The following is a 55,720-nucleotide window of genomic DNA, read 5'->3' as shown; positions in this document are numbered from 1 at the left end:
CATGAGCCGGGCCCGCTGATCGTCGTGTCCGGCTGCGACCAGCCGGTCGCGAGCCCCTGGGCCGGCTCACACTTGCCCACGCGGACGTGTGGATCATCCGCCGCACCAGCGACCGCGAACTCCTCAACGACATAGCCGCGAGCTGGCCACTACCTGGACGCCTCGCAGGCCGTCAAAAAATTTGACAGCGACACCGGTTTTCCGTTCCGTTCCTACCGGGACCCCGACCCACGGCAGGCTGTACATGGCGCCGCCACGACGCCCCGCCGAGGAGACTCAGCTACCTCAGGCGGGGCGTCGTGGCGTTCCTCCCGGCATTCTGCGGAGGGACTGGATCCGCGCCAGGACAGCGCCTACTTCTCAGCTTACTCCGGCGGAGCGTCCAAGGGCTTGYTGAGTACTCCGTTCATGAGCATCCTGAAATGGGAGATCGAGTATCCCAGCGTCTTGGTGAAACACGGGTTGTCGTGTCCGGTGTCGTCTTCGTAGTCGATGTAGCCACCGGAGGTGGGATAGACCCTCATGTAGACGGCGACACCGTCCGCGTCCTGATCGCAGACACCGATCACGTGCTTCAGTGGAATCGTCGCCGGATTGCTGTCCATGTAGACGTAGCCAACCTGGGGGTTGCCTCCGCCGGAATTCATCTCATTCTCGTTGTAGGCGTTGWTGATGGAATGATGATACGTCCCGGACTGAAGCTCCCTCAGGATGTAGTAAGGGCTCACCGAAGCCTGAGCGGGTGTCGTCCCCAGAGCGATCACCAGCCCCATGAACACCGATGTGGCCGATGCGGTACCGATGATTCGTCGCAAGGCCATGCTCCTCCTTTTCCGCGGCTGAAACCGTCACCTCAATGCCGAGACGGGGAGCGCACCGGTCATCGCGGTGTCGGCACCTCCGTCGTCCCGCGCGATCTATCACAATTGGTCGACGCCGCGCCGGCAAGGACGTCGAATGATGTCGGACAACCTCGGACGATTCCGGACGTCGATGTCCGGTGTCAGTACCTGGTAGGTCCGGACCTGGTGGGTCCGGGCGTCATCTACGGGCCGAGGGGCGGTCACTGAGAAACTCGGTGTTCCGGCCGGCGATGCGGCCGGTTTCCGTTCCCGCCAGGAGGAACTGTGATCGAGCCGGACGAGACGATGAGCCGGATCGGCCGTGGCATGCGGCTGGGTCAGCGCGGGGAACGTGAGGGCGCGGGGCGCGTCTTCGAGGAGGTCTGGAGCGAGATCGGCCGCGAGAACGGCGACCCCTTCTACCGCTGCGCACTCGCACACGCCATGGCGGACGTCCAGGACGACGTGAACGACGAGCTGCTCTGGGAACGACGACGAGGACGGCTTCCTGGCACCGACCCGAGTCCCGGGCCATCTCCGGTGTGGCGACGGTGGGGCGGCCGCCGTCGCGGCCGCGGGCGCGCGCGGCGGCCAGGCCCCTCGCGGTGCCGGCGACGATGAGCTCGCGGATGAACTCGGCGAGGGCGGCGAAGACGTGGAAGGCGAGCCGGCCGCCGGGGGGGGTGGTGTCGAGGTTCTCGTGCAGCGACGTGAAACCGACGCCACGCCGCCGCAGGTCGCCCACCGTGGTGATTCGGTGGGCTCTAGGGCCGCGGACACGGCCGCGATCATCTCAGCGAACAGCCTGCCCGGGGTTATTGAACCTCCGGGTTTTTGAAGGAGTTTTTGACGACTCCAGCGTCCTTGTCGATGATCTCTGGTCGATCTTCAGGAAACGAACGTTTCTTGAAGATCCCTCTGTGCGAAGCACACGATCATGGGTCTGGAACCAGCCGTAGGAGTCCCGCCGTGGTCCGTCGGAACCCGCACTGCTTGTAGAAGGGTTCCAGGTGTGGTTCGTAGTCCACGTGCAGCCACTCGGCACCGCGTGCCCTCGCCTCGGCCGCGGCGGCGCGCACCAGACGTATCCCGAGCCCTTGGCGGCGCTCGTCGGGGTGAACGGTGGTGTCGAGCACGAAGGCATGTACGCCGCCGTCACCGACGACGTTGACGAATCCGACTAGCCGTCCTGCGCGCCGTGCCGCGATCCACGTGAGGCTGCGGGCCAGCACCGGCGCGTACGACGAAGGCTCGCGGTCCGGCCATGACGAGTCGAACAGCTCGTTGAGTTCGGCGTCGGTCAGATCAGGACGTACGACCTGCGTCGCACCGCTGGCATGAGAAGGATCATCGGTCGTCACGCACGGCAGCCTGCCACGCGGCCGCACGTCGTGCGTTCCGCTCGCCGGAGACCCTCTTCCCGAACAAGCACCAGCTGGCGGAACGAGGAGGCCGGTCACAGCCGAGAAGTGCACGGATAGCCCCCGCTCACCGCACAGATCACCGGACACCCTAATGAAACGGCATCCGAGCTGGTCGTCGCCGTTTCCCAGGATCGATGATCGCGGGTGTTTGTTGGGGGATCCCCCGACAAACACTCTCAGGGCGTCACGCTGGCAGCCTCACCGAAGATCGACCGGTATCCAAGGTGTCCTACGATCATCGGTATGGCGCACGAGGCCGACGGCCATGTACCGGTCAATCGGCGGCACTGGGACGAGCACCTGTCGGCCTGGTTCGACCGGTACGCCCATCGTCGCTGGGCCGCGGACGAACCGTTCTGGGGCATGTGGTGCGTCCCCCAGTCCCGGCTGCCGGTCCTGCCGCCGGACGTGRCTGGCGCCTCGGCCGTCGAGCTGGGCTGCGGCAGCGCCTACGTGTCGGCCTGGCTTGCCGGTCGCGGCGCACACCCGGTCGGTGTCGATGTCTCGGCCCGGCAGCTGGCCACCGCGCGCGCCATGCAGGACGAGTTCGAGCTGCGCTTCCCGCTGGTCCACGGGGACGCCGAGCGGGTGCCGCTGACAGACGCCTGCGCCGACCTGGTGATCAACGAGTACGGCGCGGCGGTCTGGTGCGATCCCTACCGCTGGATCCCGGAGGCGGCCCGGCTGCTGCGCCCTGGCGGCCGGCTGGTGTTCCTGACCCACTCTCCCCTGGCCCGCCTGTGCAGGCCGGAGACCGGACCGGCCACCGATCGCCTGGTACACAGCCTGTTCGGACTACACCAGCTGGTGCGCGTTGGCAGTTCGGGCCGGGAGTACCGGCAGTTCGCGCTGCCGCACGGGGAGTCGATCCGGCTCATGGCCGCGTGCGGCCTCGTCGTGGAGGACCTGATCGAGGTTCAGGTGCCACCGGATGCCACCGACAACAACAACGACTTTCCCGAGATCCCATCCGAGTGGGCCCAGCGTTGGCCCGCCGAGGAGGTCTGGTTCGCCCGGCGCCGCTGATCCGTCGGGCCCTCGGCGAAGGCGGCTCCGACCGAGGAACTGCCACCGTCAATGAGCGAGGAAGAACCACGACACCTACCGCTGTCGCGGTCGAGGCTGCGACCTCAGCGAATGCAGATCCGATCTGTCGATCATGGTGAGCTACCGGAAGCGGAACCCCGCGTCGATCCTGAACTACCGCGAGAGGTACTGGACCGAGTTCGGAGGATACGCCGAGCCCGATCCGGAGCACGACATCTGGAACGACAATCCGACGGTCGGGCTGCGCGGCCGGCCCCGCGCGCCGCACGCACGAGGGCGACGAGGATTGACGGCCGCGCACCCACCCCGCCGGGCCACTCGTCGCATCCCGTGGAGGCCAGGCGCCCGACGCTCCGGCGAGGGCGAGGGACGCCGAGTTGGGCCTAGCACTGGCTCACGGACTCGCGGTGCCCTGCATGGCAGGCTCCTGGGCCGGATCCCGGGATTCCAGGTGATCTGGATCATCGGTGGGGCCGGCGGCACGCAGCGCGGCCTCGACCCGGCGGTTGCTGGTCATGGTCGCGGTGACGGTGGTCATGGCGAGGAGGAGGCCGGCGGCGGTGTAGAGCGGGGTGCGTACGTCGTAGGTGGTGGCCAGCCAGCCGCCGAGGAAGGCGCCGAACGGGGCGGCGCACAGGGCGAGCATGCGGGAGGTGGAGGCGACCCGGCCCATCAGGTGGGCGGGGACGATCGCCTGTCGGAGGGAGGGGCCGAGCACCATCGTGGCGCCCATGCCCGCTCCGCAGACGGCGAGCGCGAGGCCGGCGACGTACGGGTTCGGGGCGGCGGCAAGGCCCAGGATCGCGAGTCCCTCGACCGCGGCCGTGCAGGTCAGCGCGGTGCCGGTGCCGAGCCGCCGGCCGAGGAAGGAGGCGATGCCCGCGCCGAGCAGACCGCCGGTGGCCTCCGCCGTGAGGAGCAGGCCGAAGCCGAAGGTGTCGATGCCGAGACGATCGTGCGCGAAGAGGGCGAGCACGGTCTCCACGGCGAGGAAGGCGATGTTCCCGACCGCCGGGCGCAACGCGAGCCCGAGCAGCAACTGATCCCGGAATACGTATGAGGCGCCGGCCCGCGCCTGCCGCGGCAGCGACTCACGGGCCTGCGGTACGGGTCGGGGTGCGGCGGGCAGCGACCGTACGAGCAGTGCGGAGAGCGCGAACGACGCCGCGTCGGCGAGCAGCGGAACCGTCCGCCCGAGCGCGAGCAGGGCACTGCCCGCGGGTGGCCCCGCGAAGCCGGACCCGGCGGTCTGGGTGCCGCGCAGGCGGGAGTTGGCGCGCTCCAGGAGCGCGGGGTCGCGGCCGAGCAGATCCGGCAGATAGGCCGTGGCGGCCGTGTCGAAGAAGAGTCCGCCTAGGCCGAGCAGGAAGGCGACGGCGGCGAGCAGCGGAATGCTCAGCACGCCGAGCGCGGCCGCTGCCGCCGGTATCCCGAGCAGCACCGCGCGCGCCGCGTCCGTGACCCACATCGTGCGCCGACGGTCCCAGCGGTCCACCAGCGCACCGCCGAGCACCCCGAACAGCAGCCACGGCAGCGTTCCGGCGGCCGTGACGACGGCGAGCGCCATCGGATCCCGCGTCAACGTCAACGCGAGCAGCGGCAGCGCGGCATGCGTCACCCCGTCGCCGAGCGAGGACACCGTCTGCGCGGTCCACAGCCGTCCGAACTCGGCTGGCAGCTTCCGACTGTCTGAGGTCACTTGGCGGCCCCTTCGGCCTGCGCGCACGACGCAGGGTGGAACAGCGCGAAGACGAGTGACGCGTCCGGCAGCGACGGATCGGACAGCTCCCGGTACTCGTCCGCCAGTGCGTCCAGCCGCGCCCCCAGCTGGGCGAACTGCTCCTCGGTGAGCCGCAGATGCRCCATCCGTACGTGCCGTTCGCCATCCACCGGCGCCGCCTCCAGGTCCGCCACCGCATGCCGCATCAGCACATCCGGCCCTCCCTCGCCCGGATCCGGCAGCGCGATCGCCCGCGCGGCCATCGCGTAGTACCGCTCGGTGACCCCCCGGACCTTCCGCGTCCGTACGACCTTCACCAGGCCGGCCCGTTCGAGCAGCCGTACGTGGTAGCTGGAGCTCCCCTTCGCGAGGCCAACCCGCTCGGCGATCTGCGTGATCGTCGCGGGCTCGAAGCGGAGCACGGCCATGATCCGATGACGCGTGAGATTCGAGACGGCGCGTAGCTGCTCGTCAGTGGTGACATGGAATGTCTCGGGAAGATCGTCGTTGGGCATGCCCCAATGGTCAACGTTTCTTGACCATTGGGCAAGGGGTCTTCGGCGCGAGCTTCCGGAACGTGATCGGGGTCATAAGTGACACTTCGGAGCCGCCTGGTCACCCTGTACTTCTCGTCGCCGAACCCCTCGCCCGCCGGATCCGGGACTACGCGAGCCGCGGGGGTCGCCGTAGTACTCGCGAAATATCGGGCGGATATGCCTGACGTGCGTTGATCCCGGGCTACCCCCGGCGCCGCGGGCTGGACAGTGTCTCGGTGGCCTGGTGTACGGCGGCCAGGCCTGGTTTGACGTAGCGCTGCACGCTGCGCAGCGACTTGTGCCCGGTCTTGGCCATGATCACATTCGCGGAGGTGTTGGCGTCCCCGAGATGGGTCGCCGAGCTGTGCCGGAGCTGGTGGAGGCGCAGCCCATCGCCGTAGCGGCCGAGCAGGATCCGCGCCCGGTCGTAGCCCAGCCGGGCCCGTCCTGTCTCCGGGCGGAGGTCGCGCGGGTCGGTCGTCGCGCGGCGGTGCGGGCCGGGCCTGGACGCCGAGAGGAACAGCGGGCCGCGTGTGCGGCCGGCGATCAGCCGGGGCAGCAGGTGGGCGGTGTCAGTGCCCCAGGTGATCCACATCGTGTCGCCGCCCTTGACGGTGACCCGGGCCTGCTTGTTCGGCAGGTCCAGGTCCTCGATGTTGAGCGCGAGCACCGCGGAGGCCCTGCTGGCGGACTCGTAGAGCATCCGCCACAGCGTCTTCTCCCGCAGCGGGACGTCGCGGCGCCGGCACAGCCGGTCGATCCGGGCCCGGGACACGGCCTTGGTGTCGTCGTTGTGCTCGCGCCGCCGTTCGGCGGCGGCAGGCACCGTCGGCGTGGCCCAGTGCTGCCGGGTGGCGCACCAGGTCAGCCACGAGCCGACCGCGGCACGGTTGCGGTTCCAGGTCGCGGGCTTCGCCGCGCCCCACAGCTCGGTCAGCGCGTCACCGACCTCGGCGTCGGCGATGTCGGCCAGTGACCGGTCCGGGCCGAGCACTTCGGCGGCCCGGTCGAGCACGTTCGTGTAGGCGCGCAGCGTGTGCGAGTTGCCGCTGATCGCCGGCGCGTCGAGGAAGGCGTCGACGGCGGCGCGCACGGTCGCCCCGCCGGACGTGCCGGTTACGGCCCGGCGGCCGTCGAGCTTGGTCACCGTCGCTGCCACCCCGCCGCCCCTTCGCCTCGATCGACCTACCGGATAACCCGCACGAGTCGCGTCCTGGCGACCGCGGTGTTCGTGCTGGCCACCAGACCCTGGTTTGGATCACACTACCGGATAATGGTCTATTATCCGGTGGGTCGAGCCAGGGGGCGCCGGTGCCGCGAGACGACGAGGTGACCGTGGTGACCTCGGGCATCGACACGACGGTCGCCGACGTGTCCGGCACCGGGCCGGTCGTGATCTGGGTCCTCGACCACGGCCGGGACATCGAGGCGGCGGATCCGTCTGCCTGGCTGGAAGGCCATCACCTGCGTGTGACCCTCCCTTCGGCCGATGTCCCCGTAGCGGCAGGACCGCCTTTCTCACCCATCGGGCCCGCGGAGCTCCAGAGCGCCGACGTCCTGGTCCAGCCGGGTGGCGACGGTCAGGACGACCTCGCGCGGTGCCTGCGCCTGCTGCGGTCCCACCCCGGGCGCGGGGTGACCGCCGCGGGCGATGTCGGACGCTGCGTGGTGGTGGCCCGCTACGCGCAGCCGTTGCGGATCGCGGCCGATCTACCGGCGCCCGTCGTGGCCAGCGCGGTCCATGGCTGGATCAGCTCATGGTGGTGGGCCAGACGGCGCCGCCCGCTCGCTGGCCTCGCGGCCCGGCCGCTGAGTATCGACTACGCCGGCCAGCGTCACCCCGCCGCGGTCACCCTGGCCCCGTCGTTGTGATCACGAAGTTGGAGACTCGGAGAGACAGTCCATGCTGCTGACGATCGTCGTGCAGAACCTCGCCCAGGGCGGGCTCGTCGATGGCGACGGTACGCCGCAGGACCGCTGGCCCGCGCTCGCCGCCCGGCTTGCCCCGCACCGGCCCGACCTGGCGCTGTTGTGCGAGGCGACCGACTGGGACCGCTACGGACATCGCCAGCTCGCCCGCGCCATGGCCGATCTCGACATGGACGCCTGCCCACTGCCCCCGTCGTCGACCGGGATCCGCCCGGCGCTGCTCTACCGACGCGRGACCATGGGCCGCTGGCTGCGCTGGAACACCGACTGGGCCCAGGGCACGATGCACGGCTTCGGGGTCGCGACCTTCGACGTCGGCCTGCCGAAGCCGCTTGCGGTCGTCACGGGACATCTCGACCCGCACAGCCCCGACCGCGCACTGCAGGAAGCGAAGCTGATCGCGACCCGCGGCTACAAATACTCCCCGTTCGCCGTCCTGGGAGCGGACGTGAACTTCCCGCCCGCCCACGGGCCCGAACCCGACTATGCCGCGATGAGGCCGTACAACCTCGCCGCCAGGACCCGGGTCGTCGGGCCGGATGACGAGTTGGTCCCCGACCGGCGGGTCGCGCAGATGCTCGAGCGCTGTGGCTACCTCGACGCGGCCTGGCACCTCTACGAACAGTCCGGCGACCGGGCCCTGCTGCGCCGGACTGGCACTGACGACCGCATCGACCAGATCTGGGTGAGCGGTCCGCTGGGACCCGCGCTGCGCGGCTACCAGCTCCTCGACACTCCGGCCGGCGCCAGCGACCACCATGGCGTCCTGGTCACGGTCGACACCGAGCGGGTCGACACCGAGAGCCTGTGGGACTACCGATGATCAGTCGCGGTCAGCCTACGATCACGGGTGGCGGCTGCCGCCGGTCGCCGGGAGGTGCGCGCGTCGTGTCCCAGACGCCGAGGCTGGATCTGCGGTCCGGGTCTCATGACGAGGTCCTCGCGCGGGTCGAGCGGGCGCTGGACGTGCGGCTGAACCAGGCGGCCGCGGTGCGCAAGCGCCGCTCGATCGGCCTGCCCACCGACGCGGGCACCTGGGTCCGTGTCGAGGCGCGGCCGGCGTCGAAGGTGACCGGCCAGGGCTGGAACGGGACGGAGACCGCGGCCGCGCTGCAAGGGGTCGCCATGCCCGGCTGGTACCAGGGCGTCTCCTGGGCCGAGCGGGACGCGGGGCTGCTGTGGCGGGCGGACGAGACGGACTACGTCGCGGCCCGGCCGGTCAAGCCGGGCGGCATCCTCACCGAGGCCCCGGCGCTGGATGAAGCCTGGTGGTCGACGCTGGCCCGGTCGCTGGCCGCGCTCGCCGGTGCTGATACGACCCGGGTCGCGACCCCGCACACCGTGCCGATCAGCCAGGCGCGCCTCAGCGCGACGATCGGCCGGGTCTTCGGCGACCAGCTCGACACGACACTCGACCGGTGGGTGCCGGCGCACGCCGACCTGAACTGGGCGAACCTGACCGCCCCGGGCTGTGTCCTGCTCGACTGGGAGGACTGGGGCCTGGCCCCGGCCGGCCTCGACGCGGCGAACCTGCTCGTCAACTCGCTCGCCATCCCGGCGCTGGCCGACCGGGTCCGTGACACGTTCGCCGCCGAGCTCGCYAGCCGCACCGGTCGGATCGTCACGCTGTTCCTGTGCGCGGACATCGTGACCGCCCCGGCCGACTACTCCGGTCCGCTGCTCGAGCCGGCTGGCGGACTCGTCGAGGAGCTCCTCAAGGCGCTTCAGGCCTGAGAGGCGGGCCGCGCGGCGAGGAGCTGCCGGTAGCGGGCGACCTGCCCGCCGTCGACCTCCAGGTCGACGGCGGCCGCGAGCGCGCGCAGATGTGCGCCGCTGGTCGAACCGACGGCCACGCGGGCGACGGGGGGAAGCTCGAAGGCCAGCCGGAAGACCGTAGGCATGGCGGCGGCCTGCTGGCCGGGCCGCAGGAACGCCCCGGGAGTGATCCGCTGCCATGCAGGATGGGCGGCGTCCCCCGCGAACGGGCTCATGCCCCACCGCCCCGGCGGCGGCACTCCCAACAGGGCAGCGGCCTGCTCGGCGGCGGCCAGGCCGTCGGCGCCGACCGCCAGTCCCGACCGCACCATCAGCACCTCCGGCCGCGGGAGACCGGTCAGGCCGTCGGCGGCGAGCAGCCGGGCGAGCGGCCGGCTGTCCCAGCAGGAGATCCCCCACGACCCGCACAGTCCGGAGGAGGCCGCGTCGGCCAACGCGGCGCACGTCGCGGCGAGCCGTCCACGGTCGGCCGCCAGGTCCACGCCGGCGAGCGACCGCTCGGGGCTGTGCAGCAGGAGCGTGTCAGGCACCCGGCCGAGCTCGTCCACCGTCTGCGCGGCCGCGCGCCGCAGCCGCGCCGGGTCGAGGGAATGCTCGACGCCGCCGGTCCCGTGGAAGAAGCCGACCTTGGTGGAGACCGTGAACGCACTGAGAAGGTCAGCCGCCTCGGAGCGCAGCGTCCGGTGTGCGGTGAAGCCCCGGTAGTTGCGCGCCGTGTCGAGCGCGCTGATCCCGGCTGCCAGCRCCGCTTCGAGCAGCCCGCGGCGGTGGTCGGACCGGTAGAGCCCGAGGACGACGCGCCGCCCCCCTGCTCCCGCTGGCGAGGCGGTGTCAGCCGTCCCGGTTCTCGCCGCTGTCGCCCACCGCCCCGTCGGAGTGCGCCGACGCCTCGCTGCGGTCGCGGACGACGTCCAGCTCCTCGACCGCCACGACCAGCTCGTCAGGCTCAGCCGCCATGATCACGCCCTCCGTTCGCGCAGGATCCCCAGCCCGCCATCCACCCGAGGACACCCCGAGCGGCACGGTGCGGATCATTGGAACGCTACGCCGCAAGGGCGAAAGTCGCTGCGGCATCGGGAAAAACCCGCGCCTGCGTGACGGCCGACAGCGCCAGCGCCCCCCGGGTATCAGGGCGCATTGACCGACGCCCATCCCTCGCCGAGGGCCCGGTCGGCCCTCTCGCCGGCGTCCGGCTTCTCCTTGGCCTGGCGACTCAGCTCGCGAGCCCGCGCCCCTCGGGCCCCTCGGCTGGGAGTCGGCTGGTGATGTGGCGGTGCGCGGTCATCCGGCCGCGCCCGACGGTCGCCGCGACGGTGTCCAACGGGATGTCCCGGGCCCGCGCCGCGGCCGCGAGCGCCCACATCTTCTCCTCGGCCGCGCGGACGGTCGCCGCGGCGGCGGTCAGCTCGGCGAGCAGGGCCCGGTCGTCATCGTCGGCGGTCCACGCGGGGCGAGGCATGTCCGCCAGCGTAGCCATTTCTGTACCAAAACGGGATGACAACCCGGGACAGTTGCCGTACCATTTTGGTATAGAAACAGCCCCGCTTGAAGGGAAGTACCAGATGGCAGACGCCAGCCAGGACAAGCTCCCCGAGGTCGAGGTGATCGACTTCGTGCACGGCGAGTCGCTCACCTACGTGGTCGATGGCGAGACGGAGACGGTCACAGCCGGCTCTCCCCAGTGGGCCGACATCTTCGGCGGCCAGCCGCCACCCCGGCGGCGCCGGTAGAACCTCACCAGCGGCCCCGGACCGGCACCTCGCCGGCCGGGGCCGCAGCACGTCCGGCCGCCCGGGGCAAGGGCTGGCAAGGCACGAGCCCGGGCCAGGCCGGGCGGTTCCGGGGGTCGAGGAGGATCCGTTCCGCCGTTGGCGGTAGCGATGATCTAGCCGCGATCTGGCCAAGTTCGTCGGTCTTGTGTTCCTCTGTGCGTCGTGGTGGCTACGCTCCGGCGTGTGCCGCTGGAGTTCCTCACGGATGCGCAGGTGGCGCGATTTGACCAGTTCCAGGGGGTGCCGTCGCGGCAGGACCTGGAACGGTTCTTCTTCCTGGATGACCTGGATCGGCATCTGATCTCCGACCGTCGTGGAGATCACCACCGGCTTGGGTTCGTGCTACAGGCGACGACGGTGCGGTATCTGGGGCTGTTCCTGGAAGATCCGCYGGATGTGCCGTGGCCGGTGGTGGAGTACCTCGGCGAGCAGCTGGGGATCGGCGACGTCTTCTGTGTGAAGCGGTACACCGAGCGGGCGAAGACGGCGTACGAGCATGCCTGGGAGATCCGCGACGCCTACGGGTTCCGCCTGTTCGAGGACGACCAGGTGGCGGCCGAGTTCCGCCGGTTCCTCGATGGCCGGGCGTGGACGCATGCGGAGGGGCCCGGGGCGCTGTTCGACGAGGCGGTGGGCTGGCTGCGTCGGGGTCGGGTGCTGCTGCCGGGGATCACGGTGCTGACCCGGCTGGTCAACACGGTCCGGGAGGCGGCGGCGAACCGGATGCACGCCACGCTCGCCGCGGCAGTGGCCGCGACCGACCCGACGCTGCCGGGAACGCTGGTCGGCGCCCTGGCGGTGCCGGCGGGTGGACGGGTGTCGCGGTTGGAGGAGTGGCGGCGTTCGCCGACGCGGGTGTCGGGGCCGGCGCTGGTCAAAGCATTGGACCGGGCGGCCGACCTCGCCGGGCTCGGAGTACGGCGGGTGGACTGTTCGACGGTGCCGACGAACCGGCTGGCGTCGCTTGCCCGGTATGGGCTGGCGAGCAAGGCGCCGGGCCTGGCCGAGCTGGCCGAGCCGCGGCGGACCGCGACGCTGCTGGCGGTGACGCGGCATCTGGACGCGGTCGCGGTCGACGACGCGCTGGACCTGTTCGGCCTGCTGATGACCAGCAAGCTGATCAACCCGACGCGGCAGGCGTCGAACGCCGCACGGCTGGGCTGGCTGCCCCGGCTGGAGGCGGCATCCCGGGTACTGGCGCTGACCGGCCGCGCCCTGCGCGACGTCCTGGACGCGGCGGCGGCCGACGGGCGCGTCGAGGTGGCGGCCGTGTGGGCGGCGCTGGAGGCGATCGCGCCACGGGCGCGGGTCGACGGTGCGATCGCTGTGGTCGAGGAGCTCGTACCGGACGACGACGGCTCGGCGGAGGCGGCGATGCGGGTCGCGCTCGCCGAGCGGTACCGCACGGTGCGCCCGTTCCTACCGCTGCTGGGCGCCTCGTCGCTGGCCGCCGCCGCGGCAGGGAAACCGGTACTGGCGGCGGTACAGGCGCTGCCGGGCCTGGCGGCCCGCAGAGTGAGGGCCAGGCCGCTGACGGCGGACGAGATCGACGGCGGGCTGGTGCCGGCGATGTGGCGGCGCGCGGTCTACGCCAACCCGGACCTGCCGGCCGGGTCGGTCGACCGGGACGCCTACGTGGTCTGCGTGCTCGAGCAGCTGCACCGGGCGCTACGGGTCCGCGACGTCTACGCCGCACCGTCGCACCGCTGGGGCGACCCGCGGGCCCGGCTTCTGGCCGGCCCGGCGTGGACGGCGGTGCGTGAGGAGGTCCTGGACGGACTGGGCCTGTCAGGGCCGGTCGAGACCCATCTGCGCGGCCAGGTCGACGCGCTGGACGCGGCGTGGCGGCAACTGGCCGCCCGGCTGGCCGAGGCCGGGGACACCAGCGCGGTGCGGGTCGTACCGGGCCGCGACGGGCGGATGCGGCTGACCGTCGAACGCCTCGAAGCATTGGAGATCCCGGCGAGCCTGCAGGTGCTGCGGGCGCGGACGGCGGCGATGCTGCCCGAGGTCGACCTGCCCGACCTGCTGTTGGAAGTCCATGCCTGGACCGGGTTCCTCGACGCCTACGTCCACGTCTCCGGCGCGACCGGCCGGATGCGGGACCTGGCGCGCTCGGTCGCGGCGCTGCTGGTCGCCGAGGCGTGCAACGTCGGGCTGGCCCCGGTGACGAACCCGAACGACGACGCGCTGACCCGTGGCCGGCTGTCCCATGTCGACCAGAACTACCTGCGGGCCGAGACCCACACCGGCGCGAACGCCGCCCTGATCGGCGCCCAGAGCCGGATCCCGATCGCCCAGGTGTGGGGCGGCGGGCTGCTCGCCTCCGTCGACGGGCTGCGCTTCGTCGTCCCCGTGCGGACCCTGAACGCCGGCCCGTCCCCGAAGTACTTCGGCTACGGCAAGGGTCTGACCTGGCTCAACGCAGTAAACGACCAGGTCGCCGGGATTGGGGCGAAGGTCGTGGCGGGCACGCCCCGCGACAGCCTGCACATCCTCGACGTGCTGCTCAACCTCGACGCCGGCCCGAAACCCGACCTGGTCGCGACCGACGAGGCGGCCTACTCCGACCTGGTCTTCGGCGTGTTCCGGCTGCTGGGCTACCGGTTCTCCCCGCGGATCGCCGACCTCGGCGACACCCGCTACTGGCGCGCCGGCTGGCCCGGCGACCCGGCCGGCGACTACGGGCCGCTCAACGCCATCGCCCGCAACAAGGTCAACCTGCGCCGGATCGTCGAGCACTGGCCGGACATGCTGCGCGTCGCCGGCTCSCTGGTCACCGGGACGGTCCGCGCCTACGACGTGCTGCGGATGCTCGGCCGTGACGGCCACCCCACCCCGCTGGGGCAGGCGTTCGCCGAGTACGGCCGCCTCGCGAAGACCGCCCATCTGATCGCGATGATCGACCCGGTCGACGACTCCCACCGTCGGGCGGTCAACGCCCAGACCACCGTGCAGGAGTCCCGCCACAAACTTGCCCGCACGATTTTCCACGGCCGGCGCGGGCAGATCTAACAGGCCTACCGCGAGGGGCAGGAAGACCAGCTCGGCGCCCTCGGCCTGGTGCTCAACGCGGTCGTGCTGTGGAACACCCGCTACCTCGACGCCGCCGTCATCGAGCTGCGCGCCCGTGGTCACCCGGTCGCCGACACCGACGTCGCCCGCCTCTCCCCGCTCGRCCACGCCCACCTCAACGTCCTCGGCCGCTACGCCTTTTCCTCCCCGCCGGCCGGCGGGGAGCTACACCCGCTGCGCGACCCCACCATTGCCGAGGAGCAGTAGGCCACGAACCAACGGCCTCTTGAGCGACGAAGGTGAACTGGAGGAGTCGCGTGCGGTTGACAGCCGATGTACGTCCGCTGCGTGTAAAGCCGTTTCGGCGACTGTAGGCCTCGACGGTCGTCACCACAGTCGGAGCCCAGCTCACCGCAGTCGCGGTGCCGCTGCAGATCTACGAGATCACCGGCTCCTCGGCCTGGGTCGGGCTGGCTGGGCTGGCTGGGTTTGGACCGCTGGTGCTCGGCGGGTTGTGGGGCGGGGCGGTCGCGGATGTCGTCGACCGGCGCCGGATGCTGCTCGTGACCAACAGCGGAATCGCGCTCACCTCGACCGTGCTGGGCGTCCACGCCCTCCTCGGTGGGCGGTCCGTGGCATTGCTGCTGGGGCTGGTTGGCGTCGTGCAGGGCCTGTTCGGTGCCAACACGGCAGTGCGCGGCGCGGTCGTGGCCCGACTGGTGCCACCCGGGCTGCGTCCAGCCRCGAACGCCCTGCAGTCCTCGGTTCTCTACGTCGGCGGGATYGTTGGACCGCTGCTGGCCGGCGCCCTGCTCCCCGTGACCGGGACCGGCTGGCTCTATCTCCTTGACGCTCTGACACTGTCCGCGGCCCTGTGGGCGGTGTGGACCCTGYCGTCATTGCCGCGCACGCATGCAGGTACGCGCCGCGCCGGCCCGCGGCAGATCGCGGCTGGCGTGGGATACCTGAGAACACGCCCGATCCTGCTGGTCACCTATCTGGCAGATCTCATCGCGATGCTGTTCGCCAACCCGGTGGCGCTGTTCCCGCAGATAGCGCAGGAGACCTTCGCCGATCCGCGCGGCGGAGGACCGGCCCTCGGCGTGCTCTACGCCGCTCCCTCCATAGGGGCTCTGTGCGCCACGGCCCTATCAGGGACCTTCACCGGCCTGCGTCGCCACGGGACGGTGATGACCGTGGCGGTGTGTGCCTGGGGGCTGGCCATCACCGCGTTTGGCCTCTCCCGCTCGCTGGGCCTGGCCACGCTGTTCCTGGCCCTCGCCGGCGCCGCTCTGATCATCCTGAGCGTGTTCCGCAAGACCGTTCTGCAGGACATGGTTGCCGACGAGATGCGCGGCCGTATGCAGGGCATCGACGTCACCGTCGCCGCCGGCGGCCCGCAACTGGCCTACCTCGCGCACGGCATGGTCGGCGCCACGCTAGGCACCACCTGGGCGGTCAGCGGCGGTGGACTCCTTACGGTGATGGCGATGCTCGCCACCGCCCTGACGTTCCCGGCCTTCTGGCGCTACCGAGCCCCTATCCATCCCGACGAGCCCATTGCGATCCAGACGCCAAGCGTGAGAACAGGCGAAGCCGCCGAGACATCCCCCTAGCTCTGCGTAGCCAGGATCGCCGCCTTCGCTCTTGTCGGTAAACGGTCGTCTGYCGACACCGAGCGGCGATCACCGGTAGACCCCTCGCGGGGCGTCGACAACCCGCGTCGAAATTCAATGTCGACAAACGTCCCGACCGGCTACTGTCGACGCCGTGTTGATCGGCTACGCGCGGGTCTCGACCGCGGACCAGAACCCCGACCACCAGGTCGACGCGCTGCTGCGCGCCGGCGTCGTCGAACGCGACATCCATGTCGACATCGCCAGCGGTGCGAAGGCCTCCCGGCCGAAGTTCGACCTCGTCATGCAGCTGCTGCGCGCCGACGACACACTCAAGGTCACCCGCCTCGACCGGCTCGGCCGCTCCCTGCTGCACCTCGTCACCCTCGGCGCCGAACTTCGCGAGCGCCAGGTCGGCCTGCACGTCGTCGAACAGGGCATCGACACCACCACCGCCGAAGGCCGCGCCATGTTCGGCATGCTCTCGGTGCTCGCCGAGTACCAGCGCGAGCTCATCGTCGCCAACACCCACGACGGCCTCGCCGCCGCCCGCGCCCGCGGCCGCGCCGGCGGCCGCCGACCGCGACTCACCGCCGACCAGGCCGCACTCGCCCAGCAGCTCTACGACGGCGGCCAACACACCGTCGCCCAGATCGCCGCCATGCTCGGCGTCCCGCGCACCACCGTCTACGGCCACCTCGACAAGACCAGCACCCGGACCAGGACACCAGCGTGACCACCGAACTGATCAGCCGAACCACCCGCCGCCTGTTCCGCGAGCTCATGACGGACAGCACCTACGGCCAGATCGACCGGGCGTTCCAGGACGAGGGCTTCGCCCCGAGCACCACCTGCTCCTACACGGACAGCAGCGTTCGGCGCACCCGAACCCAGGAGTACTTCGAATCCGTCACCTGGACCGATCCGAACCAGGTCCTACGCGTACTCCGGGTCTTCGAGACTCTGGTCTACGGCTTCGAAGCCCCCTACACCGACCAGTTCGTCAACTCCCTACGCCGCGACGGGTACCTCGTCGACCAGGACACCGGCCACATAGCCCCCGCGGGCCCCCGTTTCACCGTCGACTCGCTCGCGAACCTGAAGGACCCCTCCGCCATCCGCGAGCACCTTGACCGGATCAGCCGGGCGGTCATCGACGACCCGGCGCTCGCGATCGGCAGTGCGAAGGAACTCATCGAGAGCACCGCGAAGGTCGTCCTGACCGAACGCGGTCTCCCCGTCGACGAGAAGGCCGACGTCCCCGCGCTCATCCGCCAGGCCCAACAGGCCCTCGGCCTGCACCCGTCGGCTGCCGCTCCCGGACCTGACGGCAGCGACGCGGTGAAGAAGATCCTCGGCGCGGTCTCCGGAGTCGCGGTCGGCGTCGCCGAGCTCCGTAACCGTGGCTACGGCACCGGCCACGGCCCGGCCGCCACCCGCGCCGGCCTGCGTCCCCGTCACGCCCATCTCGCGGTCAACGCAGCCCTGACCTGGTGCCAGCTCGTCCTCGACACCCTTGCCGACCCAGAAGCTCCCTGGCGCAAGAACCCTTGATCATCGCTATCGCCAACGGCGGTACGAGTCCTCCTCGACCCCCGTCCAGTCCAGCGCAGCGCTCGTCGGTGAACTCGTGCGCCAGCCGGTCGGACGTCTCCTGCCGCGCGACCTCGCGGGCATGCGCGACGCGCTTCACCACCGTCACCGGCCCCGGCCGGATCACCTTCGCCGAGATCAGGTACTCGCATGCCAGCCGAAACAGCAACGTTGGCGAGTCGTGCTCCATCGCCCGCGCCAGCAGGAACTCGTCCAGATCCTTGAGGTCCAGCGCCGCCGGTACCCGCCAGCCCAGGTACTGCGCCACCAGCCGGAGATGATTCGTGCGTGTTTTGGCCCGTCGTCCGTATGAGCCGATCACGTCCGGGTCGACGCCGCACTGCTCGGCCAGCCGTACCACCGCCGCCCGCGGTGCCGACGTCACGTCGTCCGGCACGAACCCCAGCCACGGCAAGGTGCACAGGGTGACCGCAAGCCCCAGCCGGTCCGTTGGCCCTCGCCCCCGGCCCGGATCGATGAACGCCAGGTCAGATGAGGTCAACGTGAAGAACCGGAACAGCTCCTCCCGGCCGATCTCCGGGAACCCCCGGAGCCCCTCCAACACCTCGTCCGTGACCACCTCGACGGCCACAAGTACCTCCCGCTAGAGCTTGAAGATCCCCAGGCCAGGAGCCTACTGAGCCATATACGCCCGATATTTCGCGAGTACTACGGCGACCCCCCCGCGGGCGGGCGCCGTTCCCCGCCGGTTCGAAGCGCCGACGACGTCGCCCCACGGCGGCAAGATCAATTTCAGTGGCACTTTCCGTACCTCGACTACCCACCCCAGAACGGGCCCGCGTGAGGTCGTGATCATGTGGCTGGGAATGGGTTGGACGGGACGAGGCTCGGCTTGTAGCTTGCGGTGGACCGTGACACCGCCCGGGGAGGTGAGACCCATGAACGCTGTATCGATGTGGGTGCTCCCCCTCCCGTCACAGTCGGGCGATTGATGTAGGCGTCGCCGGGAGCGCCTTGCCAACAGGGCACTCCCGAAAGGCAACACCTATGGACGCTCCACAGTTCACCGCCGAGCCGTCGTCGAACGGCACGGCGCAGCGCGACCTCACCGTGGGCGACGCCCCCGAGCTCGGGTCGTCGGTTTCCCGGGCCGATCGTGCGCCCCTCGTGTTCGACGTGATCATCGCCGGGTGCGGGCCGACTGGCGCGATGCTGGCCGCGGAACTGCGGCTGCACGATGTGCGGGTACTCGTCCTGGAGAAGGAAACCGAGCCCGTCTCGTTCGTCCGCATAGTCGGTCTGCATATTCGCAGCATCGAGCTGATGGCGATGCGCGGACTGCTGGATCGCATTCTCGAACACGGAAGACGGCGTCCGGCCAGTGGCTTCTTCGCCGCCATCAACAAACCCGTTCCCAAGGGTCTGGATTCCGCGCACGCCTATTTTCTGGGCATCCAGCAGCCGGTCATCGATCACCTGCTCGGAGAGCATGCGATCGGACTGGGCGCGCAGGTCCGGCGCGGCTGCGCGGTGGCCGCGTTCGAGCAGGACGACGAGGGCGTGACCGTCGAGCTGGCAGGCGGGGAACAGCTGCGTTCGCGCTACCTCGTCGGCTGTGACGGCGCGCGCAGTACGGTGCGCGGACTGCTCGGCGTCGGCTTCCCCGGCGACCCCTCGCGGACCGAGACGCTGATGGGCGAGATGGAGGTGGGAGTGCCGCGGGAGGAGATCGCCGCCAGGGTGACCGAAATCGGCGAGACCAACAGGCGATTCAGTCTCCGGCCGTTCGGCGAGAGGGCCTACCAGGTGATAGTCCCCGTCGCGGGAGTCAGCGATCGCGCGGGACCACCCACCCTGGAGGACTTCAGGCAACAGCTGCGCGCCATCGCCGGAACTGATTTCGGTGTGCACTCCCCGCGCTGGTTGTCCCGCTTCGGGGATGCCACCCGGCTGGCCGAACGTTATCGGGTCGGGCGGGTGCTGCTGGCCGGCGACGCGGCACACATTCACCCACCCACCGGCGGGCAGGGCCTCAACCTGGGCGTTCAGGACGCCTTCAACCTCGGCTGGAAACTGGCCGCGCAGATCCGCGGCTGGGCGCCGGAGACGCTGCTGGACACGTACCAGGCAGAACGTCATCCGGTCGCCGAGGACGTGCTGGACAACACCCGCGCCCAGATGGAGCTGCTGTCCACCGAACCGGGCCCGCGGGCCGTGCGCAGGCTGCTCACCGAGCTGATGGACTTCAACGAGGTGAACCGCTATCTGATCGAGAAGATCACCGCGGTCGACATCCGCTACGACTTCGGCGCGGGCCCCGACCTGCTCGGCCGCCGCCTGCGCGACATCGACGTGAAACAGGGCCACCTCTATGGTCTGCTGCATCGCGGCCGCGGCCTGCTGCTGGACCGCACCGAACGCCTGACCGTCGGCGGCTGGTCAGACCGGGTCGACTACCTCGCGGATCCCACCGCGGTGCTCGATGTTCCGTGCGTCCTGCTACGCCCCGACGGCCACGTCGCCTGGATCGGCGATGATCAGCAGGACCTGGACGGCCACCTCTCCCGCTGGTTCGGCAGGCCCGCCGGCTGATTTCGCCTGAGCGCTCGCCATCCCGCCTGTACGCGGCGGGATGGCGAGCCGATCCGCGGCACTGTCAGCCAGGAGCCGGGAGTGGTCGGCGTTCTCGTCGGACATCCACCGCCCGCTGGCATGGCGGAGATGGCCATGCCAGCGGGCGGTGGATGCTGGTCCACACCCGCCACGCGTCCGCGCCTGGACACGTCCGCCGCGGTAGAGGAGCCGGGCTGGAGAATCCGCGTCCACAGGTCAGGCGGGCTTGCGCGCCTCGATGAGGAACCGTGTGGTGTGTGCCCTGAAGGGCCCGTCGGCGCGGATGCGGTCGTGCAGGGCCTCCAGCCGCGGACGGTGGCCGGCGACGGTGAAGCCAGGCACGATCCAGATCACCTTCCGGAGGAAGTAGATCATCGCGCCGATGTCGCGGAACTCGGTGTCCAGGGTCTCCATCCGCAGATCGACGACCCGCGGCCCGGCGGCTTCGGCGGCTGCCCTGGCGTGGTCGGGATGGCGTCGGCGGCGCGTCTCGGCGGGCTGGGGCCCGAGGAAGAACTCGACCAGTTCGAAGACGCTCGCCGGGCCGACCTGCTGGGAGAAGTAGGTGTCTCCCGGTGTCAGCACCCGGCCGATCTCGTCCCAGCAGGTGGCCACGGGATGGCGGCTGACGACGAGATCGAACGTGTCGTCGGCGAAAGGCAGCACCCTGCTGTCGTCCGCGGCCACGACCGCGACCCCGCGGGGCCGCAGCAGCGCGGCGGCTCGCGCGAGGTTCGGCGGCCAGGACTCTGTCACCACGGTCCTTACCGCCAACCGGGGCGCGCCGGCGAGAACCTCCCCGCCGCCGGTCTGGATGTCCAACCCGGCCGTGGCGTGGGCCATCCGCTCGCCCATCGCCCGCGCGTAGCCCCAGGACGGACGCTGCTCGCTGGCCCGACCGTCCAGCCAGGAGAAGTCCCAGCCGTCCACCGGCGCCGTCTCGGCCTCGGCAACCAGGTCGTCGAATCGGTCCGCCACATCCTGATCATGGCATGAGGTGCATGTGGTGGCGGATGAGGAGGCTCCACGTCAGCGCGGGGTGAGGACGTCGAACTCGTTGTGCCCCGCGGTTCCTGCTCCCAGCACACGTTTTCCAGGACGTGTCCGGTGTGGGCGGCACCGCGGCGGCAGGTACGCGGGCGGGCGCTCTTGGACCTCGCGGGGCACCGGCGGGCGGCCAGGCCGTCCTGGCTCGGTCTTGCCGCGGCTCGGTGTCAGAAGGCGGTGCGGTCCAGCCAGGTGCCGAGTACCTTCGGATCGCCGGAGATCGTCAGCCGGGCGTCGGCGGCGGATATCCGGCGTAGCGCCAGCAGATACAGATCGACCGCGGCACCGGAGACGGTCACCGTGGCCTCCGTGGGTACCCCGGTCCACGCGACCGTGTCGCCGCTGCGGGCGACGGACCAGATCGCGGCGCTGTCAGTCGAGGCCAATGCCAGGGTGTTGCCGTCCTCCAGCGGTGTCGCGAACCATGGCGATCCGGTCGCGATCAGGTCCAGCAGTTCGGACAGGCCGTCGGCGGCGATCGCGGGTGCCATGACCACCTCGCGGCCGAGCGCCAGCAGCGCGTCGGCGCGGTGCCCGGTGGCCTCGTGCAGCCGGCGCCGGATCCACCATTCCGCCGGTCGCGGCGCTCCGAACGGGGTCCACACCGGTACCTCGGAACCGGTCGCGCCGACCGCGGCGATGATCTGCCGGGCGCTGTCGCGCAACCACTCGACCGCGGCCTGCTGATCGCGTGGCCGCCGCACGTCCGGGACCTCGGCGAAGTCGACGTTCTCGGTGCTGCGGCGCGTCACCATCGTCGCGGTCCAGCGATGCGCGCCGCCGACGTGGGCGACCAGATGGGCCAGGGTCCAGCCCGGGCAGGTCGGGACGGGCGTGGTGGGATCGGAGCTGCGATAGAGATCGGCCAGCAGATCGGTCTCCGTCAGCAGCGCCGCCCGCGCGGCCTCCGGATCCAGAGAAGTCACGATCTCGACCGTAGCCCATCCGGAAGAGCCGCACCGGTGGACTTCCGCCTTGACAGGCCTGACCGACGCCTCCACGGAAGCATCGTCGGTGACATCAGTCGGTCGGCGACGAGGTCGGCGACGGCCGCGACGGGGCGGGGCGGACGTCGTGGACGATCGGTTTCTCCCAGATCAGGAGGTAACGCCAGAACAGGAGCCGCCGCACTCGTACGCCGGGCAGTACGGCGGCGGCCTCGCGCGCAGCCTCGCGCGTCGTCAGCGGCGGGTTCATGACCACGGGCATGCCCGTACGCGTGTGGTGCTCCTTCACGAATGGCCTGCTGCCCCGTAGCAGGCCATTCACGAGGAACGCGGCGCCGAGCAGGTGGTGCGCGACGGCCGCGACGAATTCGACGTGCCATTCGTGGCGCAGGTCCATGCGGGGCAGGACGACGGCGGCGAGAATCCCGCCGGGCCGCAGGGCGGCCGCGAGCACCGGAAGCGCGTCCGGCAGCGGCATGTGGTGCAGGGCGGTGATAGAGAGAATCGCGTCGTAGTCCTTGCCCGGCAGCGGGTCGGCCAGCACATCCGCGAGAACGCAGTGGACGTTGCCGGGGGTGTGGCGCCTCGCCTCCTCGATCATCCGCGCGGAGCGGTCGACGGCGTCGACCTGCTCGCTGTGCTGGGCGAGCCGGGCCGCGAACTCTCCGGCGCCACAGCCGACATCGAGCACCCGCTGGCAGGGCCGCGGCAGGTGGCGCAGCAGCAGCCGCTGGTAATAGGCGTTGTGAGACCAGTCGAGCACAGCCGACACTATGCCGCTGCGCGGCCGCCTCCCCGCAGGCGGTCTGGCTACGGTCACCCTGGGCGACATGCGGTCGGGTGCGTGATCAGCCGGGGCTCAACCRCCGCCGTGCCGTTGCCACCTGCCACGACAAGCTGGCCGTCCGCCGCGAAGCGACAGTCAGCGTCGCCGCAGTCAACGAATGGCTCCGCTGACTGATTTCTGAAACACACCCATCAGCGCACGACGTCGAGGACCTGCTTCTGGACGCCGTTGGGGTAGGCCTCGGACTCGACGAGCTTCAGCATCGTCTTGTCCTTGTCGGTCTCGCTGAACAGCCGCTTTCCCGCGCCGAGCAGCACGGGGAAGACGAGCAGGTGGTAGCGGTCGACCAGCCCGGCGTCGGCGAGGCTCTTCCCGAGGGCCGCGCTGCCGTGCACCGCGATCGGGCCGCCGTCGGTCTCCTTCAGCGCGGCCACGTCGTCGAGGGACCGCAGGATCGTCGCCGGCCACCGCGAGTCGGCCTCGGCGAGGGTGGTGGACACGACGTAGCGCGGCATGGCGTTGTAGCCGGCGAACTCGGTCATCGTCGGCCAGATGGGGGCGAACGCCTCGTAACTGTTCCGTCCGAGCAGCAGTGCGGTGGTCTCCTCCTGTTCGCGGCCCTTGATCTCGTAGGCGGCGGGGTCGAAGTCGATGTCCTTGAAGGTCCAGCCGGTGTTCCGGTAGTCGGACTCCCCGCCCGGTGCCTCCATGACCCCGTCGACGGACACGAAGGCGGTCACGATCAGCGTGCGCATCAGGTTCTCCTCTGGTGGTTGGCGGTTGGAGCGGTTGGTCGTCGTCACGCGGGATCCGGCCCGTTCGTCGCGCTCGGGGCCTTCAGGCTGGGATGCAGGGCGATCATCAGACGGTGGGGGCGTCCGCCGGGCGCGGCCTCGTCGTGGTACCTGGCGACCAGGGCGGTGACGGCGTCGGACAGCTCCGCCGCGAACGCGGCCCGGTCGGCGGCCGTGGCGAAGCGGATCTCGCTGTCGACCGCGAAGGTCGCGAGCCGCTTGCGGGCCGCCGTGGCGCCGGCGAGCAGCTCGCCCACCTCCCGGATGAGCCGGGCCGCCAGGGCGAGCATCCACCGGGCCGACGTCTGGTCCCGGGTGCGGTCCGGGTCGGGAGCGACGTCGGGCAGCGCGCTGGGTGAGATGACGTACGAGCCGGCGGTCGCCCGCAGGACCCGTTCGGTGCAGTTGCCCTTGCGCCGCTCCTCGATGAGCTCGACCAGGCCGTGCTGCTCCAGCGCGCGCAGGTGGTAGTTCACCTTCTGCCTGGTCAGCCCGGTCCGCGCGGCCAGCGTCGTGGCGGACCCCGGTTCGGCCAGCGCCGCCAGCAGCCGCGCGCGCATCGGGTCCAGCGAGGCCTCCGCCGCGCGCGCGTCCTCGATCACCGCCACATCCAGCATGCCCTCAGCATGCCGCCGACAATAAAAACTGTCAAGGAGGGGATGCCTGTCAGTACGGGTGGACGGCTGAAGGTCCAGGGCAGTCGTAACAGCACTTATATAAGTACTGTTACGATGCGGGGATGCCTGAGGATCACCCGCTCGATCCCACCCGGCAGGGCCTCTGGAGGCCCCTGCGGCTTCTCCAGGCGTCGATGGACGCGGACATCGCCCGGATCTACGCCGAGGCGCGGATCGACGGGCTCAAGCCGAGCTTCGTGATGGAGCTGCTGCGGCTGCACGCATACGGCCCGATGACCATCACGGAGCTGGCCGAGTCGGTCGGGCGGACGCATTCGGCGCTCAGCCAGAAGGTGGCCGCGATGCGCTCGGCCGGCTGGGTCAAGACCATCGCCGGCGACGACGGGCGCAGCAAGAAGGTGACGCTCACCGACAAGGCCCGCGGCGTTGTCGGTGCCCTGGCGGCGGAATGGCGGGCCACCGAGGCCGCCCTCGCCGACATCGAGGCGGAGATCCCGTATCCGCTGAGCCGGGCCGTCGCCGACATCGAGCGGGCCCTGGAGCGCAGAAGCTTCCGCGACCGGATCGCCGAGAAGCTGGCGGAGGACCCCGCGTGGGTCTGAGCGGCGTGCTGCTGGACGTCACTCCTCTGCGCGCGCGCCGCGCTTCCGGCGGCTGTGGATCGGGCAGGCGTTCTCCGGGTTCGGCAGCCAGATGACGCTCGTCTGCGTGATGTTCCAGGTCTGGGAGGCGACGAGGAGCACCGCGTGGACCGGCGCCGTCGGCCTGGCCCAGGCGATTCCCCTCGTCACGCTCGGGCTGTTCACCGGATCGCTCGTCGATCGCGTGGACCGGCGGACGTTCTACCTCGCCACGACCAGCGGTCAGGCCGTGTGTTCTCTCCTGCTCGCCGCGCAGAGCCTCGTCGGGCGTCTTCCGACCGGCGCGGTGCTGGCACTGGTCGCGGCRCAGTCCTGCTTCGCCGCCGGCAGCGGCCCGGCCTCCCGCACCTTCATCCCGCACCTGCTACCGACCAGCCAGCTGGCCGCCGGACTGGCGCTGAGACGGATCGCCTTCCAGGGCTCCATGCTCGCGGGCCCCGCGCTGGGCGGGCTGATCGTGGGCCGTTTCGGCGTCGGCACCTGCTATCTGATCGACGCGCTCACCTTCGCCGCCGCGTTCCACGGCGCGTTCGGCCTGCCCCAGCTGAGTCCCGGAGACGAGCCCGCCCGGCCGGGCCCGCGGGGCGTCGCCGACGGCCTGGTCTTCCTGGCGCGCGCTCCCGTCATTCGCGGAGCCCTGCTCACCGACCTGGCCACCACCGTGCTGTCCATGCCGATCAGCCTGTTCCCCCTGGTCAACGCCGAGCGGTTCGGCGGCGACCCGCGCTCTCTCGGCCTGTTCCTCAGCGCGATCGCGGTCGGGGGCGTCGCCGCGTCCCTGCTCTCCGGGTCCTTCACCCGGCTCGCCCACCCCGGCCTGGTCATGCTCGGTGCATCCGCCGCGTGGGGCGCGGCGATCACCCTGTTCGGCCTGGCATCCGACCCGCGGATCGGGCTGGCCTTCCTGGTCCTCGCCGGCGCGGCCGACACGGTCGCCGTGGTCTCCAGGAGCACGATCGTCCAGACGCACACCCCGAGCGATCTGCTCGGCCGCGTCAGTGCCGCCGAACAGATCGTCGGGCAGGCCGGCCCTGACATCGGCAACCTTCGCGGCGGCCTCATGGCGGACGCCACGTCGGGCCCGGCCGCCCTGGTCACCGGTGGCCTGCTCTGCGTCGGCGCCGTGGCCCTGGTGGGAATCACCGCCCCCGGCCTGCGCCGGTCCGCCGCGGCGTCTCCACCGCGCCACCAGCCCGCCTGAGCGAGATCCGCGGCGGAGCGCCGCAAGCCGAGCCCCGGTCAACCGTGGTCTGGACCTCGTTGTTCGGGGCTGTTCGGGGCTGTTCGGGGCTGGTGTGGAGGACCTGGCGTGCCTGTTCGGCGGCGCGGGTGATGCTTTCGCTGATGAAGTCGAGGAAACGGGCGATGTTCTCCAGGCGCAGCGCGGCGGGGGTGTCGGGGCCGAGGACGGCGACGCCCTGGCGGGCGGTCTCGACGAGCTGGTCGTTGGACCGGGCGCTGGCGATCGTCACCACGAGGGGCGACATCCGGATCGCCGAGGCCGTGCGCGGCACGGTCGGGTTGCGCACCCAGTCCGGCGACATCTCGATCACCGCCGCCGCCGGCGTCTCAGCCGCCCTGGACGCCGCCACCAGCCACGGCCGCGTCAGCAACGCCCTCAAGAACAACGGCACCATCGAACTCGACGTCCACGCCACCACCGCCCAGGGCGACATCACCGCCCGCGGCCTCTGAAAGCGCCAGCCGCCGCGGCCGCCGCGGCGTCCCGGGCCGGGTGCTCGGGACGCTCTCGGTCGACCGGCGCCGGAGAAGCATCGGCGGGGGCGGGGCCTGCCCTGCGGAGTGCCCGACCCGCGTCAGCGGTGGCCGGCCTCACGGGTGGCCGGTCTCCGGCAGGTCCACGGTGTTGCGGCGGTACTGGATCTTCCAGCCGTCCGGGGTGCGTACGTGGCGGCTGTGGTGGTGCCCGAACCAGACGACGCGGGTCAGCCCGTCTTCCTGGGTGCGGCCGACGCCGTAGAGCATCGTGGAACTGGCGGTGTCGCCGTCGACGGTGATCCTCGGGTTCATCTCCATGTGGATCACCGGCGGCGGGTTCTTCGCCATCACCGCACCGAGCATCTCCTTGATCGCGGCTCGTCCGCGCGCGGTCCGGCCCGTGCTCATCTCGAACTCGCCGTCCTCGGCCCACAGCTCGGCCCAGGCGTCGAGGTCACGGGTGTCGAGCAGCTCGCCGTAGTCGACCAGGCTCTGCAGGATCTCCTCCCGGTCCTCCAGCAGTCGCACGCGCTCTTCGAGGCTCAGCTTGCTTCTGGTCATGGCGAGTAGCTTGACCAGTAGATTTGAACTCAGTCAAGAATTTGCCCTGGGTGGCCGCCGCCCCACATGGTCCGGCCCGGCCATGCGCACCAGGACCGGCCGGCGCCGCGGCCGCCGGTCGACTTTGGTCACGCCCGGGCCTACCCAAGGCGGTAGAGGGCGCCGCCGGGTCGGGCCCACGATGGGCGCATGTCGTGGCGTCCCGTCCTCGCGCTGCTGTTGGTAGCCCCGTACCTGGGAGAGGTGCTGTCGACGGCGACACCTCCGATCGAGCTGCTCCTGCCGTGGAACCTCGCGTTCTTCGCCGCGCTCTACGGCTGCGGCGCGTTGCTGTGCCGCGAGATGGCGCATCGATGGGGACTCGGCCTGCCCGGACTCGCGCTGCTCGGCGCGGCCTACGGCGTCTACGAGGAGGCACTGGTCGACCGGTTCTGGTTCGACCCCGGATACGCCCAGGACGCCGGGGTCGATGGGTACGCCGAGGTCTGGCACACGAACCTGCTGGTGGCCGCGCAGCTCACCGCCTTCCACAGCGCGGTGAGTGTGTGCTCCTCGGTGCTCGTCGTCACGTGGCTGTTCCCGGGTGACCGCGACCGCGCCTGGGTCCGTCCGCGAGGCCTGGTCATCGCCGGGGTCGCGATGCTGCTCGCCCTGCTCCTCGTGTACGAGGAGTTCGTCCGGCCACCGCTCGGCCCGACGCTGGTGGCGCTCGCGGTCGGCATCCTGCTCGTGGTGGCCGCGCGGCTCTCCCGGCGCCCGCCGCCACGGCTGGCCCGCCCGTCGTCGCGCCGCCCTCGAACGCGGCTGCTCGGCGTCGCGGCGTTCGTCTGCACCGGTGCGTACTTCATGCTCATCTACGCGGCCCCGTCGACGGGGCTGCCGTGGCCGGTCGGGCTCGCCGTCGTTCTGGTGCCACTCGGAATCGGCGTCCTGACCATGCGACGCTGGGCCACGACGGGGCCACTCGGACGCGACGGGCTCGCGGTGGTCACCGGAATTCTCGGCTTCTTCATCGCGCTGGACGCGCTCGTCGGGCTCGGCGGCCGCTACGACCTCACCGCCAGCGCCGTGCTCTCAGCCCTGGCTCTGGCCTGGTTGCGCCGGCGTGTCCGTACCCAGGCCCGCGCCGCCGCGGAACACGGATCCGCTCTCGAGCCTCACTGAAGCCGCTTCGCGCCTCGGGGTCCGAAGAACACCGGAGCGAAATCCAGCGCTGACCTGACGGTCTCGCGCACGGTCACTCCGGGAAACCCGGCGGGGTACGGCAAGGGGCGTCGGCGGCGACTGGCGCACCTGCATCTGGTGGGATGGGCGCATGCGAAGAGCTGCCCCTCTTCTTTCGGCCCTTGCCGTGCTTGTGCTGCTCGCGGCGTGCGGGCGTGGGGGGATGACCGTGGCGCGGAGGTCGGTCAGCGACCCGCCCGTGGACGGCGTCCGGATCACCTCGATGACCGTCTTCACCGGCAGGATTCCCAAGTGCCCCCCCGACCCCGACTCCTACACCGGCGACGACCGGACTCCCGATCCTCTCCCCACCGGCGGCCCGCCGATCTCGGCCACCTACGAGGTCACCAACGAGGACGCCGAGGCGTTTACCTACACGATTGATTTCGCCTTCACCGGGGGGGACACCGTGCAGGAGACCGTGCGCGCGGTCGGCCCCGGCGCGACCGTGYACGGCACGGTCCAGCCGGGGGCGCCGCGCCCCGGCTCGTGCCCGGTGACCGACGCCAGGGTCGCCAGGGTGACCAGGGTGCCCGCCGCCCAGGCGCCGCCCGCGCCCGGCGAGTGCCCGCTCTCCGGCGTCCGCCTCACCGCCGCTGACGGGACCACCGCCATGGGCCGAAGCGAGCAGCGGATATCCCTGGAGAACTGCGGGACGCGCGACTACTCCCTCGACGGCTACCCGCTCCTGGAGGTGCTGGACGAGGACCGGTCACCCGTCGAGGGAATCCAGATCCGGCAGGGGAGCGGTATCCCGGCACAATCCGGGGTGCCGGCGCTACCGGGATTCGACGAACCCGCCGGCCCGCTGGTCCTGAAGCCGGGCGAGCGCGCCTTTTCGGCCTTCGAGTGGCGCAACGACTCCAACAGCATCCCGTATCTCAGGGTGCGGGCCCAGCCCGGCGCCGCGCCGGTGATCCTGACGCTTCACCTCAACCTCGGCGATACCGAGACTCTGGTCGTCGGCGGCTGGACGCGCCCCCCGGCGTAGGGCCCCGGCTTCGGCGTCGCCGGAAAGGACCTACAGGCGGGCCAGCAGCTCGGCCTTCTTGGCGGCGAACTCGTCGTCCGAGAGCACGCCGCGCTGGTGCAGGTCGCCCAGCCGGTCAAGGGTCGCCAGGACCACCTCGGGGTCCGTGCCGCCCGCGGCGGCCCCCGCCGCGGGGGCGGGCCGGGGCGCGCTGGCGACCGGGTCGGGGCTCGACCCAGGAACCGACACCGGGGCGGCCGCCGGGCGGACGAGGTCGGGCGGTTCCGAGGCGGGCTGGGGCGCGGGGACCGGGTCCTGCCGCGCGGCTGGGTGCTGCCGCGGGTCCGGGGGTGCCGTGCTCACCAGGGGCAGGCTGTCGACGGTGAAGGTGCCGTGCTGACTGGAGAAGGACAGCGTCCCGGGCACGGCGCCCTGTTGCTGTCGCACTCCGCCGATGAGGTGGTCGAGGGTGTCGTGGATCCGGACCGGGCCGTCTCCGCTCTGCACGGCCAGCCGCCGCGCGGCCGGGAAGACCGCGTACCGGGAGTCGTTCTGGCCGCCGCTGGAGCTGGGCCGCCCCAGGTCACCGGGCCACCAGTCGTCCAGGTTCGCCGGGTGGACCGCGCCGGGCCGCGCGTCGGCGCCGGGCGGCGGTGGCGCGGGTGCGTACACCGGCGTCGAGGCGAGCAGGTTCGACAGTTCCGCGGCGAGGCCGCTGACCGTGGCCTTCAGGCCGTTGTCGAACATGTCGCCGATCATCGTCATGCCGCCGGCCATCCACTGCCCGCTGCCGCCGAGCTCAGGATGGGAGAACTGTGCCCCGGTGCCGTTGCCCCGCCGTACCGCCTCCAGCAGCGTGCGCACCGCGTCGGTGCTCACGCCGTACCGGCGGGCGAGATCCACGACCGCCTGCTCACCCTGGCCGGTCAACTCGCGCATGCAGGATCTCTCCCAATACGGTCTGGTCTCGGTCAGCTGCCCGTCCGCTCAACAGCCAGTGGCGGCATATGCCTTTCGGCTGCTGGGCGAACTCCGCCGACGCCTCCGGACCAGGTTAAGCGGGCAGACGTTATAGAACGCCTCAAACGGGCAACCCGGGTCAGGGTGGCGCCTCCGCGCACACCGGTCGGATTGATCCTGGCGAAGGGGCCCGGTATGTGGACCCGAACGGCGACGGCCGCGGCCGTCTCTCTGTGTGCCGTGTTCGCGATGGCGGGCTGCGACGCCGTCAGCGGCACGTCCGACGGCGTGGGGACCGGCGCGTCCGGGACCGCCACGCCCGGCGGACCTACGCCCAGCGGACCCACGCCTGGTGGATCCACGACGACGAGCGAAGGGCCGTTCGCGATGCCGGCGTCGGCCTGTGGCCTGGTCGAGGCGTCGTCGGTCGAACGGGTCGCGGGCCGCGCGTCGGTGACGCTGACCCCGGTGGGCGGGTCGCCGACCGGTTCCGGCAAGACCGTGCTGACCTGCGCCTTCACCGACGGAGCGGTCCCGGTCGGGCTGCTGACCGTCGACGTCCGTTCCGCCGACGAGAACAAGACCGCCGCCGAGGAGCTCGACGCCTCGGTCGCCGGCAGCCTGTACAAGTCCAGCACGACCGAGCCGGTCTCCGACCTGGGCGACGCGGCGAAGTACGGCACCGCCCTCAGCGTCGGCGGTCTCACCTACGCCACCGTCTGGACGATCAGGCTGGGCGGTGGGAAGGTCGGCGACCTGTCGGTCACCGTCGCCTCCGACACGCCGGAGACGGCGCGCCCGGGCATCGTCGACCTCGCCCGGACCGCGCTGACCCGGCTTGGGCAGCCCGCCGCCAGCCCCACGGTCACGGTCAACCCCGAGACCGGCCCCTGATCCCCGTCGTCCGCGGGCGGGCGTCGGCCACACCCCGCGGCGTGGCGTGGCCTCCCCGAGAAGCCCGAGGGAGGCCACGCCCGCCCACCCCTCCGGGCGGTGGGCGGCGTCAGTAGGGTGATCAGCCATGTCGGCACAACCACTGCGGGAACTCGTCGAACCGGGCTGGGCGCAGGCCCTGGAGCCGGTGGCTGACCGGATCGCGTCCATGGGTGAGTTCCTGCGCGCGGAGATCGCGGCGGGGCGCAGCTACCTCCCGGCCGGCGAGAACGTCCTGCGGGCCTTCAAGCAGCCCTTCGACGAGGTCCGGGTGCTGATCGTCGGGCAGGATCCCTACCCGGCCCCGGGGATGGCCATCGGGTACAGCTTCGCGGTCGCGCCCGAGGTGCGCCGGCTTCCGGGCAGCCTGGAGAACATCTTCCAGGAGCTGTGCTCGGACCTGGACGTGCCGAGGCCCTCGAACGGTGACCTCACGCCGTGGACCCGGCAGGGCGTGCTGCTGCTGAACAGGGCCCTGACGACGGCGCCGGGCAAGCCGGGCTCGCATCGGGGCAAGGGCTGGGAGGTGGTCACCGAGCAGGCGATCCGCGCCCTGGCCGCCCGGGGCAAGCCCCTGGTCGCGATCCTGTGGGGCGCCGACGCGCGCAGCCTGAAGCCCTTCCTGGACGGCACCCCGACGATCGAGTCCGCCCACCCGTCGCCTCGCTCCGCGGACCGTGGCTTCTTCGGCTCCCGGCCGTTCAGCCGCGCCAACGACCTCCTGCTCAGCCAGGGCGCCCAGCCCGTCGACTGGCGCCTCCCGTAGGCCGGGCGGACCGTGGGCGGGCGGACGGCCGCCCGCCTCCGGGCGGACGGCCAGCATGAGCGGCCGGCGGGTGGGCAGGTGGACGCCCGGGTAAGAGGGGGCGTGATGGACGAGGCGGGAAAGGCCACCGAGGCGAAGCGGACCCCCGCCGGCAGCGTCGAGGTCCGGGCGGCCGGCGGAGTGGTGTGGCGGCCCGCCGCGGCCGGCGGGGTCGAGATCGTGCTGGTGCACCGGCCAAGGTACGACGACTGGTCGCTGCCCAAGGGCAAGCTCGGCGACGGCGAGACCTGGCTGGCCGCGGCCGTCCGCGAGGTCGCCGAGGAGACCGGGCTCGCCGTCGAGGTCGGCGCGCCCCTCGGCGACGTGACCTACCCGGTGCACCGGCACGGGATTGCGGCGACCAAGGCCGTGCGGTACTGGGCGCTGCGCGCGACCGGGGGGACGTTCACACCCAACGAGGAGGTCGACCAGCTGCGCTGGCTGCCACCTGACGCGGCCGCGTCGCTGCTCACCCGCGACCTCGACCGGGAGATCGTGGAGCGGTTTCTCCGGCGACGGCCAGCCGGCTGAGCTGAGAGACCCGGCCGCGGACGGATCCGCCGCCGGACACGTCGAGCGCCGGGGCACCGGGCACCTTCGCCTTCGCCTTCGCCTTCGCCTTCGCCTTCGCCTTCGCCTTCGCCTTCGCCTTCGCCTTCGCCTTCGCCTTCGCCTTCGCCGCGAGGGTACGAGCCGTTCATGATCTGGTGGGATCCTCGGAGCTCCAGCTCCCACAATCGCACCAGATCATGAAACGCGGCCCCAGCGCCGACCCGCCGCCGGGTTCGCCGTCGTCCCCATGTGCGGCCGGTCACCCGCGGCCGCGCGGAAAACCCGTGCCGGCGCCGCGGAAAGCCGGGCGGCACAGATCCTCCACAGCGTCCTCTCATGCGCGCACAGGATTCCCACGGCGTCGGCACAGGGAGCGGAACTAGCGTGACGAAAGTGCCGACGAGCTGGGAAAACGTAACGGAATCACTTCCCGGCCCGGTCGCTGGAAGGAGTCCGGGAGGCCGGGCGTGAATTATCCGTTTGCATGCTGAGGAGAAATGTTGTGCGCTTTTCCAGGAATGTCCGCCGTACCATTTCCGTGACGCTGGCCGGCGCGGCGGTCGTCGGCGCCGCGGCGCTGCCCGCCAGTGCGGCCACCGCCACCGCGCCCTCGGCGGCCCGGCCGTCGGCGGCGTCGTCCTCGGCGGCGAGCCCGGCCCGCCAGCAGGTGCGGGTGGACATCGCCATCGCGCCGGCGTCGCTGCCGGCGGGGGCACGGGCCGTGCTGGTCCGCGACGTCACGGCCGGCACCGTCGTCGGCGTCTACCGGCTGAAGACCGGCGAGGTGACCCACGTGACGGTGACGGTGCCGGCCGGGACGACGCTCGAGATCTCGGCGCTGACCTCGGCGGACGCGAACCGGCCGGCCGGGCTCGGCACCGTGCGGGTGGTCGTGGGCGCCAAGGGTTCCACGGCCGCGGGCAACACGGTGACCGTCACGTTCCGGCGGGGAGGGAAGCCGCAGGCTTCGCCGAGCGCGCAGCTGGGCCGGCAGGGCGCGAGGGTCTCCGTGCGCTGACCCGGTCACGGTCGGCCGGGTGACACGGAGAAGGCCGCCCGGCCCGCCCGGCCGTCGGATGGGATGGCGGGTCCGGCTGACAGCGGGCCGAAAACCGCTGGCGGGCACCGCCGTGCCCGGGCCGTCTAGCCGTGTGGTCGCGGCGCGCCGTCCCCGGGCGCCGGCAGGGCGTCCCGCGCGGCGGGCGCCACCTCCGGCGTGCCGTCCGGCTCGACGCCGGCCGCCGGCTGGCCGGGCTCCTGCGCGCGGGCGGCGGGAATTCCCGCCGGGACGGGCGGCTGGCGGGCGCCGCGCAGCGCGGAGGCGACGGCGGCGACCAGGGCGAGGACCGTGGCGACGGCGAACACCACGACCAGGCCGTGGTGGAACGGCCCGGAGATCAGGTTGGGGAAGAACTCGTGGCCGGTCAGCGCCTCCCGCTGTCGCGGGGTGAGCCGCGCGAGCGTGCCGGCGGGGAGCAGGTGCTCGAGCGGGTTGAACCCCAGCTGCGCGGCGAACAGCGACGCGACCGGCGGCAGGTGCCCGACCTGGGTGGCGACGTCCGCGGGCACGCCCTGCTGGGTGAGGCCCGTGGACAGGGCCCGTGGGAGGCTGCCGGCCAGCCCGGCGATCATGAGGGAGAAGAAGACGCCGATCGACAGGGCGGTCCCCGTGTTCTGGAACGTCGCGCGCATCCCGGAGGCCACGCCCCGCTGCGGCGCCGGCACGCTCCCCATGATCGACGACGAGTTCGGGGAGGCGAACATGCCGCTGGCGATCCCGTTCACCGTGATCAGCAGCGCGAACGGCACGTAGCCGAAGTCGACCGGCAGCAGCATGAGGCCGACGAAGGTGGCGCCGAACAGCACCGCCCCGGAGCTGGCGATGCCCCGCGAGCCCAGCCGGTCGGACAGGTAGCCGCTGATCGGCCCGGCGACGAGGAACCCGAACGTGAGCGGGAGCAGGAAGATGCCGGCCCGCAGCGGGGTGTCCTCGTAGTCGTAGCCGTGCAGCGGCAGCCACACGCCCTGCAGCCAGACGATCAGGATGAACTGCATCCCGCCGCGGCCGATCGACACGCACAGCCCGGCGATGTTGCCCATGGCGAAGGCGCGGTTGCGGAAGAGCCCCAGGTTCACCATCGGCGTCCTGATCCGGTTCTCGATGGCGACGAACGCCACCAGCAGTGCGCCGCCGGCGGCGAGCAGGGCGATCACGAGCGGCCGGGTCCAGCCCATGGTGTGGCCGCCGTAGGGCTGCAGGCCGTAGGTCACGGCGACGAGCACCGCGGACAGGCCGACGCCGAAGGTGAGGTTGCCCCACCAGTCGATCCGGCCGCCGCCGCGCGCCGCCGTCTCGCGCAGCCGGGCGTAGGCCCAGATCGTGCCGAAGATGCCGACGGGGACGTTGACCCAGAAGACGGCCCGCCAGTCCCAGGCGGCGAGCAGCCCGCCGGCGACAAGGCCGACGAACTGGCCGGCGAGCGCGGCGACCTGGTTGATACCGAGCGCGAAGCCGCGCTGCTCGGCCGGGAAGGCGTCGGTGAGGATCGCCGCGGAGTTCGCCGTGAGCATCGACCCGCCGACGGCCTGCAGCAGCCGCCAGCCGATCAGCCACATCGCCCCGTGCGCCTTGTCGAACGGGTCGAACGACAGCAGCACGGAGGCGACGGTGAACACCGCGAACCCGGCGTTGTAGAGCCGGACGCGGCCGAACATGTCGCCGAGCCGGCCGACGGTGACCACGAGGACCGCCTGTACCAGCCGATAACCCATGATCATCCACAGCAGGAACGCGATGTTGCCCGGGGCCAGCGGGTCCAGGTGCACGCCCCGGAAGATCGCCGGCAGCGCGATCAGCACGATCGAGCCGTCGAGCGCCGACATGAACACCGCCGCCGTGGTGTTCGTCAGCGCGGTCCACCGGTAGGGGTCGGGCGCGGGCCGGGCGGGCGTGGGGGGCAGGGCGGCGGCCGGGTCGGCCGCGGGTCGCTCCCCCATCAGGCGTGCGTCTTGGCGAGCAGCTCCAGGATCTCGGCGGTGGTGGCGGTCTCGCCGAGGCGGGGGAAGATCACCCGGATGCTGTGCTCGTGGGACTCGGCGGACATGTCCGCCATTGCGTCGGTCGCCAGGGTGACGTGGTAGCCGTGCTCGTGGGCGGCGCGGGCGGTGGACTCCACGCCGATGCTCGTCGCGACGCCGGTGAGCACGATCTGGGTGATACCGCGGCGGCGCAGGATCACGTCCAGCTCGGTGCCGTGGAACGCCCCCCAGTTGCGCTTGGTGACGACCACGTCCTTCGGGTGGCCGGCGAGCTCGTCGACGATCTCGTCCCACCCCGCGGGGCGGGGCGTCGCGGCCATGCCTCGGCCCGCGTCGGTGCGGCCCGGTGGCGTGTCCGCCCCGTCGGCGGCGAACGAGACGCGTACCAGCACCACCGGCAGGCTGGCGGCGCGGAACGCGTCGGCGAGCGCCACGGTCTGGGTGACGACCTCGCCCGCGGGGTGCGGGACGGTGGACCTGCTGGCGACGCCCTTCTGCAGGTCGATGACGACGAGCGCGGTCTTCGGGTCCAGCGCGGTGGCGGTCATGAGGCTGCCTTTCGTCGTGAGACCGCGGATGGCGGTTCCTGCGTCGGTGTGGAGCGCGGTCACAGCTGCGCGAGCCGGTCGAGGAGGGCCATGGCCTCCATGAGGGTCTGCAGCTCGGCCTCGGTGTAGTGGTCGTGCAGCGCGCGGGTCAGCCACTGCGCGCGGGCGGCGCTGTCGCCCGCGGCGTGACGCCGGCCGGCGTCGGTCAGCGTGACGAGCTGGCGGCGGCCGTCCGTGGGGTCGGGGTCGCGGCGGATCAGGCCGTGGGTGTCCAGCGCGGTGAGCGTGGCGGCCATCGACTGCGGGCGGACCCGCTCGGCCGTCGCCAGCCCGCTGGCGGTCCAGGCGCCCTCCTTCGAGAGCCGGGCGAGCACGGAGGTCTGCGACGGGCTCAGCTCCCCCTCCGCGTCGGCGACCTCGCGCAGCCGGCGGCGCATCCGGCTGATCACCACCCGCAGGTCCCGCGACACCGCGGCGGCCGACTCGGCGAGCGGCTCCCCGCCCTGGCCGCCGGCTTCATCCGTGTGCGTCCCAGCCATGAGCCGACGCTACGTATCGTCAGTCCAGACTGTCAAGTTCGGACTGAACAGTCTGCCCTGCACAGCCGTGACCGGCGATCGACGGGGTGGCGGGCGTGATCGGCCATCCGGCCCCGGCTCGGCTCCAGCCTCCACCGCCCACGCGGCCGAGGCGGCCCGCCGCCTCGGCGGTGACGGCCGGAGTGGCTGACGGGCCCGCCGCGCTGGTCATCGGCCGCCTGCCGGACGCCATTGGTCCAGTTCCTCCGGGTTCTACCGATAACAGCCGAGATACCCGAAGCAAATTCATAGAACTGAATGACACTCAATGCTGACGGGCGTTAACCTGTCGCAGTGATCAGGTGACTGCTCGGCTACGGACACTCGGCCGTGTCTTTTCGCTGGCAACAGCGCCCCACTACACCCCTCGGCAAAAATGTTTGATTGTGCAACTGGCACGCCGCATCCCCCGGCGCGCCGAGTCGCTCTGTCGTCGGCTGAGCACCACACCGAACACGGTCACGCACGACGCGAAATTCCCCGGTCCGTCCGCAGAGGAGTTTTTGTGCGCCACGTGAACGACGCCGGCGACGGCCAGGCACCCGACGACCTGGATGTTTCGGCGAATCCAAACCGGCGGACAGCTGTTCTGGGCGCCGCCGCCCTGGGTGCCGCCGCCCTGACACCGACGGCCTTCCAGGTGACCAGCGCCGCGGCCGCCGACCCTCCCAGCGCCGACACCGCCAGTAGCGGCACCTTCAATTCCGCCGGCCGCATTGACGTGCACCAGCACGCCAATCCGCCCGCCTCCCGCCAGTGGCTGATCGACCATGGGCTTCTTCCGCCCAGCGGCGGACCGCCCTGGGCGCAGTGGGACCTGGCGAGCACCCTGCAGATCATGGACCAGACCGGGGTCGCCGCCGCGGTGCTCTCCGGCCCGGTCCCGGCGGAGTTCCTGTCCGGCCTGACGGCGGACCTGATCCGGGAGATGACCCGGATAGGGAACGACGGGTTGGCCGAGGTCGTCCGCAGCCAGCCGAAACGCTTCGGCTTCTTCGCCTACCTGCCGTTGACCCAGGTCGACATCGCCCTTGAGGCCGCCGCGTATGCGCTGGACACCCTGAAGGCCGACGGGGTATCGGTGAACATGCACGCCGCGGGCCTCTACCTCGGAGATCCGAGCTTCGACCCGGTCCTCGCCGAACTGAACCGCCGCAAGGCCGTGGTGTTCACCCACCCGTTCAACCTGGCCGGATGCGGGGGGACACCGGTAGCCGAGTTCCTCGTCGACTTCCTGGCCGACACCACCCGCGCCGCCGTCAAGATGGTGCTCGCGGGCACCCTCACCCGCTTTCCCGACATACGGTGGATCCTCCCCCACGGAGGCGGCTTCTTCCCGTACATGGCCGGCCGGCTGCAGCTCGGCACCTACCTGGGAGCCGGCGTCGACGAGGCCACCGCCGTGCGAGCCCTCAAACGGTTCTACTACGACACCGCCATGCCCACCTCCCCGCACGCCACCCCGTCGCTGCTCGCCGCCGCCGGCGCCGACCGGATCCTCTACGGCTCGGACTGGCCGGCCGCGACCGCCGACGGGGCCAGGCTGAACGCGCGGGCGATCGACACCGACCCGTTCCTCGACGCGGCCACCCGCCGCCGCGTCAACCGCGAGAACGCGCAGCGGCTCCTGCCCGCCCTGGCCCGCCGCATGGGCTGACACCCTCCGGCCCACGCGGTACGAGGTCACCCGCCGACCGGTGTCGGCGGGTGACCTCGTGGCGTGGCCGCCGCTCGGCCGTCGCGTCGCTCAGCCGTCGAGGGCGGCGAGGTCCAGGTGGCGCAGGCGCTCCGGGCCGGACCAGGCGTCGATCTCGGTGACACGACCGCCCACGACGGTGAACGCCATGACGCCAGTGGGCTGGCCCTCGACGGTGGCGACGACTCCGGTGAGGCCGTTGACCAGCACCGGGCGCAGCACGGCGGCCGGGTTGGCGAACATCAGGGCGCTCGCGGCGACCTCGCGCGCGCCACGGCGCACGCCGGCGGCGGCCGCGAGAGCGGGTGCCACCCGGGCACCGACGTCGGCGCGCAGCAGGACGTCGGGGTCGAGCACGGCGAGCAGCCCCTCGAAGTCGCCGCCGCGGGCGGCGGCGAAGAACGCGTCGACGACTTCCCGCTGGCGTGCCCGGTCCGCCGGTGCCCGCCCGCCCGCCGCGTTCACGGCATCACCGGCGTCACCGGTACCGGCTTCGGCTTCGGGGGACTCCGCGGCTGTGGCGGTGCCGCGGACCCGGCGGCGTGCCCGGCTCGCGAGCTGGCGGGTCGCCTGCGCGGACCGGCCGACCATCGGGGCGATCTCGTCGAACGGCACCCCGAACAGGTCGTGCAGGACGAACGCCAGCCGCTCCGGCGGGCTCAGCGTGTCCAGCACGACGAGCAGCGCCAGCCCCACCGACTCGGCCAGGACGGCCTCCTGCTCGGGGCCGGCGGCGTCGTCGGGCCGGGTGACCACGGGGTCGGGCAGCCGGGCCTCCAGCGGCTCCTCGTGCCGGGTCGCCCGGGAGCGCAGCGCGTTCAGGCACACCCGGCCGACGACGGTCGTCAGCCAGCCGCGCAGGTTGTCGATGCCGTCCGCGTCGGACCGGGCGAGGCGCAGCCAGGTCTCCTGGACGGCGTCGTCGGCCTCGGCGAACGAGCCGAGCATCCGGTAGGCGACGGACCGCAGGTAGGGCCGGTTCTCCTCGAACCGCCCGGCCAGCCAGTCCGGCGTGCCCGCCACCTCCGCCTCGGCGGCCGCCATGGGGTCGCCTGCCTCGCCGATCCCGTCGGGGCCGAGGGCCTCACCGTGGTGGCTGTCACGTTCGCGCATCTGTCACGTTCCTCCCTCGCGTCGGGTCATAGCACTGACCGTCGACGCCAGGCGGATGTGACCGAACCTGGCACGAACCGCAGGAGGTTCTCGTGGAAGCACGCATGAAGCACCCGGTGTACGTCGTCCCGGCCGCGATGAAGGCGCTGGCCGCGCTCGACGAGGCGGTGAAGGACACCGGGCTGCCGGAACAGACGATCGAGCTGGTCAACCTGCGCGCGAGCCAGATCAACGGCTGCGCGTGGTGCCTGCGGATGCACGCGGCGGCGCTGCGCAAGGCCGGGGAGTCGGACGACCGGATCGACACGGTCGCCGGCTGGCGGGACGCGGCGTTCTTCACCGACGCCGAGCGGGCCGCGCTCGCGCTCACCGAGGCCGTGACCCGCGTCGCCGACCGAGGCGACCCGGTGCCCGACGACGTGTTCGGCGAGGCGGCCCGGCACTACGACGAGGCCCAGCTCGCCGCCCTGCTGCTCGCGATCGGACAGATCAACGTGTGGAACCGGCTCAACGTCGCCACCCACCACGTCGCCGACGCCTGAGGTCGCCGACGCCTGAGCGCCGTCCCCCACGGCGTCCGCCCGCCCTCGGAGCGGGAGAGCGCCCGGCCTGTGCCCGGATCCGAACCGCGAGCCCTCGCGGTTCGGATCCGGGCACGGAACCGCTGATCAGGTCCGCGGGAGCGCCGATGCCACCGGTGTGGGGTTCAGGACCACTCGGAGGCCACGGTCGGAATGCGGGGGCTGTGGACAGCGGGGCGGTTTCCCCAGTTTCGTCCTGGTGGTGGCGCTGATGCCGGTCCGGCGGTCAGCGTTGGCCCATGTCCCTGCCCCTGAGGAGCGCATCATGTCTGCCATGCCGGTGCCGCCCGAGACGTCGCCCCCCGACCGGGCGCTCCCCGATCCCTGGACGTTCCCGACACCCGGCCCGGACGGGTTCACCCCGGACGACCTCGTGGGGCTTCCCGGCGCCTTCCGCTACGAGCTGCTTGACGGGCTGCTGCTGGTCTCCCGCCCGGACGGGTTCACCATCGACGACCTCGAACGGACGCCCGAGGACAGCAACCGCTACGAGCTCATCGACGGGACGCTCGTTGTGAGCCCAGCGCCCACCTGGGAGCATCAGCGCGCGGTGCTGAAGCTGGCCGTGGTGCTCGAAGCCGCCTGCCCGGCCGGGCTGGTCGTGTTCGGGCCGACGCCCGATGTTCGCAAGGGCAGGCGCGGCAGCCTGCAGCCCGACCTCATCGTGGCCCGCGCCGTCGACCTGACGCCCGGTGCGCCCTACCTGGGTGTGCCCCTGCTGGCCGTCGAGGTGCTCTCACCGAGCAGCCTCGGTATGGACCGGCTCACCAAACGGCAGGTCTACGGCCGTCTCGGTGTGTCGTCGTACTGGATCGTCGACCCGTCGGCCCGCACGGGACCGGCCGTCACGGTGCTGCGTCTCGACCCGGCGCTCGACGGCTACCGCGAGGAGCCGACGACCGGGCCGGACGCGGTCGTCACCGTCACCGAGCCGTTTCCGGCCAGCTTCGCGCCGGCCGACCTGGTCCGCGTCCCGTAGGCACGTCGTCGGCCTCCGGCACGCGGGCCTGCGCCGCGGTGGTCACGGAACCTGGAGATCCGGGGCCCGGGCGCCCGAGATCGGGGGTGCGCAGTCGTAGGGCGCCGAGCGTCACGAGGACGATCACGACGACGGTGAACAGCATCTCGCTGAGCCGTTCGGTCGCCGGGTTGGCATGGTCGCCCGGGTAGTCGGCGACGGGGTAGACGAAGGCGACGCCGAGGTAGGTCACCAGCGCGCCCGCGGCCAGGGCCAGGGTGTGCGCGTCGGTCCAGCGGGTCCACGCGGGCAGACGGGTGAGCAGGCCCCCGGCCAGGCAGGCCAGGGCGACCTGCCCGGCGACGCCGGGCCATGACGTGGGCAGCACGCACCAGCCGGCCGTCACCGCGAACGCGGCCACGCCGGCGCGCCATGCCACCACGTGACGGTCCTCGCCGCGCGGAGAGGGCCGGTGCCGCCACCTCCAGGCGGCGGCCAGGCAGGTCCCGGCGATCCCCACGGCGAACACGACCTGCGGGGCCGAGGGGGTGAACCCGTCCGCGACGTCGGCGTGGATCAACGCCGCGCCGCCCAGGTAGAGAAGGCCGCATCCGACCAGCCCGGGTCGGCGCAGCCACGGTTGGTGCCGCAGCCGGGCCGGCGCGAGACTCTCGGCGAACGCGACCGGGACGCCGATGCTCCACACGACGTGCCCGATGACGAACGCCAGCAGGTAGTACACGCTGGTCCCGAGCAGCGGCACGTGGGCGGGGCGGGTGAAGTCGTCGGTGCCCTCGTACACCGGGTTGAACAGGCTCATGTCGATCAGGCCCGCCTCGACGATCCCGTACGCCGTGGCGAGCAGCGTGACCGTCAGCCACGGCGACGAGGTCCGGCGGGCGGCCTCCCGGATGAGCAGCGCGCCGCTGCCGTACATCGGCGCGAGGAAGACGATCAGGGCGAGCCGGTCGGCCGTCCCGAACGCGAGGAACTCCGCGACGAACGGCGAGAGCAGCATGAGCGCACCGGCGAGCAGAAACCGCATGTCGACAGCGTCACCCGCCGCGCCGGGCCGGCCGTCGTCCTTGGTCCGTCTCTTTCGTCGGTAGGCGCGAGGAGATCCGAGCAGCGGACTCGCCTTTGGACTGCCGACTTCGGTATGTCGAACCGCGCCAGCGTGCCGCGCGCCCGCCGCCGCGTCACACCGGGCACTGACCTCCTCGGCGGCGACCCGGAGGTCCACGTCTCAGGGCAGGTAGCGGCGGAAGCCGACGGCGGAGCGCGTGAAGCCGAGGGACTCGTAGAAGAGGTGGGCGTCGGCGCGTTCGGCGCGGGACAGCAGCTGGATCTTGTAGCAGCCGGCCTCGCGGGCCTGTGCGACGACGTGGGCCATCAGCGCCCGGCCGGCGCCGAGCCGGCGCGCGTCCGCGGCGACGACGACGTTCTCGACGATCGCCCAGGGCTGGCCGCCGTGCGTCAGGTTCGCGTTGACGAGCACCTCGGCGGTGCCGACGACGCGGCCGCCCGCGTCGGCGACCAGCAGCTGGCGGGCCGGATCGGCGAGGATCCGCGCCAGGATCGGCCCGGCGTCGGCCGGGCCGGCGGGTTCGGACTCGGGCCGGCCGCCGGCGAGCTGCCGGTACAGGTCCAGCAGGGCGGGCAGGTCCTCGGCCACGGCGGGTCGGATGCGCGGGCTGTCCACACCCCGATCCTCGCGCGCCGCCCGAGGCGCCGCCTGCGCAGGCAGGGCTGACGAGCCGGCGATCAGTCAGCCGGTGCGCGTCACCGGTGACGCGCACCGGCTGACTGATCTCGTGCCGCGGCGGACTGACGTCGCCTGGCGCGGCAGCGGTGTGCCCGCGCCCACGCGGCGGTTCCGGGTGACCGAAGAAAAATGGACGTCCATTCATTATGGTGGAGGGCATGCGGGAGAAGCCGAGCCGCACGGCTCAACATGTCGCGCTGTTCCGAGCCCTGGAGTCGGCGCGCGGCCAGCCGCGGCTGTTCACCGACCCGTACGCCGCCGCGTCGCTGCCACCCTCCCACCGGCTCGTCGTCGCCGCGGCCCGGCTTCCCGCGGCCGGCCCGCGGCTCGCCCGCCGCGTCGAGCGCCTCATCGACCGGCGCTGGCCGGGCGGCCCGCGGGCGAGCGCGGTCGCCCGCACCCGTCTGATCGACGACCTCGTCACCGACGCGCTCGCCGCCGGTGCCCGTCAGCTGGTCCTGCTCGGTGCCGGCTATGACAGCCGCGCCTACCGGCTTCTCGCCGTCCGCGCGGGCGCGGACCCGGCGGCGGCCGGCCGGGGCCGCGAGGCCGTCGACGTGTACGAGGTGGACCACCCCGCGACGCAGGCGCGCAAGCGGCGCCTCGTCGAGCGGCGCGTCCCCGCCGCCGCCCGCGGCCACGTCCGGTTCGTCGCCGCCGACCTGCTGCGCGTCGGCGCGGCCGACGTCCTGCTCGCCGCCGGGCTGCGCCCCGACGCGCCGGCCGTCGTCGTCTGGGAGGGCGTCACCAACTACCTCGACGCCGCCTCCGTCGACGCGACGCTCACCGGGCTCGCCGGCGCGCTCGCCCCCGGCAGCCGGGTCGTGTTCACCTACGTCGACCGGCGCGCCCTCGACGGCACGGGCACCTTCAGCGGTGTCGACGAATGGGCGGGCACTGTGCGCGCCGCCGGCGAGCCGTTCACGTTCGGCCTCGTCCCGGACGAGCTGCCCGGCTACCTGGCCGCCCGCGGCCTCGCGCTCACCCTGGACCGCTCCACCCGCGACGCCGCCGACCGCTACCTGACCCCGCTCGGCCGGGGCGGCGAGCCCGCCGCCCCCTTCTACCGCGTCGCCCAGGCCGAGGTCGTCTCACGGCCGGCCGCCGCCGCGGCGACGGCCGAAACCGCGGTCGCGGCGGCGCCGACGCGGGAGCGGGCGACCGAGGCCGTGCCGAGCGCCGGGCAGGGGTGACGGTGCCGAAGGTCAGCGAGGAGCACTCCCGGGCGCGCCGCCAGCAGATCCTCGACGCCGCCGCCCGCTGCTTCACCCGCACCGGTTTCCACCGCGCGACGGTCGCCGACATCGTCGCCGAGTCCGGTCTGTCCGCCGGCCTGCTGTACCGCTACTTCGCCGACAAGGACGCGATCGTCGTCGCCATCGCCACCCAGTGGCACGACGCCCAGTCCGCCAGCCTCCATCTCCCCGGCCCTGGGGACGACCAGCGGCCCTGGCTCACCCCCGAGGCGGCCGCGGAGACGGCCAGCCCCCGGGCCGCAGGCGAGGTGGCCGGGGCGCCGGGCCCGGTCCCGACCGTGGCGGGGCCGGACGGCGGGACGGCGGTCGGGGCCGGGCGGGCACGGCTCGCCGCGATCACCGCCGGATACCTGGACATGCTGCGCTCGCTCGGCGAGCCCGCCGAGCGGGAGCGGGTCCGCCTCGGGGTGCAGGTCTGGGCGGAGGCGCTGCGCGCGCCGGCCATCCACACGGTGGCCCGCCAGGGTGTCGACGAGCCGCGCGCCGCGATCACCGCGCTGGTCCGCGCCGCCCGGGAGCGCGGCGAGCTTCCCGCCACCCTGCCGGCGGACGGCACCGCCCGCGTCCTGATCGCGATCTACCAGGGCCTCGCCCTGCAGACCGCCTGGGACGAGGACCTCGACCACGCCGCCGCCGCGGACGCCGTCGCGGCCCTGCTCTCCGCCCTCGCCGCGCCCGCGGCCGCGGCGGTGGACGGTGCCCCGTAGTCCAACGGAGAAGCGGAAAGCTCCGCCAGCTCACGGCTGGCCCACCGGCGCGGAGTGTGACAGCCGCGGCGGTGTCGCCAGGGCGACTCGGGTCCGGCCGGTCCGGTTCGCGGCTACTAGGGTGCGGCTGTGCGGATACGAGCGGTGGCACCAGCGGTGCTTGGCCTGTTCCTCGCGGTGGCCCTGACGGCCTGCTCCGCGGTCAGTGAGAGCGACGAGCCGGCGACCCCGGCGTCGACCTCCGGGGGAGGGACCACCACCGCGTCGGCCACGGCCAGCCCGGGCACGTCATCGACCTCCACCGCCAGCCCCGGCGGGCCTGGGTCCGGCTCGTTCACCGTTCCCAAGTCCAGCTGCGACCTGGTCGACGCGCCCTCGCTCGAGCGGATCAGCGGCCGGTCCGGCCTCAGCCTGCGCAGTCTGTCCGCCGCGTGCACGGTCATGGACGGCTTCCTGCCGGTCGGCGCGGTGACGCTGGTCATCCGCAACGCCACGGCCGGCAAGTCCGCCCAGCAGGAGCTCGACGACACCGTCGCCGACTCCGTCAACAAGGGCAAGGTCGAGGACGTCCCCGGCCTCGGCGCCGCGGCCCGCTACGGCACCTCGCCAAGCATCGGCGGCATGACCTTCGCGTCCGTCTACACCGTCGACCTGCGTGGCAGCCAGGTCGCGAGCCTGTCGATCTCGATCGACGCCAAGGACCCGGCCGCCGCCAAGGACCCGCTCGTCACTCTCGCTCGCACGGCCCTCGGCAAGATCTGACAGCGGCACCGGGATTCAGGGCGATCGCCTGGACCACGCTGAATCCCGGTGCCGCCGCGGCCGTCACCTTCAGCAGTCCAGCCCGGATACGTTCAGGTTCGAGATCAGCCGGCAGTAGTTGTCCGCGTTGACCTGCCAGCCGGCGGCGGTGTGGACCACCGTGACCTCGAAGTCGAGCGCGCTGGTGTCCACCGGACTGCCGTCAGTGTTCCGCATCCCATGGGGACCGCTGGTCGGTACCGCGTTCGGATCGTCGGACGACACGGTCATGTGCGCCGTGACAATGTCCGGGCCGACCTGGACGAGGTCGAAGACCTGCACCGTCACCGTCTGGGCGAACCGGGGGAGCTGGTCGGCGACCAGCTCCCGCGTGCTGAGCAGCCTGGGGCCGTCCCGCACCGCGGCCACCCATCGGTCCGTCGGCGTGGTGCCTGTGAAGGCGTCCGTCACCGCGGTCGTCACCGCCGAGGTGGTGGCCGCGTCCGGCAAGGCGGGCGGGTAGGCCGGCGGAGTGTAGTTCGCGATCGGCGGCATCTGGTGGAGGCCGACGCCATCGGCGATCCGGTGCAGCACCGCCGGATCGGCGGGCGTGGTGCCGGCTACCTCGACGGCCAGCGCCACGCCGTCGGGGGTGGTCCAGATCAGCGCCGCGCTGTGGTCGCGGTCGGGCGACGTGTCGTAGTAGTAGTAGTGCCCATGTGTGGCGCCCACCGCGTTCAGCAGCACCGCGGGCCGGCCGCCGACTGTGTCCCGGGCCACGTGCATGGTCATGTCAGGTGGCAGCCTGTTGATGAAATTCTCGGCCCGGGCGACGACCGCGTCCTGGGTGATCACCGTGTCGGGCCGCCAGGTCACGCTCACCCAGACCGACGCCGGGTTGGGCCGCGCGGCGAGCTCGGCCGGGCTGAGGGTCGCCATGGACCAGACGGACGTCGGCTGGCACGGCGGCCCGTCGGCGCAGGCCGTCGGAGTCACCGTCACCCTGGTGAACCCGTGGCCGCGCCGATAGTCCTCGTCGTCCTGCGGCGTCGTGAACTGGCTCACGAAGGTCGTCCGACCGAGCTCGTATAGCTTCTGGGCGCCCAGGTACGGAACCTCCGCGTCGCCGCTGGACGACCCTCCCTTACCGTCGCTGGTGAGCGTCGCGCGGCCATTGCCCTTGAGTCGGACGCCGTCGGGCAGCCAGGTGACGGCGAACCCACCGGGGGTGTCCCCTGGCTGGGCGTCGACGTTCGTGGCGGCCCCGCCGTCCACCTGAGGGCTGGCGATCCGCAGCGGGATGACGACCCCGAGGACGACGGCCGCGGCGAGCACGGCGGCGCCGGCCGACCGGACGCGGGCGCGGCGGCGGCGGACACGGGCGTGGACGGCGTCCGCGAAGCCGGGGCCGACGGTACGGCGGGGCGCCTCGGCGCGCAGGCCGCGCAGCCGGGTCAGTGGGTCGGTGTCGGGCATGCTCACAGCTCCTCTCCCTTCGCTCGGTGGCGCCCGGCGGAAGCCGGGAGACTGGACTGGGCGGTCTCGCCCGGGCCGGCCGCCGCGCGGACGGGCTCGTTGGTCAGGACGTCGGGTCCCGTCACGGCCCGCGGCCGCGGTGGACGCAGGGCGTGCAGCCGCTGGTCGTCGCGCAGCCGGGCCAGGCCACGGTGCGCCTGGCTGCGCACGGTCCCGACGGAGCAGCCGAGCGCGGCGGCGGCCTCGCCCTCGGGCAGGTCGTCGACGTACCGCAGGACCAGCACGGCCCGTTGGCGGGGTGGCAGCGCACGCAGCGCGCGGATCAGCTCGCCGCGCTGGGCGAGCGCCTCGGCGGGGTCGGCGCCCGCGGCGGCCACGTCGACGGTCCACTCGCCGTCGGTGATCAGCGGCACCTCGGTGACCCGGGCGCGTAGCCGCCGCCAGCGGCTGGTGGCCGCGTTCGCGAGCACCCGGCGGACGTAGGCCTCCGGGTTGCCGCCGCCGATGCGGGGCCAGTGTCGGTAGGTGCGCTCGAACGCGCCCTGCAGGAGGTCCCCGCCGGCCGCCCAGTCCCCGCCGACGAGCAGGACCGCGCTCAGCAGCAGCCGGTCCGCGGTATTCGCCATGAACGCCTCGAACGCCTGTGCCTCGTCGTCACGCACCCTCGCCTCCAGCTCCCAGTCGCTTCCCCCTCTCAACGCGCCCGGCCGGCGGGGCTAGGCGTGGATTCCAGGAGGCGGCGGCGGGAGCCGCGGCGGATGTGCGCCCGGCCGCGTCGCGAGTGCCGCGGCCGGTGGGGAGAGAACCGACGGGCCGTGCGCTTCGGCGAAGGACGGGCGACGGCCGGTGGGCAGCGGGCCTGGCGGGGGTCGCGGGAAACGGTCAGCGGGTGCCGTGGGCCGCGGGGGTGTCGAGGATCGTGGCCTCCAGGGCCGGGTCGAGGCCGACCGGGGGGCGGTCCGGGCGGTGCGGCGCCTGGCCGCCGAGCGTGCGCAGCCAGGCCCAGGTGTCGGCGGCCGTGTCGGCGAGGGGGCGGGCGCGCAGGCCGGCGGCCAGGGCCCGGGAGACGTCGGCGAGGTGGACGCTGGCGTGGAAGTCGCCGGGCGGTGCCCAGCCCGGCAGGCCCGTCCACGGGCGCACCCCGGCGGCGAGGATGACCGCCGGGTCGGTCCAGACCAGCTCGGCGTCGGAACCCGTCGCGGCCAGGCAGGCGGCGAGCAGGGTGGCGGTGGTGGCGTGCTCCGGCGGGCTCTGCAGGTCGAACGGGCCGGCGGCGCCGGCGGCGGCCGCGTCCAGCAGCCAGCCAGCGAGGTCGCGGACGTCGAGGTACCCGAACGGCAGGTCCGCCGGGCCGGGGGCGAGCATCCGGCCGCCGCGGGCGGCCCGGTTCAGCCACCAGGGCAGCCGGCCGAGGTTCTCCCCCGGGCCGAGGATCAGCCCGGGGCGGGCGAGCAGGGAGCGGTCCTCGCCGAACACGGCGAGTGCCGCCAGTTCGCCGCCCCGTTTCATCCGGTTGTAGGCGGCCAGCCCGCCGTCCTCGGCGTCGTCGGGGGACCCGTCGACGACCGGGGCGTTCTCGGCCAGGCCGGTCTCGCCCGCCGGGATGGGGAACGTGTAGACGGAGCGGCTGGACACGTAGGCGTAGTGGCCGGCTCTCGGCTCCAGCAGCCGGGCCGCGTCGCGGACCGCGGCCGGCGCCCACGACCAGGTGTCGACGACGACGTCCCACTCGCCGCCGTCCTCGGCGAGCGCCGCGAGGCCGCCGGGCGCGGTCCGGTCGCCGCGCAGCGCGGTCACGCCCGGGGGCGCCGGGTGCCGGCCGCGGTGGAACACGGTCACGTCGTCACCGCGCGCGAGCCCGGCGTCGACCACCGCCGTGCCGACGAACTCCGTCCCACCCAGCACCAACAGCCGCATACAGCGACTATCGCCGCCCGCCCGGCCCGGTGCACACCCCTGCCTGCGGTCAGCAGAATCCAGGCCGCCGTACCGCCTGTCGTCCGGCCGTGCCGCCGCATGGCCGGACGACAGGCGGTCCCAGAGCCCGGGCCCGCCGATCAGGGGCAGGTCAGCAGGGGTGTCTGGGACGCGGCCAGGGCCATGCAGTAGCTGTCCCGGCTGACCTGCCAGCCGTCGGCGGTCCGGATCACCGTCGCCCGGACGGACAGGCCGGTCCCGCCGAGCGCGGCGTTCGCCGTCGGGTCCTCGAACGACAGGAGGACCCTGGCGCTGACGGTGTCCGGGTCGTCCTGGCTGAGGGTGTCGACCCGCACCGTGCTGGCGGGTCCCGGGAAGTGGTGGTCGCCGATCTGGTCGTGGACGGCGATCAGGTCGGGGCCGTCCTGCACGGCCGCGGCCCAGCGGTCCGCCGGTGTGCCGCCCGCGAAGGCCGCGTCCAGGACGGAGGTCACGTCCCTGGTCGTTCCCGCGTCGACCGGGACCAGCGGGGCGCCCAGCAGGGCGGTGCCGGCGGTCGCCGGTCGCTGGCCGAGGACCAGGCCGTCGGCGATCCGGTGCGCGACGGCCGGGTCGGGCCAGGCCGGGCCGGCCAGCTCGACCGAGAGGGCCAGCCCGGTCGTGTCGACCCAGATCAGCGCCAGGTGGTAACGCGTCCCGGCCGGGACAGGGGGGGACGTCGGCAGGGCCGTCCCGGCCGCGCCGTCCGAGGGCACCACCCGGACCGTCGTCCCGCCCGTCCCGGCGCCCGGCGCGGTGGCCGGCGGGTCCGCGGCGACGTCCTGGCGCAGGACGAGCGCCGGCCGGCCGGCGACGGTGTCCCGGGCGAGGTCGATCGTGCTGAGCCCGGCTGCCCGCGAGGCGCTGACGTCGGCGGCGATCGTCTCGATCGTCGAGTGGGTGGACAGCATCCTGGGCGGGTTCCACGTCACCGTGACCCAGGCCGTGGCCGGGTTGGCCGCCGGCGCGCCGGCGGGTACGGCGAACAGGCTCCCGAAGGTGCTCTGGTTCAGGATGCCGGGACGGTTCACGGCCAGCCCGGGCATCCCCGGGTTCCGGGCGGGCGGGAGGCCGCGCGGGGGGCGCGAGTCGTCGACGGGGCCCCAGGAGAACCCGTCGTTCTCGACCAGGTCGTGGGCGGCGGCGTTGGCCTTGTGGACAAGCCCGTCCGGCAGCCAGGTCACGGTGTAGCCGCCGTAGCTGTAGGGGGCCGCGCCCGGGTCCTGGCCGGCCGGCACGACGGTCGTGCTGTGCCTGCCGGTGAGCAGCGCGGCGGGGATCCCGACGCCGGCGGCGACGAGGAGGGCCAGCGCCGCGGCGCCGAGGACGCGGGCACGGTCGCGGTGGCGCCGCGCCCGGGCGCGGACGGTGTCGGGCAGGGACGGGGCGGGCGCGCGGCGCGGCAGGTSGGCGCGCAGGGCACGCAGCCGTGCCTCCAGGTCGCTGTCGATGGTGGTCACGACCTCATCCCCTTCGCTTTCGCCGGTCGGTTCGCGGTGGTGGTGGTGGCGGCGAGCGGGGCGGGCGGGCCGGACTCGTTGGTCAGGACATCCGCCGTCGCGGTCACCGGTGGGGGTGTGGCCGGCGAGGCCCGCGGGCGTCGAGCGGTCGGCTCCCGTCGCGGGGTCGCGTCGGCCAGCGCGGCGACGTGTTCGTTGTCGCGCAGCCGCGCGAGGCCCCGGTAGGTCTGGCTGCGCACCGAGCCGACGGAGCAGCCGAGCGCGGCGGCGACCTCGCCCTCGGGCAGGTCGTCGAGGTAGCGCAGGACGAGGACGGCCCGCTGGCGCGGTGGCAGGGACAGCAGCGCCCGGGCGAGGCCGTCGCGGTCGGACAGCTGGTCGGCGTGGTCGGCGCAGGTGTCGGTGACGTCGGCGGTCCACGCGCCGTCGACGAGCAGCGGGACCTCGGTGACCCGGGCCCGCTGGCGTCGCCAGCGGCTGGTGGCGCCGTTGACCAGCGCGCGGCGTACGTAGGCCTCACGCCGGTCCTCGGCGATCCTGGCCCGGTGACGGTAGGTCCGTTCCAGCGCGCCCTGCAGCAGGTCCTCGCCGGCGGCCCAGTCGCCGCCGACGAGCAGGGTCGCGCTCAGCAGCAGCCGTTCGGCCGATCGGGCCACGAACTGTTCGAAAGCTGGTTCGTCATCCGCGCGCACCCCTCGCCTCCCATCAAGGTCGGGTATCTCGCGATCCCAGACGCGGCAGAGGCTGGCGCGCTATGAGCGCCTTCTCTCGGTCGTCTTCCCGGTCTTCTCCGTGTTCCCCTCTCGCCAGCGCTCCCGGGTCGGGAGGCGGCGGCTGACAGTGCGATTGACAGTGCGGCGGGGGCGGGTTAGAACCAGTTTCAGTTTTGCGTGACGTGGCTCACTGCCCCGCACCGGCCGCGACCGGCGCGGGCCGCGGCTCGCGCGGCGGGCGGCGCCCGCGGCCGAGGACCGTCGTGTCGCGGCTTGGACAAGCCGCGGCCTGGAGAAGGGACCGGCGTGCAGGCACAGGAACGCGACCCTGAGTTAACCCGCTCCCGGCTCGCCACCTGGCTGGCCGCCCGGCTGCCCGGCGCCGCCGCCGGCGTGGACGTCGGGCCGCTGACCAGCCCGGAGGGCCTAGGGTTCTCCAACGAGACGCACCTGTTCGACGCGACCTGGGGCGACGGGCCGGGCCGGGTCACCCGCCGCCTCGTGCTGCGGATCGCCCCGACCGTCTACCAGGTGTTCCTCGAGCCGCGCTTCGAGGAGCAGTACCAGGTCATGACCGCGCTCACCGGCCAGGACCCGGGCCTGCCGATGCCGGAGCTCTTCGGCCTGGAGCGGGACCCGTCGCTGCTGGGCGCGCCGTTCTTCGTGATGGGCGCGGTCGAGGGCCGGGCACCGGGCGACAACCCGCCCTACCACGTGGCCGGCTGGCTGCACGACGTCTCCCCCGCCGACCGGGCGACGATGTGGTGGGGCGGCGTCGACRTCCTCGCCCGCCTACACCGGCTCGACCCGGAGGCMCTGGGTCTCGGGTTCCTCGACAGCCCGCGGCGCGGCCGCACCGGCCTCGACCAGCAGCTCGCCTACTACGAGGAGATGCTCGACTGGGCGGCGGCGAAGGTGTTCGACTCCCCGCCCGAACCGCTGGCCGCCGCCCGCGCCTGGCTGCGCGCGCACCAGCCCTCCGAGCCCGACCCGCCGGTGCTGCTGTGGGGCGACTCCCGGATCGGCAACATCCTGTTCGAYGACGCGTTCCAGGTCGCCGCGGTCCTCGACTGGGAGATGGCGACGCTCGGCGCCCCGGAGACCGACTTCGCCTGGTTCCTGTTCCTCGACCGCCACCACAGCGAGGGCTGCGACGCGCCCCGCCTCGACGGGTTCCCGTCCCGACAAGAGACCGTCGCCCGCTACGAGGAGCTCCTGGGCCGGCCGGTACGCKACCTGGACTACTACGAGGTCTTCGCCGCCCACCGCTTCGCCGTGATCATGCTGAGGATCCTGGTGATGTTCGTCGAGCTCGGGATGATGGAGCCCACCACCGACATGATCACCAACAACACGGTCAGCCGGATGCTCGCGAAGCTGCTGGGCCTGCCCGCCCCCGGCGCGCCGCCGCCGCGCGGCGAGCCGCGGACCGCGCCCGCCGGCGCCCCGGCCGCCGCCGGCTAGGCGCACCGGCGCACAGGCGCCCCGGCCAGGACGACCATCCGCGCACCCGCCCCCGAGACCGCCAGGAGCGCCTCCGTGCTGTCGCCGCTCGACGACTACCCCGTCCACCAGACCGCCGCGCCGATCGCCGAGGTCGCCACCTCCGACCGCAACTTCTACGACCGCTACTACTTCAACTGCGGCTCCCACGACGGCGACACGTTCCTCGTCCTGGGCCTGGGCCAGTACCCGAACCTCGGCACCGCCGACGCGTTCGCCCTGCTGCGCCGCGGCACCGAGCACCGCGTCGTGCGCGCCTCCAGGGAACTCGGCCCCGACCGCTGCGACACGTCGGTCGGGCCGTTTCGCGTCGAGGTCGTCGAAGGCCTGAGAACGCTGCGGTTCGTCCTCGAACCGAACGACCTCGGCCTGTCCGCCGACCTGACGTTCTCCGGCGCCGTGCCCGCGACCCTCGAACCCCGCCAGATCATCCGCGGCGCCGCGGGCCGCGTCATCATCGACGCCTGCCGCCTCGCCCAGACCGGCCGCTGGTCGGGCACCTTCACCGTCGACGGCCACACCACCGACGTCACCCCCGACCGCTGGTGGGGCACCCGGGACCGATCCTGGGGGATCCGGCCCGTCGGCGAGCCCGAACCCCCCGGGCGGCCCGCCGACTTCCACACCCTGTTCTGGCTGTACCTGCCGATCCAGTTCGCCGACCACTCCGTGATCGTGATCCTGCAGGAGGACGAGGCCGGCAACCGCTCCCTGGAGGAGGCGCTGCTCGTCTGGCCCGCCGAGACCGGCAAGCCCGCCGAGCAGCTCGGCCGCCCCGACTACACGATCGAGTTCCACCCCGGCACCCGCGTCCCGAAGTCCGGGACCATCCGCTTCAGCCGCCGCGACGACAAGCTCCCCGAGATCACCGCCGAGACCCTCGTCGCCGCGCATCTCGGCGTCGGCACCGGCTACGGCTTCGACCCCGGCTGGAAACACGGCATGTACCAGGGCGCGCTCAAGGTCGACGGGGAGACCGTCGACCTCACCGACCCCACCCAGCAGGGCCGCCTGCTCGGCATCACCGACACGTTCGCCCGCTTCACCCGCGACGGGCAGGTCGGCTACGGCCTGTTCGAGCTCCTCGCCATCGGCCCGCACCGCCCCACCGGCCTTACCGGCTTCCTCTAGAGCCCGCGATGCCGTAGAAAACCGGCATGCCGGGAATCGTCCGGCCGCCAGCCGGAGGGGGCCGGCGGGCGGACGGTTCCCGGGCGGCCCCCTCCGGCTGGCGGCGTCGAAGGTAGCGTCGGCGTGCGGGCAGGTCCGCCCGCGCCCCGCCGCCGTCGCCTGAGAGGGCCGTCAGCTCGCCGTGGTCGCCGCCCGTTCCCTCGCCCTGTTCGTCCTCGCCGCCGTGTTCGAGATCGGCGGCGCCTGGCTGGTGTGGCAGGGGCTGCGCGAGCACCGCGGCCCGCTGTGGGTCGCCGCCGGCGTCGTCGCGCTCGGCTTCTACGGCCTCGTCGCCACGTTCCAGCCCGACGGGCACTTCGGCCGGGTCCTCGCCGCCTACGGCGGGGTCTTCGTCGCCGGGTCGATCCTGTGGGGCGTCCTCGCCGACGGCTACCGTCCCGACCGGTTCGACCTGGCCGGCGCCGCCGTCTGCCTCGCCGGCATGGCCCTCATCATGTACGCCCCTCGCGGCGGCTGACCGGCCCCACGCCGGTCCCCGCAGCCGGGCCCGCCCCCGCCCTCCGGCCCCGCCGCGTCCGCGTCCGGGCATGGCACACCCGCCCCGGGCCCCGCCGTCCGCGGGGCCCGGGTCAGCTCAGCGGGAGCGCAGCGCGTCGACGAGGCGGACGCGGGTACCGGTGCGCTTGACCGCCCCGGCGTAGATCCGGCCCGTCAGCGGCACCAGCCCGATGATCGTGGCGACGGTCAGCGCGGTGCCCAGCGCGATCTGCCAGGCGGCGGCCGTGCCCGCGGCGATGAGCATCGGCATGATCAGCGGCGCGGACAGCGGGATCAGCGACAGGACCCGCAGCAGGCCGCTGCCCGGGTCGCCGGGCAGCACCGAGATCCCGATGACGTATGGAATGATGATGATCATGATGAGGGGCATGGTCACCGCGGACGCGTCCTCCTGCCGCGACACCAGCGAGCCCGCGGCCGCGAACAGCAGCGCGTAGAGCGCGAAGCCGAGCAGGTACCAGACCAGCGACCAGCCCGCCGACGCCAGCGCCGTCACCAGCGACAGGCTCAGCACCCCCGTCGCGACCGCCAACGGCACGCCCACCGCCGCATACAGGGCCATCTGGATCAGGCCGATGATCCCGATCCCGATGACCTTCCCCGCCATCAGCTGCCAGGGCCGGACCGTGCCGAGCAGCAGCTCCACGACCCGGCTGGACTTCTCCTCGACGACCCCCTGCGCGACCACCGGCCCGAAGATCAGCAGCGACAGGTAGATCAGGACACCGGTGACCGCCCCGAGCCCGATCCGCGCGTTGTCCCGCTCCTTGGGCGCCTCCAGCGCGACCACGTCCACACCGGCCGCCGCGACGGCGCTGTCGACCCGGCCGAGATCACCGCCGAGCGCGACGACCTGCGCGTCGAGGGCCTGCTGACGCGCGACCGCGGTCAGCAGACCCCGGCCCTGGTCGTCCAGGGTGTGCCGGACGATGACCCGAAAACCATCCGGACCGCTCGCCGTGACGGCCGCGTCGAGCTTCCCGTCCCGGACCTGACGCTCCGCCTCGGCCGCGTCCGCGACGGTGACCGCGCGGACGTCGACACCCGCCGCGTCACCGACAGCGGTCAGCGCCGCCCCGTAACGGGCGTCCTGCGGCAGGAAACCGACGGTGCTGGGCGACGAACCACCGAACAGGGCGGTGACGCTGATCCCCGCGGCGAGCACGACGACCAGCAGCGGCGTCATGATCCGGAACGCCTTCGAACGCAGCCGGGTCGACACCTCACGGCGCACGACGAGCCACAGCACCCGGCGCGACCGCACCGCCGCCACGCCCCCCACCTCCCCGCCGCCCCGACCGGGACGCCCGGCGCCACCCGCGCCGCCGGGAACCCCCGAAGCGTCGACCGCCCCCGGCCCGGACCGCCCGCCGCCCGCGGCGCCGGTACCAAGGCCGATGGTGCCGCTCACCGCTGGCCGCCCTTCGTCCGCGCCAACGCGCCGACCCCGATCCCGAACCCGACCCGTCTCCCCCGGCCACGCCCGCGCCCGGCCCCGCCCCGGTCCTGGCCGTCGTCC

57 protein-coding genes and 3 pseudogenes (1 of these 60 only partly in view) are annotated in these 55,720 nt (G+C 72.7%); 29 read left to right on the top strand and 31 right to left on the bottom strand.

What is annotated here, in order from left to right; translation table 11 throughout:
- Window positions 1–365: 365 nt before the first annotated feature.
- Window positions 366–821, bottom strand: a complete 456-nt coding sequence (locus tag BL253_RS03730) for a hypothetical protein (RefSeq protein WP_131831440.1) — start codon at window positions 819–821, stop codon at window positions 366–368.
- A 306-nt stretch (window positions 822–1,127) separates the two neighbouring features.
- Between BL253_RS03730 and BL253_RS42780 the strand changes: the two genes are divergently transcribed.
- The gene (locus BL253_RS42780) at window positions 1,128–1,463 is read left to right on the top strand and encodes a hypothetical protein (protein ID WP_198946142.1); all 336 of its coding nucleotides are present in this window, start codon (window positions 1,128–1,130) and stop codon (window positions 1,461–1,463) included.
- Between the two features lie 7 nt (window positions 1,464–1,470).
- Here the strand turns inward: BL253_RS42780 and BL253_RS45765 are convergent.
- Both BL253_RS45765 and BL253_RS03720 read right to left on the bottom strand, forming a co-directional pair.
- A pseudogene (locus BL253_RS45765) lies at window positions 1,471–1,587 on the bottom strand (recombinase family protein); the annotation flags it as partial.
- A gap of 190 nt (window positions 1,588–1,777) precedes the next feature.
- The gene (locus tag BL253_RS03720; RefSeq protein WP_081437962.1) at window positions 1,778–2,203 is read right to left on the bottom strand and encodes a GNAT family N-acetyltransferase; all 426 of its coding nucleotides are present in this window, start codon (window positions 2,201–2,203) and stop codon (window positions 1,778–1,780) included.
- A gap of 306 nt (window positions 2,204–2,509) precedes the next feature.
- Between BL253_RS03720 and BL253_RS03715 the strand changes: the two genes are divergently transcribed.
- Window positions 2,510–3,292 (top strand): class I SAM-dependent methyltransferase, encoded by a 783-nt coding sequence (locus BL253_RS03715; protein WP_076813548.1) that lies wholly within the window; start codon window positions 2,510–2,512, stop codon window positions 3,290–3,292.
- Between the two features lie 415 nt (window positions 3,293–3,707).
- Here BL253_RS03715 and BL253_RS03710 read toward each other — a convergent pair whose 3' ends face one another.
- The 3 genes from BL253_RS03710 to BL253_RS43420 form a co-directional block, all read right to left on the bottom strand.
- The gene (locus tag BL253_RS03710) at window positions 3,708–5,012 is read right to left on the bottom strand and encodes an MFS transporter (RefSeq protein ID WP_076813546.1); all 1,305 of its coding nucleotides are present in this window, start codon (window positions 5,010–5,012) and stop codon (window positions 3,708–3,710) included.
- A complete protein-coding gene (locus BL253_RS03705; RefSeq protein ID WP_076813545.1) occupies window positions 5,009–5,548 on the bottom strand; it encodes an ArsR/SmtB family transcription factor in 540 nt (179 codons plus the stop codon). Before BL253_RS03705 ends, BL253_RS03710 begins: the two co-directional genes overlap by 4 nt.
- Window positions 5,549–5,771: 223 nt before the next feature.
- Window positions 5,772–6,728, bottom strand: a complete 957-nt coding sequence (locus tag BL253_RS43420; RefSeq protein WP_241834495.1) for a tyrosine-type recombinase/integrase — start codon at window positions 6,726–6,728, stop codon at window positions 5,772–5,774.
- Window positions 6,729–6,880: 152 nt separating this feature from the next.
- On the opposite strand from BL253_RS43420, the gene BL253_RS03695 reads away from it, so the two are divergent.
- From BL253_RS03695 to BL253_RS03685, 3 genes are all read left to right on the top strand, one after another.
- Window positions 6,881–7,441, top strand: a complete 561-nt coding sequence (locus BL253_RS03695) for a hypothetical protein (protein WP_076813543.1) — start codon at window positions 6,881–6,883, stop codon at window positions 7,439–7,441.
- 31 nt (window positions 7,442–7,472) lie between these two features.
- The gene (locus tag BL253_RS03690) at window positions 7,473–8,321 is read left to right on the top strand and encodes an endonuclease/exonuclease/phosphatase family protein (RefSeq protein ID WP_076813541.1); all 849 of its coding nucleotides are present in this window, start codon (window positions 7,473–7,475) and stop codon (window positions 8,319–8,321) included.
- Window positions 8,322–8,386: 65 nt separating this feature from the next.
- A complete protein-coding gene (locus tag BL253_RS03685) occupies window positions 8,387–9,232 on the top strand; it encodes a hypothetical protein (protein WP_076813539.1) in 846 nt (281 codons plus the stop codon).
- Here BL253_RS03685 and BL253_RS03680 read toward each other — a convergent pair.
- The 3 genes from BL253_RS03680 to BL253_RS03675 all read right to left on the bottom strand — a co-directional run bounded on the left by BL253_RS03680 (window position 9,223) and on the right by BL253_RS03675 (window position 10,751).
- A complete protein-coding gene (locus BL253_RS03680) occupies window positions 9,223–10,032 on the bottom strand; it encodes an aldo/keto reductase (RefSeq protein ID WP_076813538.1) in 810 nt (269 codons plus the stop codon). The two genes, BL253_RS03685 and BL253_RS03680, sit on opposite strands and share 10 nt — an antisense overlap.
- Window positions 10,033–10,105: 73 nt before the next feature.
- Window positions 10,106–10,231 (bottom strand): hypothetical protein, encoded by a 126-nt coding sequence (locus tag BL253_RS44655; RefSeq protein ID WP_274535171.1) that lies wholly within the window; start codon window positions 10,229–10,231, stop codon window positions 10,106–10,108.
- Window positions 10,232–10,487: 256 nt separating this feature from the next.
- Window positions 10,488–10,751, bottom strand: coding sequence for a hypothetical protein (locus BL253_RS03675; protein ID WP_076813536.1), 264 nt, complete (start codon window positions 10,749–10,751; stop codon window positions 10,488–10,490).
- An 85-nt stretch (window positions 10,752–10,836) separates the two neighbouring features.
- On the opposite strand from BL253_RS03675, the gene BL253_RS42160 reads away from it, so the two are divergent.
- The 5 genes and pseudogenes from BL253_RS42160 to BL253_RS03655 all read left to right on the top strand — a co-directional run bounded on the left by BL253_RS42160 (window position 10,837) and on the right by BL253_RS03655 (window position 17,231).
- Window positions 10,837–11,004 carry a hypothetical protein gene (locus BL253_RS42160; protein ID WP_158230322.1) on the top strand — a complete coding sequence of 56 codons (168 nt, stop codon included), beginning with the start codon at window positions 10,837–10,839 and terminating at the stop codon, window positions 11,002–11,004.
- Between the two features lie 225 nt (window positions 11,005–11,229).
- Window positions 11,230–14,328: pseudogene (locus tag BL253_RS03670) on the top strand (Tn3 family transposase).
- A gap of 122 nt (window positions 14,329–14,450) precedes the next feature.
- Window positions 14,451–15,677, top strand: a pseudogene (locus tag BL253_RS03665) (MFS transporter); the annotation flags it as partial.
- A 154-nt stretch (window positions 15,678–15,831) separates the two neighbouring features.
- On the top strand, window positions 15,832–16,413 hold the full coding sequence (locus BL253_RS03660) for a recombinase family protein (RefSeq protein WP_076813535.1): 582 nt from the start codon (window positions 15,832–15,834) through the stop codon (window positions 16,411–16,413).
- Entirely contained in the window at window positions 16,410–17,231 is an 822-nt protein-coding gene (locus BL253_RS03655) for an abortive infection family protein (RefSeq protein WP_198946141.1), read from the top strand. Before BL253_RS03660 ends, BL253_RS03655 begins: the two co-directional genes overlap by 4 nt.
- On the opposite strand, the gene BL253_RS43415 is transcribed toward BL253_RS03655, so the two are convergent.
- Window positions 17,152–17,862 carry a DUF4158 domain-containing protein gene (locus BL253_RS43415; protein WP_241834493.1) on the bottom strand — a complete coding sequence of 237 codons (711 nt, stop codon included), beginning with the start codon at window positions 17,860–17,862 and terminating at the stop codon, window positions 17,152–17,154. The genes BL253_RS03655 and BL253_RS43415 overlap by 80 nt on opposite strands.
- A gap of 416 nt (window positions 17,863–18,278) precedes the next feature.
- Here BL253_RS43415 and rox point away from each other — a divergent pair, with 416 nt between their 5' ends.
- Complete coding sequence (rox, locus tag BL253_RS03645) at window positions 18,279–19,823, top strand: rifampin monooxygenase (RefSeq protein ID WP_076813533.1); 1,545 nt, start codon at window positions 18,279–18,281, stop codon at window positions 19,821–19,823.
- Between the two features lie 237 nt (window positions 19,824–20,060).
- On the opposite strand, the gene BL253_RS03640 is transcribed toward rox, so the two are convergent.
- From BL253_RS03640 to BL253_RS03615, 5 genes are all read right to left on the bottom strand, one after another.
- Window positions 20,061–20,822, bottom strand: a complete 762-nt coding sequence (locus BL253_RS03640; protein WP_076813531.1) for a class I SAM-dependent methyltransferase — start codon at window positions 20,820–20,822, stop codon at window positions 20,061–20,063.
- A 236-nt stretch (window positions 20,823–21,058) separates the two neighbouring features.
- Window positions 21,059–21,817, bottom strand: coding sequence for a maleylpyruvate isomerase family mycothiol-dependent enzyme (locus BL253_RS03635; RefSeq protein ID WP_241834492.1), 759 nt, complete (start codon window positions 21,815–21,817; stop codon window positions 21,059–21,061).
- A 94-nt stretch (window positions 21,818–21,911) separates the two neighbouring features.
- A complete protein-coding gene (locus BL253_RS03630; RefSeq protein ID WP_076813529.1) occupies window positions 21,912–22,601 on the bottom strand; it encodes a class I SAM-dependent methyltransferase in 690 nt (229 codons plus the stop codon).
- A 215-nt stretch (window positions 22,602–22,816) separates the two neighbouring features.
- Window positions 22,817–23,380, bottom strand: coding sequence for a dihydrofolate reductase family protein (locus BL253_RS03620; protein WP_076813756.1), 564 nt, complete (start codon window positions 23,378–23,380; stop codon window positions 22,817–22,819).
- 44 nt (window positions 23,381–23,424) lie between these two features.
- Window positions 23,425–24,036 (bottom strand): ArsR/SmtB family transcription factor, encoded by a 612-nt coding sequence (locus BL253_RS03615; protein WP_076813528.1) that lies wholly within the window; start codon window positions 24,034–24,036, stop codon window positions 23,425–23,427.
- A 122-nt stretch (window positions 24,037–24,158) separates the two neighbouring features.
- Here BL253_RS03615 and BL253_RS03610 point away from each other — a divergent pair, with 122 nt between their 5' ends.
- Both BL253_RS03610 and BL253_RS03605 read left to right on the top strand, forming a co-directional pair.
- Window positions 24,159–24,659, top strand: a complete 501-nt coding sequence (locus tag BL253_RS03610) for a MarR family winged helix-turn-helix transcriptional regulator (RefSeq protein WP_076813526.1) — start codon at window positions 24,159–24,161, stop codon at window positions 24,657–24,659.
- 91 nt (window positions 24,660–24,750) lie between these two features.
- Window positions 24,751–25,899 (top strand): MFS transporter, encoded by a 1,149-nt coding sequence (locus BL253_RS03605; protein WP_241834490.1) that lies wholly within the window; start codon window positions 24,751–24,753, stop codon window positions 25,897–25,899.
- Here BL253_RS03605 and BL253_RS43410 read toward each other — a convergent pair.
- On the bottom strand, window positions 25,838–26,170 hold the full coding sequence (locus BL253_RS43410; protein WP_241834489.1) for a hypothetical protein: 333 nt from the start codon (window positions 26,168–26,170) through the stop codon (window positions 25,838–25,840). The two genes, BL253_RS03605 and BL253_RS43410, sit on opposite strands and share 62 nt — an antisense overlap.
- On the opposite strand from BL253_RS43410, the gene BL253_RS03595 reads away from it, so the two are divergent.
- On the top strand, window positions 26,145–26,393 hold the full coding sequence (locus BL253_RS03595; protein ID WP_241834488.1) for a DUF4097 family beta strand repeat-containing protein: 249 nt from the start codon (window positions 26,145–26,147) through the stop codon (window positions 26,391–26,393). The genes BL253_RS43410 and BL253_RS03595 overlap by 26 nt on opposite strands.
- A gap of 138 nt (window positions 26,394–26,531) precedes the next feature.
- Here BL253_RS03595 and BL253_RS03590 read toward each other — a convergent pair whose 3' ends face one another.
- Window positions 26,532–26,978 (bottom strand): nuclear transport factor 2 family protein, encoded by a 447-nt coding sequence (locus BL253_RS03590; protein ID WP_076813524.1) that lies wholly within the window; start codon window positions 26,976–26,978, stop codon window positions 26,532–26,534.
- A 189-nt stretch (window positions 26,979–27,167) separates the two neighbouring features.
- On the opposite strand from BL253_RS03590, the gene BL253_RS03585 reads away from it, so the two are divergent.
- Window positions 27,168–28,142, top strand: coding sequence for a hypothetical protein (locus BL253_RS03585; RefSeq protein WP_076813523.1), 975 nt, complete (start codon window positions 27,168–27,170; stop codon window positions 28,140–28,142).
- Window positions 28,143–28,365: 223 nt separating this feature from the next.
- The gene (locus BL253_RS03580; RefSeq protein WP_241834487.1) at window positions 28,366–29,193 is read left to right on the top strand and encodes a DUF4232 domain-containing protein; all 828 of its coding nucleotides are present in this window, start codon (window positions 28,366–28,368) and stop codon (window positions 29,191–29,193) included.
- Between the two features lie 30 nt (window positions 29,194–29,223).
- On the opposite strand, the gene BL253_RS03575 is transcribed toward BL253_RS03580, so the two are convergent.
- On the bottom strand, window positions 29,224–30,111 hold the full coding sequence (locus BL253_RS03575; protein WP_076813519.1) for an SHOCT domain-containing protein: 888 nt from the start codon (window positions 30,109–30,111) through the stop codon (window positions 29,224–29,226).
- 216 nt (window positions 30,112–30,327) lie between these two features.
- On the opposite strand from BL253_RS03575, the gene BL253_RS03570 reads away from it, so the two are divergent.
- From BL253_RS03570 to BL253_RS03555, 4 genes are all read left to right on the top strand, one after another.
- Window positions 30,328–31,026, top strand: coding sequence for a hypothetical protein (locus BL253_RS03570; RefSeq protein ID WP_076813518.1), 699 nt, complete (start codon window positions 30,328–30,330; stop codon window positions 31,024–31,026).
- Between the two features lie 127 nt (window positions 31,027–31,153).
- Window positions 31,154–31,831, top strand: coding sequence for a uracil-DNA glycosylase (locus tag BL253_RS03565; RefSeq protein WP_076813517.1), 678 nt, complete (start codon window positions 31,154–31,156; stop codon window positions 31,829–31,831).
- A gap of 105 nt (window positions 31,832–31,936) precedes the next feature.
- The gene (locus tag BL253_RS03560; RefSeq protein ID WP_076813515.1) at window positions 31,937–32,401 is read left to right on the top strand and encodes an NUDIX hydrolase; all 465 of its coding nucleotides are present in this window, start codon (window positions 31,937–31,939) and stop codon (window positions 32,399–32,401) included.
- 559 nt (window positions 32,402–32,960) lie between these two features.
- Entirely contained in the window at window positions 32,961–33,440 is a 480-nt protein-coding gene (locus BL253_RS03555; protein WP_241834486.1) for a transcriptional regulator, read from the top strand.
- Between the two features lie 125 nt (window positions 33,441–33,565).
- Here the strand turns inward: BL253_RS03555 and BL253_RS03550 are convergent, their stop codons facing one another.
- From BL253_RS03550 to BL253_RS03540, 3 genes are read right to left on the bottom strand one after another with little or no spacing between them, the layout of a single operon-like run.
- Entirely contained in the window at window positions 33,566–35,419 is a 1,854-nt protein-coding gene (locus BL253_RS03550; RefSeq protein WP_241834485.1) for an MFS transporter, read from the bottom strand.
- Window positions 35,419–36,009 (bottom strand): isochorismatase family protein, encoded by a 591-nt coding sequence (locus tag BL253_RS03545; protein ID WP_076813754.1) that lies wholly within the window; start codon window positions 36,007–36,009, stop codon window positions 35,419–35,421. Before BL253_RS03545 ends, BL253_RS03550 begins: the two co-directional genes overlap by 1 nt.
- 59 nt (window positions 36,010–36,068) lie before the next feature.
- The gene (locus BL253_RS03540; protein WP_076813511.1) at window positions 36,069–36,548 is read right to left on the bottom strand and encodes a MarR family winged helix-turn-helix transcriptional regulator; all 480 of its coding nucleotides are present in this window, start codon (window positions 36,546–36,548) and stop codon (window positions 36,069–36,071) included.
- A gap of 544 nt (window positions 36,549–37,092) precedes the next feature.
- Here BL253_RS03540 and BL253_RS03530 point away from each other — a divergent pair.
- Window positions 37,093–38,244 (top strand): amidohydrolase family protein, encoded by a 1,152-nt coding sequence (locus BL253_RS03530; protein ID WP_076813508.1) that lies wholly within the window; start codon window positions 37,093–37,095, stop codon window positions 38,242–38,244.
- Window positions 38,245–38,334: 90 nt separating this feature from the next.
- Here the strand turns inward: BL253_RS03530 and BL253_RS03525 are convergent, their stop codons facing one another.
- Window positions 38,335–39,396, bottom strand: coding sequence for a sigma-70 family RNA polymerase sigma factor (locus BL253_RS03525; protein WP_338013684.1), 1,062 nt, complete (start codon window positions 39,394–39,396; stop codon window positions 38,335–38,337).
- 92 nt (window positions 39,397–39,488) lie between these two features.
- On the opposite strand from BL253_RS03525, the gene BL253_RS03520 reads away from it, so the two are divergent.
- Window positions 39,489–39,938, top strand: a complete 450-nt coding sequence (locus tag BL253_RS03520) for a carboxymuconolactone decarboxylase family protein (protein ID WP_076813507.1) — start codon at window positions 39,489–39,491, stop codon at window positions 39,936–39,938.
- A 304-nt stretch (window positions 39,939–40,242) separates the two neighbouring features.
- Window positions 40,243–40,956, top strand: a complete 714-nt coding sequence (locus tag BL253_RS03515; RefSeq protein WP_131831439.1) for a Uma2 family endonuclease — start codon at window positions 40,243–40,245, stop codon at window positions 40,954–40,956.
- Here the strand turns inward: BL253_RS03515 and BL253_RS03510 are convergent.
- Both BL253_RS03510 and BL253_RS03505 read right to left on the bottom strand, forming a co-directional pair.
- Entirely contained in the window at window positions 40,901–41,980 is a 1,080-nt protein-coding gene (locus BL253_RS03510; RefSeq protein WP_076813505.1) for a hypothetical protein, read from the bottom strand. The genes BL253_RS03515 and BL253_RS03510 overlap by 56 nt on opposite strands.
- A 201-nt stretch (window positions 41,981–42,181) precedes the next feature.
- Window positions 42,182–42,682 carry a GNAT family N-acetyltransferase gene (locus BL253_RS03505; protein WP_338013686.1) on the bottom strand — a complete coding sequence of 167 codons (501 nt, stop codon included), beginning with the start codon at window positions 42,680–42,682 and terminating at the stop codon, window positions 42,182–42,184.
- A gap of 176 nt (window positions 42,683–42,858) precedes the next feature.
- Here BL253_RS03505 and BL253_RS03500 point away from each other — a divergent pair, with 176 nt between their 5' ends.
- From BL253_RS03500 to BL253_RS03490, 3 genes are all read left to right on the top strand, one after another.
- A complete protein-coding gene (locus BL253_RS03500) occupies window positions 42,859–43,893 on the top strand; it encodes a class I SAM-dependent methyltransferase (protein WP_081437988.1) in 1,035 nt (344 codons plus the stop codon).
- Window positions 43,890–44,663, top strand: coding sequence for a TetR/AcrR family transcriptional regulator (locus tag BL253_RS03495; protein WP_241834484.1), 774 nt, complete (start codon window positions 43,890–43,892; stop codon window positions 44,661–44,663). Before BL253_RS03500 ends, BL253_RS03495 begins: the two co-directional genes overlap by 4 nt.
- A 144-nt stretch (window positions 44,664–44,807) precedes the next feature.
- A complete protein-coding gene (locus BL253_RS03490) occupies window positions 44,808–45,425 on the top strand; it encodes a hypothetical protein (RefSeq protein WP_131831438.1) in 618 nt (205 codons plus the stop codon).
- A 69-nt stretch (window positions 45,426–45,494) separates the two neighbouring features.
- Here BL253_RS03490 and BL253_RS03485 read toward each other — a convergent pair whose 3' ends face one another.
- From BL253_RS03485 to BL253_RS03465, 5 genes are all read right to left on the bottom strand, one after another.
- Entirely contained in the window at window positions 45,495–46,880 is a 1,386-nt protein-coding gene (locus BL253_RS03485; protein ID WP_076813504.1) for a hypothetical protein, read from the bottom strand.
- A gap of 2 nt (window positions 46,881–46,882) precedes the next feature.
- A complete protein-coding gene (locus tag BL253_RS03480; protein ID WP_081437956.1) occupies window positions 46,883–47,542 on the bottom strand; it encodes a SigE family RNA polymerase sigma factor in 660 nt (219 codons plus the stop codon).
- Window positions 47,543–47,762: 220 nt separating this feature from the next.
- The gene (locus tag BL253_RS03475; protein WP_076813502.1) at window positions 47,763–48,797 is read right to left on the bottom strand and encodes a Rossmann-fold NAD(P)-binding domain-containing protein; all 1,035 of its coding nucleotides are present in this window, start codon (window positions 48,795–48,797) and stop codon (window positions 47,763–47,765) included.
- 140 nt (window positions 48,798–48,937) lie between these two features.
- Window positions 48,938–50,296, bottom strand: a complete 1,359-nt coding sequence (locus BL253_RS03470) for an MTB12 C-terminal domain-containing protein (protein ID WP_076813500.1) — start codon at window positions 50,294–50,296, stop codon at window positions 48,938–48,940.
- Entirely contained in the window at window positions 50,293–50,988 is a 696-nt protein-coding gene (locus BL253_RS03465; protein WP_076813498.1) for a SigE family RNA polymerase sigma factor, read from the bottom strand. The genes BL253_RS03470 and BL253_RS03465 overlap by 4 nt, the downstream gene beginning before the upstream one ends.
- A gap of 327 nt (window positions 50,989–51,315) precedes the next feature.
- Here BL253_RS03465 and BL253_RS03460 point away from each other — a divergent pair, with 327 nt between their 5' ends.
- From BL253_RS03460 to BL253_RS03450, 3 genes are all read left to right on the top strand, one after another.
- Window positions 51,316–52,473 (top strand): phosphotransferase family protein, encoded by a 1,158-nt coding sequence (locus BL253_RS03460; RefSeq protein WP_076813496.1) that lies wholly within the window; start codon window positions 51,316–51,318, stop codon window positions 52,471–52,473.
- Between the two features lie 75 nt (window positions 52,474–52,548).
- Window positions 52,549–53,643: an Rv3169 family protein gene (locus BL253_RS03455; protein ID WP_076813495.1), complete on the top strand. Its 1,095-nt coding sequence runs from the start codon at window positions 52,549–52,551 to the stop codon at window positions 53,641–53,643.
- 181 nt (window positions 53,644–53,824) lie between these two features.
- Window positions 53,825–54,160 carry a YnfA family protein gene (locus tag BL253_RS03450; protein ID WP_076813493.1) on the top strand — a complete coding sequence of 112 codons (336 nt, stop codon included), beginning with the start codon at window positions 53,825–53,827 and terminating at the stop codon, window positions 54,158–54,160.
- Between the two features lie 117 nt (window positions 54,161–54,277).
- On the opposite strand, the gene BL253_RS03445 is transcribed toward BL253_RS03450, so the two are convergent.
- The gene (locus BL253_RS03445) at window positions 54,278–55,612 is read right to left on the bottom strand and encodes an ABC transporter permease (protein ID WP_081437954.1); all 1,335 of its coding nucleotides are present in this window, start codon (window positions 55,610–55,612) and stop codon (window positions 54,278–54,280) included.
- On the bottom strand, window positions 55,609–55,720 hold the final stretch of the coding sequence (locus BL253_RS03440) for an ABC transporter ATP-binding protein (protein WP_076813742.1). 923 nt of this gene lie beyond the right edge of the window; the window shows 112 of its 1,035 coding nt (coding positions 924–1,035); its start codon lies off the right edge, out of view — the gene reads right to left on this strand; its stop codon occupies window positions 55,609–55,611. Before BL253_RS03440 ends, BL253_RS03445 begins: the two co-directional genes overlap by 4 nt.

Source organism: Pseudofrankia asymbiotica, from assembly GCF_001983105.1.
GTDB classification, from domain to species: Bacteria; Actinomycetota; Actinomycetes; order Frankiales; family Frankiaceae; genus Pseudofrankia; species Pseudofrankia asymbiotica.
Note: the sequence above shows the minus strand (reverse complement) of the source record. Positions and strands in the feature narration are given on the sequence as shown.

Excerpts from the sequence above, each read along its gene's own strand:
- BL253_RS44655 (WP_274535171.1), bottom strand. The coding sequence starts at position 10,231 with ATGGCGGCTGAGCCTGACGAGCTGGTCGTGGCGGTCGAGGAGCTGGAC.
- BL253_RS03675 (WP_076813536.1), bottom strand. The coding sequence starts at position 10,751 with ATGGCTACGCTGGCGGACATGCCTCGCCCCGCGTGGACCGCCGACGAT.
- BL253_RS42160 (WP_158230322.1), top strand. The coding sequence starts at position 10,837 with ATGGCAGACGCCAGCCAGGACAAGCTCCCCGAGGTCGAGGTGATCGAC.
- rox (WP_076813533.1), top strand. The coding sequence starts at position 18,279 with ATGGACGCTCCACAGTTCACCGCCGAGCCGTCGTCGAACGGCACGGCG.
- BL253_RS03620 (WP_076813756.1), bottom strand. The coding sequence starts at position 23,380 with ATGCGCACGCTGATCGTGACCGCCTTCGTGTCCGTCGACGGGGTCATG.
- BL253_RS03615 (WP_076813528.1), bottom strand. The coding sequence starts at position 24,036 with ATGCTGGATGTGGCGGTGATCGAGGACGCGCGCGCGGCGGAGGCCTCG.
- BL253_RS03610 (WP_076813526.1), top strand. The coding sequence starts at position 24,159 with ATGCCTGAGGATCACCCGCTCGATCCCACCCGGCAGGGCCTCTGGAGG.
- BL253_RS03590 (WP_076813524.1), bottom strand. The coding sequence starts at position 26,978 with ATGACCAGAAGCAAGCTGAGCCTCGAAGAGCGCGTGCGACTGCTGGAG.
- BL253_RS03585 (WP_076813523.1), top strand. The coding sequence starts at position 27,168 with ATGTCGTGGCGTCCCGTCCTCGCGCTGCTGTTGGTAGCCCCGTACCTG.
- BL253_RS03575 (WP_076813519.1), bottom strand. The coding sequence starts at position 30,111 with ATGCGCGAGTTGACCGGCCAGGGTGAGCAGGCGGTCGTGGATCTCGCC.
- BL253_RS03570 (WP_076813518.1), top strand. The coding sequence starts at position 30,328 with ATGTGGACCCGAACGGCGACGGCCGCGGCCGTCTCTCTGTGTGCCGTG.
- BL253_RS03565 (WP_076813517.1), top strand. The coding sequence starts at position 31,154 with ATGTCGGCACAACCACTGCGGGAACTCGTCGAACCGGGCTGGGCGCAG.
- BL253_RS03560 (WP_076813515.1), top strand. The coding sequence starts at position 31,937 with ATGGACGAGGCGGGAAAGGCCACCGAGGCGAAGCGGACCCCCGCCGGC.
- BL253_RS03550 (WP_241834485.1), bottom strand. The coding sequence starts at position 35,419 with ATGGGGGAGCGACCCGCGGCCGACCCGGCCGCCGCCCTGCCCCCCACG.
- BL253_RS03545 (WP_076813754.1), bottom strand. The coding sequence starts at position 36,009 with ATGACCGCCACCGCGCTGGACCCGAAGACCGCGCTCGTCGTCATCGAC.
- BL253_RS03540 (WP_076813511.1), bottom strand. The coding sequence starts at position 36,548 with ATGGCTGGGACGCACACGGATGAAGCCGGCGGCCAGGGCGGGGAGCCG.
- BL253_RS03525 (WP_338013684.1), bottom strand. The coding sequence starts at position 39,396 with ATGCGCGAACGTGACAGCCACCACGGTGAGGCCCTCGGCCCCGACGGG.
- BL253_RS03515 (WP_131831439.1), top strand. The coding sequence starts at position 40,243 with ATGTCTGCCATGCCGGTGCCGCCCGAGACGTCGCCCCCCGACCGGGCG.
- BL253_RS03510 (WP_076813505.1), bottom strand. The coding sequence starts at position 41,980 with ATGCGGTTTCTGCTCGCCGGTGCGCTCATGCTGCTCTCGCCGTTCGTC.
- BL253_RS03500 (WP_081437988.1), top strand. The coding sequence starts at position 42,859 with ATGCGGGAGAAGCCGAGCCGCACGGCTCAACATGTCGCGCTGTTCCGA.
- BL253_RS03485 (WP_076813504.1), bottom strand. The coding sequence starts at position 46,880 with ATGCCCGACACCGACCCACTGACCCGGCTGCGCGGCCTGCGCGCCGAG.
- BL253_RS03475 (WP_076813502.1), bottom strand. The coding sequence starts at position 48,797 with ATGCGGCTGTTGGTGCTGGGTGGGACGGAGTTCGTCGGCACGGCGGTG.